Here is a 49,136-nt window from a genome sequence, read left to right on the forward strand (position 1 = left end):
CGCCGGCCTGTGATGATGCGTGAGTGTCCATACACCATTGTCACCACGCACGACCGTCAACCATGCCCCAGGACATACCGTCAACCATCCGCTGACACATGCGTCAACTATCCGCTGAAGCTAAACATCCCAAAACAAAACACCCACATCTCGTCAATGCACCTCAATCGGACCGATTTTCGGGCACGTTCCATCGCAAAATGTCAGAACATGCTGACCAAGTACATCTCCAGCAAGGTCGTTTCTCGGATTGCCCGCTCCTTCTCCTCCCGAGTCGTCTGGAGTGCCGCTATCTGCTCCAACGCATACCGCCGCTCCGCCCTAGGAAAATGCTGGTCGTCTTCGCTGGGTGCGGTGAGTTCGAGTTCATCAAGCTTTTTCTCGATTGCGTCATCGATGTCGTCAATCATTGCGATTCCTCTCGTAAAGGACTTGCTTCGTCGGCAGCGCAACAGCCTTTCAGAACATGCTGGCCTGGAACAGCGCGCCCAAATTCGCTTGAGCCACCCGTTCCACCCTCTCTTCAGGACTGTTGCCGAGTTCCGCGATCGTCTCCAACGCCTCCCTGCGGGTCTGGCGGTCAAGATAATCCCCGTCCGAAGGTTGAACGGCTTCCAGCTCGTCAAGCTTCCGTTCAATCAGTTCGCTGAGGTCGTCATCCATCGGTCTCTCCTTTGTCATTATCACCTCCTGCGCTTTAGCTTGATAGGAATCATCCCCGCTTACGCGGAGCCGAACCTGCGTTCCCACGGTCGGCGGCAATGGCCGCAGCGAGCCCCATGAGCCCCGCTGCGAGACCGAAGCCTCCGGCAGTGACAACGTTTCCCGAGATGGCCCCGCCGAGCGAAACGAGTCCGAACAGCGTCGAGACGACGCCGATGATGAATGGCCTGTTCATGGTGGTTCCTCCAATAAGCGAGATGAGGTTTTTAAGGGCTCCGGTCACCTGCTTTGACATAATACCCGCTTATGCGAAGCGGACTTCTCCAAGTAGGCGGCGCACCCGCTGCCGCCGGGATCATCCCCGCTTGCGCGGGGAACACGATGCTTGCACATGCGCGGAATCGCCCGCCTTGGGATCATCCCCACGTATGCGGGGAACACCCCTCGCTTATCGAGACATGCACGCCGGAGCAGGGATCATCCCCGCGTATGCGGGGAACACTGGTCGCTCTTGTCGGGCGTGAAGTCCGGCGGGGGATCATCCCCGCGTATGCGGGGAACACGTCGCGTTCGTCGCCGCCGTCATTGCAAGCGTGGGATCATCCCCGCGTATGCGGGGAACACTCGATGTCTCTGAGGGTCCATTCGGCGTCGCCGGGATCATCCCCGCGTATGCGGGGAACACCCGTTTCGGCGCGACTCGTACCGGCCGGCGTGGGGATCATCCCCGCGTATGCGGGGAACACCGTCTTCCGGTCGGCCATCATCAGGGCGACGAGGGATCATCCCCGCGTATGCGGGAACACGTCGGCAAGATCGTCGGCAATGGGCAAGGTCCGGGATCATCCCCGCGTATGCGGGGAACACGGTGGACTGGTAGCCGGTGGCTTTTGCGTATCGGGATCATCCCCGCGTATGCGGGGAACACTCGAGGAACACGTGGTCGTCCATGCCGGTGTTTTTGTTCAATTAGAAGTTGAGGTTTTAGTCACGTAGTTTTTTCGGGTCTGGGCGGAAAGGCATGCCGACCACCCGTGGGCCTTAGCCTGATGGTGCTTCGATTCCATTCGGGAAAGGTCCGGAAAGGCAAATGATCAGCATGCCCAAAATACAGTCTATCCGCACGCGTCGCAGGAACGGCGAGCCCATCGCGTCGATAGCGCGCAACGAGAACGTCAGCGAGCCGACCGTGCGCAAGTACCTGAAGGTCGACGACCTGTCGGCCAAACCCCCGGTGAGGAAGCGCCGCGGGTCGGTGATCGACGAGTGGACGCCCGTGATCGAGGGTATGCTCGCCGAGGACCGGGAGACATGGCATAAGCAGCGGCACACGGCGACGCGCATCCATGAGCGCCTGCGCGACGAGTACGGCGCGGACGTGTCCCTGTCGACCGTCACCCGCGAGGTCGCCCGGCTCAAACGCGAGTCCGCTTTGGAACGGGAGACGGGCTTCCTGGACCTGTCGTGGCATCCGGGCGAATGCCAGGCGGATTTCGGCCAGGTCGACGTGCGCTGGCGGGGCTCGACGGTGCGGATGCGGCATTTCGTGCTGGATTTCCCGCATTCGAACATCAGCCCGTGCCAGCTGATGCCCGGGGAGAACGCGGAGTGCACGTGCCAGGCGCTGGAGAACCTGTTCGAGTGGCTGGGCGGGGTGCCCCGGCGGATCGTGTACGACAACGCGGCCGGAGTGGGGCGCAGGACGTCCGACGCAATCCGCCTGTCCCGCCTGTTCCAGGCGTTCCAGGCGCACTACGGGTTCGAGTACGCGTTCTGCAACCCGTACTCGGGCCATGAGAAGGGCGCGGTCGAGGCGCGTGTGGGCGCGGTGCGCCGCCGCCTGTTCGTGCCGGTGCCCAGCGTCTGGAACCTCGACAACTTCAACCGGCGCCTGCCCGACAGGTGCCTCGAGATCGGCGACAAGGAGCACTATCGCAAGGGCGAGAGCCAGACTGGCCTGTTCGCCGAGGACCGCAAGGCGCTGCTGCCCCTGCCCGCCAAACGGTTCGACGTGGTCACGTGGAAGCGCATGAAGGCCGACAAGCACGGCAACGTCATCCTGGAGGGACGCCACCGGTACGCGGCCGGCCCCGAACACGCCGGCCGGGAGATGATCGTCGGCATGCGCGCCCTGGAGGTGGAGATCCTCGACGCCGGCGGCGCGCACGTGACCGCGCATCCCAGGGCCTACGGCGACAAGCCGACCGACAGCGGTGACCCCTCAAGCCAGCTCGGGCTGCTGTGCGACCGGCCTGCGGCCTGGCCCAACAGCCGGGTGCGCGACGCGCTGCCCGACCCGTTGCGCGAATGGATCGACGCGCAGGACGAGGCCACGCGACGCGACAGCCTGCGCGCCTTGCTGCACGCGGACCGCGAGAGCGGCTGGCAGGCCGCCGTGGCGGGCATGCCCGAGATCCTCGAGGCCACCGGCGGCACGGACCGGGCCGGCGTATGCCTTGCGGCGGCACGACGCGCATCGGGAATGACGCCGGTGGCCTACGACGATCCCATAGACCCGGGCGAATACGACATCGCCTACACCAAGGAGGACGCATGAACCAGAAAACCGAGAGGGCCGACACCGGCCTGCTGCGGGAGAGGGCACGCAGCCTGTTCATCTCCCAGGCCACCATCGACGACACGCTCGAATGGGCCACCCCGCGCCAGATCGACGCGATAGACCGCATGCTCGCCACGGAACTGGCCAACCGGGAGACGTCCAAACGCGCCAGGCTCATGCGCCAGGCTAGGTTCCCGGTGCCCAAAAGCCTCGACGGCTACGACTTCACGAACGTGCGCCTGCCCGACGGCTACACCAGGGAACAATTGACGGATCTTGACTTCACGGCCAGGGCGCAGGACCTCGTGTTCTACGGCAAGACCGGACGCGGCAAGACCCACCTTGCCACCGCGCTCGGCATGAAGGCCGTCGAGACGGGCAGGAGCGTGCGCTTCCGCCAGACCGCCGAACTCGTCCTCCAGCTCGGCAAGGCCAAACGCGACGGCACCCTCGACAGCCTGCTCAAGGACCTCGCCAGAGCCGACCTGACCGTCATCGACGAGTCCGGCCACGCGCCCGCGCGCCTCGACGGCGCCAGGCTCCTCTACCAGACCGTCGCCGGAAGCTACGAGCGGCGCAGCATCATCTCCGCCACGAACATCGAATCCGGCAAATGGGGCACGGTCTTCGCCGACGACAAACTCGCCGCCGCGATCATCGACCGCATCGTCCACCACGGACGCCTCATCGAGTTCACCGGCCCCAGCCGACGAGCCGGCCAGGCCCTCATGTTCGGCAAGGAAACCAACGACCGATAACCACAACCAACCACCGGCCGGCACCCTTCATGCCGAAACCCGAAAAAAAACAGTGACGAAAACCGAAACACCAACTTGACAAAATACAGCCGGTCTTGGGATCATCCCCGCGTATGCGGGGAACACCAAGCGTCGGGCCACGTCCCGTGTCCTTGTTGGGGATCATCCCCGCGTATGCGGGGAACACCGGGTCGGTGAGCGTGGCGGCGATCCGTTTCAGGGATCATCCCCGCGTATGCGGGGAACACTCGGCCGATCTCATGTCGTGCGTCCACGCGCAGGGATCATCCCCGCGTATGCGGGGAACACACGTGTACATCCGACTGTTCGCGTTCGAGTCGGGGATCATCCCCGCGTATGCGGGGAACACTAGTCGGCGAACTCTATCCATGACTGTTCGATGGGATCATCCCCGCGTATGCGGGGAACACTCGGCCGATCTCATGTCGTGCGTCCACGCGCAGGGATCATCCCCGCGTATGCGGGGAACACTAGTCGGCGAACTCTATCCATGACTGTTCGATGGGATCATCCCCGCGTATGCGGGGAACACATAAGTGGCCGAATCCCGTGTTCGACAAGCCGGGGATCATCCCCGCGTATGCGGGGAACACTCCGCGAGACTGAAGGTCGCCGGGGTCGCACGGGGATCATCCCCGCGTATGCGGGGAACACGCGCATGGCGTCCGGCGGCGGCGCCACGTACCGGGATCATCCCCGCGTATGCGGGGAACACAACCAGGGGCACGGGCCGCTCGCACCCACCATGGGATCATCCCCGCGTATGCGGGGAACACGCCGTTCCGCCGTTGTAGGAGAGCATAGACCCGGGATCATCCCCGCGTATGCGGGGAACACCCACGTTCTACCGTTTCGAGTTCGGCATGTGGGGGATCATCCCCGCGTATGCGGGGAACACCCACGTTCTACCGTTTCGAGTTCGGCATGTGGGGGATCATCCCCGCGTATGCGGGGAACACGCGGCGGCACCGGCCTTCTTCACCGTGTCCCAGGGATCATCCCCGCGTATGCGAGGAACACATGGCGAAACGTCCCGGCCACGCGGCTAGGTGGGGATCATCCCCGCGTATGCGGGGAACACGGGTATATCGGCCGTGTGGGGAGACCCCCCGCGGGATCATCCCCGCGTATGCGGGGAACACCCGCGTATCCCATCTAATCCGCCTTGATGATCGGGATCATCCCCGCGTATGCGGGGAACACGAGGTCACCGGCGCGAACGTGACCCGCAAACCGGGATCATCCCCGCGTATGCGGGGAACACTGCCCCGCACACAACGATTCGACCAGCTGCGCGGGATCATCCCCGCGTATGCGGGGAACACCGTTTCCATGCCGTGCACGGTTTTGCCGTGCGGGGATCATCCCCGCGTATGCGGGGAACACAGGAATCGGCACTGGCCCATCACCCTAAGACGGGGATCATCCCCGCGTATGCGGGGAACACGGTATATCGGCCGTGTGGGGTGGGTGCCCCGCGGGATCATCCCCGCGTATGCGGGGAACACCCATCGAATGCGCCCCGTTGACACTATTGGAGGGGATCATCCCCGCGTATGCGGGGAACACCTGTTTGCAGAGTTGACCGCGCGGGAATGGACGGGATCATCCCCGCGTATGCGGGGAACACTCCGGCAGGTTCGGATACCAGAAGTCCGTCTGGGGATCATCCCCGCGTATGCGGGGAACACGCGGTCACGATACCCTGCGGGATACGGATATCGGGATCATCCCCGCGTATGCGGGGAACACCGAGAGACAGTATTGCTTGCGGCGGGTCGTCAGGGATCATCCCCGCGTATGCGGGGAACACCGCAGCTCGTCGATGACGCTGACCGCAGACAGGGGATCATCCCCGCGTATGCGGGGAACACACTACTCCTATGGCACCGTCAACCGTTAACCCGGGATCATCCCCGCGTATGCGGGGAACACGTCCTGTCTGCCATAAAAGGCGTTTTCGACACGGGATCATCCCCGCGTATGCGGGGAACACAGAACCTCATTTCGCACGCCTCGCACAATGTGGGGATCATCCCCGCGTATGCGGGGAACACCATCCAAGGCGCGTTCCAGGCTCTTGGCTGGGGGGATCATCCCCGCGTATGCGGGGAACACAAAGCCGGAGTAGCCGGCCGGAGGCCCTGTTGGGGATCATCCCCGCGTATGCGGGGAACACGTCGAGAGGTGGAGCTTCGCACGCTTGACCTGGGGATCATCCCCGCGTATGCGGGGAACACCTCCAGCATGCGCCATTCCGGCCCACGACCCTGGGATCATCCCCGCGTATGCGGGGAACACGATGTCGTCGACGACCCATTTGGTGCTGTAGCGGGATCATCCCCGCGTATGCGGGGAACACTCAAATCCATGCCCCGCTACCAATTGACCGCCGGGATCATCCCCGCGTATGCGGGGAACACACGATACCCACGTGATCGAGCGACCCGTTACCGGGATCATCCCCGCGTATGCGGGGAACACCATGTGACGCGCGGCAAACGACGGGAATCACGGGGATCATCCCCGCGTATGCGGGGAACACTACGGACAGGAGCGCGATAACCGACGCGTCCAGGGATCATCCCCGCGTATGCGGGGAACACTTGGAGCATCGCAGTGCCAGCGAGTCGGTGCGGGGATCATCCCCGCGTATGCGGGGAACACGGTGCTGAAATGCACGCCCACGGGAGGCGGCAGGGATCATCCCCGCGTATGCGGGGAACACTGCACGGCGTACGGGTAGGCTCGCGCCCATAGGGGATCATCCCCGCGTATGCGGGGAACACACATGGGCTTCAAGCGACCCGACCGTGGCCGCGGGATCATCCCCGCGTATGCGGGGAACACCCGCATGATCGGCGGCGCGTGTATATATACGTGGGATCATCCCCGCGTATGCGGGGAACACCCCGAGGGCGTGACCGTCGCCCTGACGCTCGCGGGATCATCCCCGCGTATGCGGGGAACACAAGCAATCATTGCGCGTCGCGCACATTTTCGCGGGATCATCCCCGCGTATGCGGGGAACACTATCACACGAAAGACCGTCAGTAGTCTCACCCGGGATCATCCCCGCGTATGCGGGGAACACCGCCTCGAAGATGGTCCGGCGCGTCCTGGTTGGGGATCATCCCCGCGTATGCGGGGAACACGCGTTGACGTCCATCATGCCGTTGATTACGCAGGGATCATCCCCGCGTATGCGGGGAACACAACAGCGTACGGAGCGCGTTATCGACTAGCGCGGGATCATCCCCGCGTATGCGGGGAACACGAAGCGTGACACAAGCGCGCCGTCGGTCGGCCGGGATCATCCCCGCGTATGCGGGGAACACGTCCTTCATGTTCAGCCTTCGGGCCTGTAGGCGGGATCATCCCCGCGTATGCGGGGAACACTGCCCCTGTGCGGTGTCGGCCTCTTTGGCGAAGGGATCATCCCCGCGTATGCGGGGAACACCCGTCTTGCTCATTATCGCGCTCGGTGCCCTTGGGATCATCCCCGCGTATGCGGGGAACACGTATCGGCGTGTGACTGTTTTCGGCCGAGGCAGGGATCATCCCCGCGTATGCGGGGAACACGACTGCTCTCGGCTCTGCCTTGATGGTGTTGTGGGATCATCCCCGCGTATGCGGGGAACACCTCGCTGATCGTCGGCACTGATACGCCGAATAGGGATCATCCCCGCGTATGCGGGGAACACGCAGGCCGGCCCATGCGATCATGTTGGCGAGCGGGGGATCATCCCCGCGTATGCGGGGAACACTCACGTCGGTAACGCAGGTGATTCAAGGCATCGGGATCATCCCCGCGTATGCGGGGAACACAACCGGTATACGACTCAGACACGCGCCATATTGGGATCATCCCCGCGTATGCGGGGAACACCTCGTAATTCCAACGTCTGCCTATCATCTCCAGGGATCATCCCCGCGTATGCGGGGAACACAGAGCACGACGGCGGGTCAATACACTGTCACGGGGATCATCCCCGCGTATGCGGGGAACACGCGTCCGACTCCGCGCAAAAATTCGCGTCCACGGGATCATCCCCGCGTATGCGGGGAACACGTTTCGACGCAGTAGATGACGAAGGCCGATACGGGATCATCCCCGCGTATGCGGGGAACACCTCACCGAAAACGATTCCAGCGACTCCGTGCCGGGATCATCCCCGCGTATGCGGGGAACACGGGGTATCTGCCGGTTGGCGTTGCCGGTTTTGGGGATCATCCCCGCGTATGCGGGGAACACCGCGCCGGGCTGGAAACGCCACAGATACAGACGGGATCATCCCCGCGTATGCGGGGAACACCACTTCAGAATCGGCAGCGTGCCACGCGACTGGGGATCATCCCCGCGTATGCGGGGAACACGCCGCCGGCGCCGCCCATGGCCTTGCCGAGCGGGGATCATCCCCGCGTATGCGGGGAACACCTGATGTCGATGACGATGGACAGTTCCGGCAGGGGATCATCCCCGCGTATGCGGGGAACACTTGCGTCGGGTGACGCGCGTCATCGCATAGGTGGGATCATCCCCGCGTATGCGGGGAACACGCCGATGACGGTGCACTGCTCGCCAGTTGGGCGGGATCATCCCCGCGTATGCGGGGAACACAGATGCCACATGGAGGACAGCAAAGTGTCACTGGGATCATCCCCGCGTATGCGGGGAACACGAGACGCCACGCTTGGCGGACCTCATCGGCCAGGGATCATCCCCGCGTATGCGGGGAACACTGCGCGGCTGACTGTTCGGACCCGTCTGGATGGGGATCATCCCCGCGTATGCGGGGAACACTTCCGGGCGCGCGCCCGCGGCTGGCACCTGAAGGGATCATCCCCGCGTATGCGGGGAACACCTGCTGATCCCGTTGCAGGGGGTCGTGGGCCAGGGATCATCCCCGCGTATGCGGGGAACACAAAATAAGCAAGATACAAAACCGAATCGTCCCGGGATCATCCCCGCGTATGCGGGGAACACCGGGTCTCCATCTGCATCACCTGGGTCAGCGAGGGATCATCCCCGCGTATGCGGGGAACACGCCACCTGCGGCCAGGTCAGGCCGAAGATCACGGGATCATCCCCGCGTATGCGGGGAACACGCCTGCGCCTTGTACCACATCCAATCCGACGTGGGATCATCCCCGCGTATGCGGGGAACACCAACCGCATCGGCGCTCGGACCCATGCCCACCGGGATCATCCCCGCGTATGCGGGGAACACGCCCACGCATGGCGTGAATGGAGGTCGGCCCCGGGATCATCCCCGCGTATGCGGGGAACACACTTCGTCATCATAGAGATTCCAGGGGATATCGAAAGTGAACCGTCTCATTTTCATTCACTTTGCTAACACCAATCAAGACGGAGCGGGACACATTATCACGAAAGCCACAACCGTCATCGACGTTTATTCGCCATCCGCCATTTGCTGGCATTGCTCCAGCCCGGATGACGAGAATCGGATTCGGAATCCTTCTTTGCTTTAAAACCTTTAGGACGTTTGATAAGCTCCAGACCATCACAATCCACTGGCACCCAATCAGCATGGTGTATCCGGAACGCGAGATGCTGTTCATTACGTGCGGAATACACCATAATTGCTCGACCGTCCCGAACTAACTCAATGACTCGTTTCCACAGCCGGTCACGAACCCTGGCACTGACATGGCCGACGAAGACACCCGCCGATATTTCAAGCAGCCACCGCGTCAAATCGCCACGAAGTCCGACAGGGCAGGCGGTCAGCACTATCACTACCATCGCATACGACCTTTCTTGCAGTTCCTCAGCTATTCCCCGTCTTCGGAGTCATCGCCATAGGAAACGCCTGCGTCTACTTCGCCTGCTTTCTCATCCCACAAGCCCACATGATCGGCATTCGAATCATCATCAACGTCCGGATTGCCGAGCAACCCACGGATATCCCGCGTCATCCGCTTCATGATAGACAGGTCGTACACGGCGTCGCGCATCCGATGCCGCGTTGCAGAGCCGATGTCATCAGGTTTCGCCGCAGCGGATTCGAACGCCACGGGGATGGACAATTCAGCTTTGTAAAGATCCGCGATGTCGTATACGAACGATCTTTCATGCCCCACATGGACAAATCCCAGTCCCGGCGAACAGCCGAGCGCGACGATGACCGAATGGGCCAAACCGTACAAACAGGTGTGCGCGGCGGACAGGGCCTTGTTGATTTCATTGCCAGCTTCAAAATCCTCATGGTCATAAGTCCGCTTATCCCATGCGACGCCGGTGCGCTCCGAACATTCCCTATAGATACGGCGTACGCGGGCGCCTTCGCGTCCGCGCAGTTGCTGCATCGTCAGATGGCTGACATCCTCATCGGGGAATCTCATCTGATACATCGCTCGGGCCACAGACAGCCTCATTCTGGTATTGGAGACCAATCTCGCCTGGGCTTGCAGCAAAGTCGAGGAATGAGTTAACGGCTTGCCGAACGCATACATACGAACTCCGCGTTCCCCTACCCAAATTACCGTTGCGCCATTATCGCCAATCACTGTCATGGCCTGGTGGGTGACCGACGTACCGGGGCCGAGCATCAGCACACCCAGCGACGCGGCCGGAACATGCACAGTCCCCGTTCCGTCGATGACCGTAATGGCATTGTCCGAGCGATTGATTACGCAATGCTCAAAGTATGCGAATGACATGCGGTCCTCCGCCCGGACCAGCTCATTGAGTTCGGGCGGAGGCGTCCCGGGAACCTTATTGCCGCCGCTCATGATTGCGCCGACTGCGTCCGGGTCGGAGCCACGGTCATCAGACCACAGCCGAAACCTTTGGCCCTGCCGAGACCATGACACAGCGTCCGACGAAACAGATCGGCGTCCGTCACTTGCAGCCGCCCGTCGAACATGGCAGTGGTCAACGTGACGGTTTTCCCTTCTCGGCCGAACCGTTCCTGATGCCGTTGGCTGACCGTCACCGAGGGATCACCGTTATCGTCGAGCAGGATTTCGAAACCATGGGCATCCGCCCGCGCGATCAGCCAGTCACGTTGCTGCGTAGCCGTGACATGTCCTTGGATTTTGCCCACGATGCCTTCACCGTTCTCCCTAGGGCGCCGGCCCTTATCCGCGAGCGCCTTGCGCACGGGGTTGGCCAGCAACCGGAATTGCCATTGCTGACCGACCGCGATTCGCGAAAGCAATGGCGAATAGTCCTTGCTCTCCCATTCCATATGTGTGGGCCATCCGGCCTGCTCGATGATATGCGTAAAATCCGGCGCATCTGGACTGACCACATACAGCCAGACGCCGTGATCCTGCGTCAGCGCATCCAACCGCCATAGGATGCGCCCGTCATCGCTGCTGCGCACACCGTCCGGTGGGAACGCGCTTTCCACCGCCGCATGCATGCGATACGGGGACGCCACCAGCTGCTGCGCACTGACTCTGGCCATATTGAGCGGCACTCGTGAAATGAACATAGTCGTATACTCCTAGGCAAAGTTCATGGGATCGGCGTCGCCGGTGGAATCAAACGTCGGCGGTTCGTCGACCGCCGACGGTTGCCGATGCATGGCGTCCGAACCGACGTCACCAAGATTGTCGATACGATACCTATGCACTGCGCGGCCGGCGTAGCGTCGATCCTTTTGGCTGAATGTCACAGGCATATCAGGCTGCGTCATGAACGATTCGCCATCCGCCGCATCGCAGACGATTTCCAGCTGCTGGTCCGGATACCGCCGCTTGTACCATTTCGAGGCACGCCACGGCTCCCGTTCCAATGCCTGGCGGACATCGTCATATTCGTCGTGGACGCCCAAGGTGACCGGAAACTCGGGCGGGCAGGATCGTCGACCCAAGTACAACGGCCATCGCGGCGAACGCAGAGCGTGATCCAAGTTCTCAAGCACCGTTTTCTCAGCTTCCAAGGCCACAAGGAAACGTGCGTCAGCCAGATAATACCGGTATGTCAACGGCATCACCTTGTCGAACTCACGCGAGTTGCGTTTGCGGGACAGTGATTTTTCCGTTTGGAAATCCTGCATGATCCGACCGCGCTGTTCGACCCGCACACCGAACCGCAGGCCAAGCAGATCCTCGATGGGATCCTCCCGCGTACGTCCCTGGGCGGAGGCCAGCAAACCGATCACCGCGCTTTTCGTCGGTTCGGCGCGTGTCTCGCGTCGCACGAACCGTGACGAATCACCCCACGATTGCATCGGCCCTGCAAGTTGCAATAACAATACGCTCATGGTCACTCCCCGGTCAACGCCTGAGTCAAAGCGGCCTTCAGCTCGGCTTTCAGCTCGGGGAACGATACATGCGCGCTCACGGCATCCAATTCGGGCACCGGTTCATCAGCGGTGATGTTCCATGCCTGTCGCGGCCGCTCTCCGTACGCCGACTGCACATAGGCCAGCTTGCGCCCCAGTCGGACAGCCGCCTGCCGGGAGACCGACGTTCCTTCCTGCGGACGCACGGGATCTTCAAACGCATCGACCACGTTGATCGGCTGATCGTTCCGGAGCATCACCACGCATGCATTGGGCAGCGTGCGGTTGGCGAATGTATTCTGCTTGCCTGTCGGCATGGATCGGATGAACGCCTCCACAAACGCCGCAGCGCCTTCGACAGCGGCCGCCGCATCCTGCAACTGATCCTGAAGGGCATCGACGTTCAATGTTGCGTACCGATACAGCGTGGACGAATTGAAACCGACGGTATCCAGCATGGCAGCGCCCGCATTGTCGTCCGAAGCGCAGTCATCCACAGCGGTGAAATAATCGTATTCCGGCGTGATTTGATCGACGGAGATCGCGTGCGCGACTTGGGCCGAGGCATCGGTGTTGAGATCAGGGGCATCGGCCAGCATACGGCCGAACAGCGCGATGTCCACGGCCTGAACGCCATGGAACACGGCGTCGATCTCCTTTTTCATCGCAGCCGTCGGTTTGGACGCCGTATTGACACCGGCATCCTGCCAGGCGATTGCGACATCGGCCAACTGGTCGATTTCACGATGCGCAATGAAAATCAGATAATCCGTGGCCAACGTGCCCTTGTCTTTGCCCGCGCGATCCGATTCCTTGACATTGACGCCGGTGGCGGACAATGCGCATTTGGCTAGCGTCTCCGCATCCTCGACGAAATCAGGCCGCTTCGCGACGATTGAGTCACGAATCAGGGATACGGCGTTTTTGGTCCGTACCCCAAGACGACTGGAGTCCAGCAGAGAGGGGAACATCTCCCGCATCGCGCGTTTCCACGCCTGTGAGGAGACGCGGGAGCGCAGCACGCCGCCATAACGGGCAACCTTCGGGCTGCCGGTGTCATCGCGGTTGATGTTGCTCGGCGGCACATTCTGCAAATCGTACAGGTCGATGAACATGATCTTGTCCTTTCGTGTTTATGGTGGATCGTTCGCATGTGTTGGTTTACTGGGTGATTGCGGACTTGGAGTAGTAGTCCATGCTCCAGCGCTGGAACACGTCCTCGCGGACGTCCGGGAACTGGACCTGATACAAATCCTGAGCTAGGGAACGGTAGTCGAGCACGATCGCCCCATCACCAGCTCCACGCATCAGCATGATCAACGCCCGCACACTGCGTACCACGCCTTCAAAATCCGGCGCGGCTTCCGCGGAGGAGAGTCTGCGTTTCACCCCGTCCGCATGTTCCAAGTCCGGTTCGATGAGACGACACGCACGACCAAAGGTCATGCGCCGCGTACGGGCGCTCTCGACACTTTGGGCGACTCCGCGACTGCGGGACTGCTGATGCAACGCATAGAGTTCCAACGTGGTTTTCACCGCACGAAGCGCAGCGGGATCCTCATCCGGAGCGGGCAGGGTTTCCGGCCATTCCCCGAACAGGTCTCCGCCAATCATCATCCACGCCGGAGCGCCACCGTCCAGATCACGCCTGAGCCGCGCCAATGCAGCTCTGGAATGTGGAGTGCCACCATCGCGTTTGGTGTACTCGTTTTGCAACCGAAACACCTGCTTGTTGACGAAGAACCCCAGTTCCTTCGCCGTATCGCGAGAGAAGAATCGTCGCATCGTTACTCTCCTTCCTTGTTGTTTGTGTTGACACCCAAGTACTTATTCAGACCGCCCCAAAACAGCTGTGTGGCACGTGCGACGCTCATTGTGCCCATTTTGCCGCTGTCACGTTCAACGAACATCGGCGCATCGAAATCGGCCAGATATTCCCGACCAATATCAATCAAAATCCGGCGAGTATCGGTCCGCCAGAGATTTCCATAGGACTCGTAGTCCTTATCGGCGGTGAAACCAGCTAAACGATCGCGGAATAGGGCGTCAAGCTGCGCATAAGCGTTCTCACGTACATGATCGGATGCGGCTTGAGCCCGGCTGCCGGATGCATGGTCTCCCGCAGCGGCCGACAAATTGCGCACATAATTCGTGAGCACGAGATCCACCGCCATACGTGTGTCGTCAATGATCTTCACCACGGCGTTGATCGCCGGATAATCCGCCCGGGAGAAGACCAACGGCAACGTCAGCACGTCGTCAATGCCGGTCTCGTACACACTGCTTTGGGTTCCGTACGTCATGCCCTGCGTGTGAATTGAGAACGAGGCAAGGATGTGCTCATCCGGATCCAGACATCCCGCGTTTTGCAGCTCCTCAACCCACCGAATCACCCCAGGACGCAAATCCCTGTCACCGACCGCGATCATCGGCCCCAAACCACGCCACAGCGCCTTGCCGGCGTCATGGGTGACCGGCATCAGGGGCGGAGTCGACAGTCCGAGCTTTTTCTGCTGGGTCGGGCTTACACGCCATGCCGTCATCTTTTCATAGCTGTCGGTGTTATATGGGGCGATGACGTCGCCATAGCAATTTACGATGCCGATAACTCGTGAATCGTCCTCGTTCGACGCTAAACGCAGACGCCGGGTTTGGAAGGTCAACGCATCCACCGGACCGGTGAATGATGTGCGAATGGTCAGATCGGCGCCGGACGGCTCGTCCAGTTCCCAGGGCGGCACGTCATCCTCGTTGCCAAACAACCGATTCTCACCATCATTGGCGTCATATAGACACCAGTTCAGCATCAGCGTGTGGAACAATGTCGCACCCTCAACCATGACCGGTCCGAGCGCTCCCAGCCAACCAGTGCCGGCCATCCCCTTGGGGGCATATACCTTGCCCTTGTTGACGTGGGTATTGCCGACTACGGGCGTCTTGATTCCCGCCGTGTCATACGCCTGCAGGAATATCAGCCAGCGCGCGGCTTCGGCAAGGCCAATGGACGTCAAGGCCTTTGAGGAGCGCATGGAGAACAGGTATTTGTCGGGCTTGGGTACGTCGGCAATCATCTCGCCGATCGGGTCATATTCTTTTTTGCCTTCATACGCCAGACCTGGGACCTGATAGAACGGACGCTCAGGATCCAGCAAATAAAAACGATCGTGAAATTCATCAAGATACTCGTCAATCGTATTCATGCTGAACGTTCCGGCGTCCCAAAAAAACTTCCATGTTTTCCGCATATCATCCTGGGAAGCGTCCGCGTCGCAATATACGCAGTACAGAATCGCTAGCAACAGGCGGACCATCGGCATGCTTTGTTGCGGCAAATCACCAGAGACCGAGCGAATGTGCGGCGCCTCCCGGAACGCCTCCCGCACAGACAGCTCTCTGAAACTGCCATCAGAGAATACACACGGCATCCACGCCTCGTCAAGGAGGTTGAATCGTCTTGGAGAAGCAGCACCACTCAATTTAACCGCCGACCTTTCCCTCCGTCATCTATGACGGTCCTCGGTTTGTCTATTGGTTTTATCATAGCAGCCATAAGCGAATCTGTCAATGTGGAAAAGGCAAGGTGAGAAAAATGCAAACCGAGCACAATCCCCGCATACGCGGGGAACACTTCACACCTTGCCTTATCCACAGGGTCATCCCTCAGCAAAGGGACACTCCCATCATGAGTGAAAGCCGAGACTCGCCATCCGGTACTATTCGGCCTTCGCCACGTTCAACCCTCCGACCCTGCTATAACGCACATCGAACCCGTTGACGCAAGCATGCAGCGAGCCGTCCCCGCTTTCTTCCAAAAACAAAGCCAGCCGACCAGACAGCCAAGGCGAATCCGACCACAGCAGAGTTTCGTCACCGCAACCCTGTTCCAGGTCATGGATCAGCGCATCCATCTTTTCATAGCTGCTCATCTTCGCCGGCAGCCGTACGGAGCATTGCGATATGAGCAGCGCCAAGCGGTCATCCGGCGCCGAACCCGTAGGCACTTCGGCACCCGGCTCAATGCCGTGCACGGGATCACCGATCCACGGCAGCAGCCGGATGGTCTCTCCGCATCGTCTCAACAGCATGACTTCGACCGTCTCCTGCGTATCACGGACAGCACGCTGCCCCTTATCGTCATCGGCGTCGTCAAGTGGGCTGTTCTTGAACCAATCGGTCAGGGTGTCCTGATTGTCATCCATGCCGCGCAACGATTTGATCCGGTAGGACTGCGCGCGCAAACGCTTCTTCTCCCATTCGTCGGAGCGGTGATCGACCGCCGCCGTATATGATTCCCGCCATGATTGGGGAATCGCGTCAATAGCCCGATCGCCATAGGCCCGTCTCACAAACACCGCGATATCCTCCGGCAGATGCGCGATCATCGTCGAGGATGGTGATGTCAGGCCCATGACGCCCAGCGTCTCCATCAGTGACGCCTCCTCATATACCGTCTTGACACCGCCGTCGTATCGAGGTTCGGCCCCATCATCCCAAGCCTCAATACCCCGGATATAGCAGGACGCCTCCCGCAGTCGAGGCGGCCGGTCACATTGCTCATCACCACGGACATGACGATGTACGCGACCAAGACGCTGCATGAGCAAATCCACCGGCGCAATGTCCGTAACCAGTGCATCGAAATCAATATCCAGCGACTGTTCCAGCACCTGCGTGCCTACAACAATCAGGCGTTCCGGACGCCGACCATTCGCACGAGTGCTGTGGGGACCAAGAAGGTCACGCAATTCGCGCTCATTGTCCATGCGATCCATGTCCACGAATCGGGAATGCGTCAGCCGAACCGCGTCGGAACCATAGCGCTCGGACAGCAAGTTCGCCGCATGCTGTGCGCGTCCGACCGTATCGCATATGACGCCAATGCAACCGCCGCCGTCAAGAAGGGCATCAAGCAAGCCGATCAACGACTCGTCGTCATCCGAAAGCAAACGGCACGCCACTTGCAGAGACCGGCCAGACGGGGCAACGGATTCCGAATGCAGTTTCGAGCCGGAGGAATAGGTGATCATCGGATACGCCGATGTCTCTTCACCATGTTCCCGGCTCACTGATGCAGGTGAAGCAGCAGCAGTTCCGCGTCTCCTGCGCCGACGGGGATGAATCGGCAATCCGTTCACGTCAGCCTTCGATTCTTCCAACACAGCGGGCCGATGTTGCCGTTCCCCGACGGACCACCCGCGCAGATACGCTTCCGCCATCTCCCGCCTTTGCCGTTCCGGCAATGTGGCGGACAGCAACACCACCGGCGTGCGGAACCCGCCCAGCCATTCAAGGATGCGCTTCAAATACTCCTGCATATAGGCGTCGTACGCATGGCACTCATCGATGACGACGACCTTGTTGGCGAGCGCCAGTTGCCGGAGCACGACATGCTTCATCTGCAAGGCCCCCATAAGCACCTGGTCCACGGTGCAAACCAGAAAGTTGGCCAAGACGCCTTTCTTCCGGCCCCACATCCATTCGGACACCGTGGTTTCGGGCTTGCTGGTCCTCCTTCGCGTTCCACTTCCCACGGGATCCGCATCCGCATCAATCGATGACATCGCACGACGAGATGCCGCAATGATGCCGCGGAATTCCTCGTTCAGCTGGGCCTTGCCATGGGCAAGCCAAACCGTTTTGTCATCCTCGCCTTCAGGCGCAGGCAACGCGTCGAGCCATGCACGTACACGGCCGAACATGGCATCGGTGGTCGCCATCGTGGGCAGCGCCACACAGACACCTCCGCGGCCGGTACGTTGGGCCAGCAATTCCGCAGCGGCGAGCGCGGCCTCGGTTTTGCCTTCGCCCATCGGAGCTTCGATGATCATCAGACCAGGCTGCTCCACCGTCCCCGCCAGCTTCGCGGCCTCACGTTGCACCGGGCGTGGCCGGGCGCCTTCGGGGAGTTTGAACCGGGAACGGAACCACCGTTCCACATCATCGGGCCGATCGGGATCCACGCCAAGAGCGTCGGAGACGGGACGCCAAGGTGTACATAGATGCAGACTACGCCATGCGCGTTCGGCTCGGACGTTCAGCCCTTCCCAGGAGCGCACATCGTCGTAATCGCAGCCAGCGCCGCCGTCAGCACAGGAGAGCGCGGCCAACGTTCCCGGAACGGGAACCAGTGGGAACAGCCCCTCGTCACTGTTGCTGGCCATCCAGTCGGCCATGACGACCAACCCCGTCAGCAACGACTCACTTTCGGCGCTTAGCCGGCCAGCACCAAGCATTTCCAAGTCCGTCTTGGACAATCCGGCCCGCCGGATGACGAATTCCAGAAGCTCGCTTTGGACGGGTCGCCACGAATCCCGCGCCTTCTCATCCCATCCCATGCGGATCGGTTCGCCAAGTCTGGCATCCTTCACCTTCTGATCTTCGGATGGCGTTCCATGATGTCCACCGATCACGCTCGCATACGACCGTGTCACGCCGCTTCCCCACCCATATGCTTCGCGCATATGCCATTCGAAGATGGCCTGCCCGGCTATCGGGTGGGACGGCTTGTTGGGGTCGGCGAAATCCCGTCTGATCGGCAGCCCGGCATGTTCGGGCAGCCACGCCAGCGATTCCGGCGATCCGCTGTCCGACGGGTCGAAACGAATCGGCTTGGCCTGAAAAATCGGCGTGGCCTTGCCGATGTCATGTGCACCGGCGAGCAGCAGATACACGGCACGGACGTAATCCGGGGCAGCCGCATCATCCGCGCCGCCCGCACCACGCGCGATCACCCGCTTCGTGCCATCCGGCACCCAGTAGTCCCAAATGCGTTCGGCCATGGCAATCGAATCGGCCATATGCACGTACAACGGCAGCCACCAATCACCGTCAAGACGATTCGTCTTACCCCACAGAAACTTGGCCTGTTCGGAAAGGTCTACGTCGACCATACTGATTTCCCCTTCCCCGCAATAACTCATTCGGCAAGACGCCATTCGCCAAGCACACATTGTTGTGCGCTCGGTGTCACGCCCGCTGACGCAGGTTCTTCTCATAGTAGCAACAAGGGCCCGCATCTGGCTCCCGGGGAATCGGGAGTCGGCTGCGGGCCCTTGGCGTCTTGTCGGCCGCCAGTCACACGCTGCCACGCGCCTATCGTGCATCGAGTGCTACTGGCAACTACCGGCAACGGCGGCTATCAACGGCATCCGGCGAGAGACCTCAGTCCTCGAACGGGTCGAAGTCGCGGCGCACGCGGCGGCGCGGGCGCTCGGTGCGCTCCACGCGGTCCGCATGGTACTCGTCGTAGTTCTCGTCGGTCGCGTAACGCGGGTTGCGATCGTAGCCGCCACGGCCACGGCCGCCGCCGCGACGCTCGCCGCGGCCGCCACGACGGTCGTCGTCGCGGTCGTCATAGTCGCGGTCGGAACGACGGGAGGAACGACGCGGACGATCATCGAAATCATCGTCACGGTCATCACGACGAGACGAACGACGCGGACGATCATCATAATCACGATCGTCACGGTCGTCACGGTCCGAACGACGAGACGAACGACGCGGACGATCATCGAAATCGTCATCACGGTCATCACGACGAGACGAACGACGCGGACGATCATCATAATCACGATCATCACGATCATCACGGTCCGAACGACGGCGCAGCGGACGACGGTCGCCGCGGTCGCCACCACGGTCGCCACGGTCGTCGCGACGGCCACGACTGGCGTTGTTCTCCTGGTCCTCGAAGCCGGGGATGGCCAGCGAGATCTTGCCGCGGTCGTCCACGCCCTGCACGACCACCTCAACGGTGTCGCCTTCCTTGAGCACGTCCTCGACCGCGTCGATGCGCTCGCCGTTGGCGAGGTTGCGGATCTGCGAGATGTGCAGCAGGCCGTCGGTGCCCGGCGTGAGGTTCACGAACGCGCCGAAGCTCGTGGTCTTGACGACCTTGCCGTTGTAGGTCTCGCCGGCCTGCGGCACGTGCGGGTTGGCGATCTGGTCGATGATCTGCTTCGCCTTCTCAGCGGCCTCGCCGCCTTCGGAGGAGATGTAGACGGTGCCGTCGTCCTCGATCGCGATCTCGGCGCCGGTGTCCTCCTGAATCTGGTTGATCATCTTGCCCTTGGGGCCGATGATCTCGCCGATCTTCTCGACCGGAACGGTGGTGGTGATGATGCGCGGCGCGTACTCACTCATCTCGGCCGGGCCGTCGATGCACTCGTTGATGAGCTCGAGGATCGTGGCGCGGGCCTCGTGGGCCTGCTGCAGGGCGGCGGCCAGGATGTCGGCCGGAATGCCGTCGAGCTTGGTGTCGAGCTGCAGGGCGGTGATGAACTCGGCGGTGCCGGCGACCTTGAAGTCCATGTCGCCGAACGCGTCCTCGGCGCCCAGGATGTCGGTCAGCGTCTTGTAGACGTGCTGGCCGTCCACATCGCCGGACACGAGGCCCATGGCGATGCCCGCGACCGGGGCCTTCAGCGGCACGCCGGCGGCAAGCAGCGACAGGGTGGAGGCGCACACGGAGCCCATGGAGGTGGAGCCGTTGGAGCCGATGGCCTCGGAGACCTGACGAATCGCGTACGGGAACTCCTCACGGCTGGGCAGCACGGGCACGATGGCCTTCTCGGCGAGGGCGCCGTGGCCGATCTCGCGGCGCTTCGGGGAGCCGACGCGGCCGGTCTCGCCGGTGGAGTACGGCGGCATCTCGTAGTTGTGCATGTAGCGCTTGGTCTGCGGGCCGGAAAGCGCGTCGACCTGCTGCTCCATCTTGAGCATGTTCAGCGTGGTGACGCCCAGGATCTGGGTTTCGCCGCGCTGGAAGAGGGCGGAGCCGTGCACGCGGGGCACGATGTCGACTTCGGCGGACAGGGTGCGGATGTCCTTGAGGCCGCGGCCGTCGATGCGGTAGTCCTGCGTGAGGATGCGGCGGCGCACGATCTGGCGCTGCAGCTCCTTGAACGCGTTGGACAGCTCCTTGTCCTTCTCGAGGTCGTCCATGTCGGTGAACTCGTTGGCGAGGATCTCGCGCACGTGCTCCTTGATCTCGTGGATGCGGTCCTGACGCGGCAGCTTCTCGGCGATGGAGAGCGCCTCGTCGAGATCCTTGTGCGCGATCTCGTCGATGCGGTTGTACAGGTCCTCGGTGTACTCGGGGAACAGCGGGAACTCGCGGGTAGCCTTGGCGGCCTTCTCCTTGAGCTCGTTCTGCGCCTCGCAGATGACCTTGATGAACGGCTTGGCGGCTTCGAGGCCTTCGGCCACGACGGCCTCGTCCGGCTTGGTCTGGCCCTCGTCGTAGATGAGGTGCCAGGCGTTCTTGCCGGCGCCCGCCTCGATCATGGCGATGGCGACGTCGCCGTTCTCGACGACGCGGCCGGCGACGACGATCTCGAACACAGCGCGCTCGCGCTCGCTCCACTTCGGGAACGCGACCCACTGGCCGTCGATGAGCGCCAGGCGCACGCCGGAGACCGGGCCGGAGAACGGCAGGCCGGAGATCATCGTGGAGGCGGACGCGGCGTTCAGCGCGATGACGTCATAGGCGTCGTCCGGGTTGATGGCGAGCACGGTCTCGACGATCTGGACCTCGTTGCGCAGCGTGTGCGGGAACAGCGGGCGCAACGGACGGTCGATGATGCGGCAGGCGAGGATCGCGTCGTTGGACGGGCGGCCTTCGCGGCGGAAGAAGGAGCCGGGGATGCGGCCCGCGGCGTACATCTTCTCCTCCACGTCGACGGTCAGCGGAAAGAAGTCGTAGTTCTCCTTCGGGCTGGAGCCGGCGGTGGTGGTGGACAGGATCATCGAATCGTCGTCCAGGTAGGCGGCCACTGCACCGTCGGCCTGCTGGGCGAGACGTCCCGTCTCGAAGCGCAGCGTGCGCTTGCCGAATGAACCATTGTCGATTATGGCCTCTGCGGCCTTGATTTCGGGACCCTCCATAGGGTTCCTCCTTTGTTTCTTCTTGTTCTGTTATCAGGTTGTGTTCTGACAGGTCGTTCCTGACAGATTGTGTTTCTGAAAATCTTCCGCAATCCGCTGGTTTGCCGCTGTCTGCCGTCAGTCCGTCATCATCAGTTCGTCATCATCAGATCATCGTCAGCCGGATTGTCAGATCCATCATTGCCGATTGTATTCCCGTATACGGATTCTTCATTTCGCCCGTGCCGTCAATCGTCCGGCCGGGCCGTCTCCCCCGTGAACCTGCAACACCATCATTCGTGACATGCGTATCGCGCACGGGCGGACCCGTACGCGATATGCAAAACGCCCGAGCGTGAAGCCCGGGCGAAAAAGTGTTATCGACGAATGCCGAGACGCTCGATCAGGGCACGATAACGGTTGATGTCGACGCGCTTGAGGTAGTCAAGCAGACGACGACGGTCACCGACCATCAGCAGCAGGCCACGACGGGAGTGGTGGTCGTGCTTGTGCTCCTTGAGGTGCTCGGTCAGGTCGGCGATGCGCTTGCTCAGCAGAGCGACCTGGACCTCGGGGGAACCCGTGTCGCCTTCGTGCGTCGCATACTTGGTGATGATTTCCTGCTTTTCCTCAGCCGTAAGTGCCACGGCATCCTCCTTATGTTGCTGCGCGGTGCACCCGGCACTGTGCCGGTGCGCTCTCTATCCGCGGGCGAAACACGCCAACATGACAGTATACGAGCGGGCGCGGACGAGAATGCGGTCGCGACGGTCCGGCCGCCGCGCCGACTGTCCGCTCACACGGTGGTCAGCAGGCCGCCGAACATGACGATGAGCAGCGCGGCCGTCTCGATCACGAAAAACAGGATGAACGACGCCCAGCTGCGCGTGAGCACGTTGAGCGGCGACTCCTTGCGGATCGTCACCAGCAGGCCGACCCACAGCACCGCGTACACGGCGATGCCGAAACCGGCCGCGATGATGCCCAGGTTGGCCGCGTTCGCCATGCGCGCGGCGTCGCCGTACACCACGTACGTCGAATACCAGAAGTCCCATTTCAGCAGACTGACGCCGCCGATGAACTGCTCGGCGGCGAGTCCCACGCAGAACACGATGCGCCACAGCCAGCTGCGCGACTCGACCACGGCCAGACCGAGTCCGGTGAACGTGGCGACGGTCACGATCCATGTCATGAACGCGACGCCGCGCGGCGTGAACATGTCCATGTGGGCGACGACCCACTGCGTGTGGTCGACGGCGAGCGTGCGGCCGAACCAGTACGGCACCACGACGGCGAACAGCAGCGCGACCAGATACACGATCCACTGCGCGGGGTGCGAGCGCCGGCGTTCGATGTCGGCCAGCGACAGGTCGGTGTCGGGGATGGAAGGGTCGGGATGATGGGACACGTCGACTGTCTCGACATGCCCGTCCACCAGTTCGACCGCCTCGTTGTTGCTGGTCTCGTCCGCCATGTGCACCTCTTGCCGTTGTCCTCCGCGCGTGCGCCGCACAGTCCGCCGCCGCTGCGGCAGCGTGGTCCGACGCCGCGATTCCTGCTCTGCCATCACTGTACCTCAGGACCTTCGCGCACGAAAAACGGGCCGAAATGCCCGCAACCGGGAGTTGATGGTGCCGTTTGCCCGTTTTCACGCGGAAAAGCGGGCGATTGGCATCATCAATCGTCGGTTGCGGGCGTTTCGGCCCGTGAAATGGTTGCCACCTGTAGGATTACCGCCCGGTTTCAGCGAGCTTCAGCGGCTTACCGCCGGGTTTCAGCCGTCTCAGCTGTCTCAACCTCCCCGGCCGCTGCCAGCCGACTCAGCCCCCGCTACCGTCACAGCGGGTACCTACCCGCTGTGACATGCACCCGGAAACCGGCCTGCGTCCACGGTTTCCCCCACCTCTGTCACAGCGGGTAGGTACCCGCTGTGACAGAGGTGGAGCGAGCGGAAAATCCGCTGTGACGGAGCGACCCAGGTCAGGCGCGCTTGCGCAGCGCGGTGGCCGCGATGCCGGCGGCGGCGAGCGCCACGACGGCGAACGCGATGCCGGTCACGCTGGCGCCGGTGGCGGACAGCTTGCCGCCCTGCTGGCTGCCGGACTGGTTCGGCTTGGCCGCAGGCTTGGTCGGCTTGGTGGTCGGCTTGCCGTTGTTGCCGCCGCCTCCCTGGCCGGGCTTGTTCGGCTCCGGCTTGTTCGGGTTCTCGCCCGGCTTGTTGTTGTCGTCCTTCTTGGTCAGGCCGGCGATGGCGTCGGCGAGCGCGGTGCGCAGCTTGGCGTACTCGGCCGGGTTGACCGTGCCGTTCGGGTCGGCCTTGAGCTGGTCGGCGAGCGCCGTGAGCGCCTTCTGGAACGCTTCCCACGACTTGTCCGTGTACTGGGCGCCGTCGTACCGGGCGGCGTCGTTGAGCGCGAGCTGCGCGTAGTCGCGTTCGGTCTGGTCGTAGGTGAGGCCGGACTTGGCGGCGGCGTACGCCGCTTCGAGGGCCTCGCCGTCGGCCTTGGCGAGGTTGCCGGCGTCGGCGAGCGCGGCGGCGAAGTCGTCGTACGCGGTCTGGTAGGCGTCGTAGCTGGCGGCGGTGTAGAGCGCGTCGGTGTTGGCGACGTGCTCGCCCTTGAGCTGGTCGAGCGTCTTGCCGGTGTAGCGTTCAACGCCCTTGACGGCGGCGTTGAGGGCCTTGACGGCGGCGTCGATCTGGGCCTGGGTGGCTTCGGCGTCCGTCTTGGCGAGGGCCTCGGCGGTCTTGAGCGCGTCGGCGAGCGCGGTCTTGGAGGCGTCGGTCCACGTGGTGGTGTCGACCTTCTTGGCGGCCGCGATGGCCTCGTTCAGGGCGGTCTTGTCAAGGGTGCCGGCGTCCTCGATCGCGGTGGCGGAGAGGTCGTAGATCTTCCACCACTTGGAGACCTCGGTGAGGTTGGTGACGCGCACGGCCTTGACGGTCACGGCCTTGTCGAGGGTGACGATCTTCTTCTGGTCGTCGGCGGTGATGTCGCCGAGCTTGACCCAGTTGCCGTCGCCGTCCTGGTAGTCGAGACGGCCGTTGACGATGGCGTCGCCGCCCTTCTCGGCCTGGATGAAGCGGAACTCCTTGGCCTTGCGTTCGGTCTTGTAGGTGACAGTCACGGTGGCGTTGGCGTTGATGTGGTCGCCGCCGGTGGACTGCAGCCAGAAGAACGTGCTGTCGTCGTTGTCGTAGACGGCCTTCGGGTCGACGTTCTCGCTCCAGGCGGCCGCGCCGACGTTCTCCATGGTGAGGGTGGCGTCGTCCGGCTTCGGGGTCGGCGTGGTGCCGTCAAGCTTCGCCTTGACGAACGAGCCGAGCGAGATGATGGTCGGTCGCACGATCACGAGGCCGCCGCGAGCCGGCTTGTTGCGCTGGTAGTAGTCGGCGATGGTGTGCGTGTCGGACTTGGTGAACGCGGCCTTGCCGGCCTCGTACGCGGTCTTCGCGGCGTCGGTGTCGCCGGCGAGCGCGGACTTGGCGGCGGCGATGTAGTCGAGCGCCGCTTCGGTGGCGTCATCCCAGAAGCTGATCCACGGCTCGACCTGTGCGAACAGGTTCTTGTCGCCGTAGCCGGCGCGGTAGCGCTTGGCGGCGGTCTGCAGCGTCGTGTAGATCTTGGTCGCCTGATCGAGGTCGGCCGCGGTGGCGGAGCCGTCGTCGAGCTTTGCCTTGAGCGCGGTGAGGATGCCTTTGACGTCGAGCTTGCCGGTGTAGTCGACGGACTCCTGGTTGATCCACCACTTGTTGGTGGCGTCGTAGTCGGGGTCGCTGTGGCGGCCGTCGATGCCGCCGTCGTTGAGGATGCGCATGTTCATCGCGAGGTCGCGCAGCGCACGCGAGCCGCTCGTCGCGATCGGCGAGTTGTGGTCGACGTAGCTGAACGAATCCTCCCAGGCCTCCTGGCCGTCCTTCTCGGACTCCCAGGCGTTCCAGCTGTAGTCGGACGCCATGAAGATGCCGACCTTGCTGGGCTCGGACTGCTGCATCGGGTTGAGCATGATGCCGTCATACGTGTTGTAGCCGGCGCCGGGCTTGAGGAAGTTGTTCTGGCCGCCCATGACCAGGTACTGGTAGGCGGTGTTGCGGTTCATGTCGGAGCACGGCCAGTTCACCCACATGAACGGGGAGCGGTCGGTGTTGGACTTGAACTTGGCGGCGAACTCGGGGGTCGCGGCGCCGAACGTGCGCTGACCGGTCATCACGATCTGCACGTTGGACGGGAACTCCTTGTACCAGGCCTCGCCGGCGCCGGTGTACGTGTACAGTGCCGGGCAGTAGAGGATGGTGTCCTTGAGGCCCTCGTACTTGAGGGTGCCGTCGGCGTTCTTCTCCTGCTGCAGCTCGTGCAGCCAGCTGGTCAGGTCCTTGAGCAGCTTGAGGTACGTGTTCTCGTTGCCGTACTTGTCGCCCCAGTTGGTGGAGTCGTCGGCGAGCACCGCGATCTGGCGCACGCCGGCGTCGATGGTCTGCAGGTACTTGGCCTTGAGGACCTTGAGGTCCTCCTGGTAGTGCTCCTCGGTGTCGAAGCGGAAGTACTTGCCGGCGGCCTCGCCCTCGTTGTGGAACGGGGCGAGCGCGTAGACGAAGCGGACCTTGGACTTGTTGCCGGCTTCGGCCTGCGGCTTGATCTCGTTGTCAATCTGCTCCTGCGTGTACAGGCCGCGCCAGTTGTTGCGGTGCAGCGGGTCGTCCTTCGGGGCGTACACGTAGGTGTTCATCTTGTAGTAGCCGCCCCAGGTCATGAGGTTGACGCGGTCGGCGGTGCTCCACGGGCTGCCGTAGTAGCCTTCGATGAAGCCGCGGGACTTGGTGTCGGACCAGTCGCTCACGGTCAGATGGTCGACGGCGCGGCCGGGCAGCTGCTGGAAGATCTGGTAGAGGGTGGTCAGCCCGTAGAACGCGGAGTCGGTGTCACGGCCGAGCACGAGGATCGTGTCCGGGGTCTTCGCGTCGCCCGGCAGGACGGCGAGCACGTAGGCGTCGTTCTTGTCGAACGTGCCGTCGGCGATCTTGAGGGTGCCGTCGGCGATGAGCTTCTTCGCGTAGGCGTCGACCACGCCGTTGGAACCGTTGATGCCGACCAGCACGTTGAGCTGGTACGCGGTCTCGGGGATGGTCTCGCCGGGCTTGGCGGTGATCTTCTTGAGCTTGAGGGTCTCGTCGAGGCGGCTCTTGGTCGCGGAGTCGATGCCGGATTCGACGACGGTGTTCGCCGTGTCGCGCAGGATGAGGCTTCCCTTGCCGTACTGTGCGTCCTGCGGCTGCGGGTAGATCTTGTACTGCTGGGCGGCCTGGCTGCCGGACTGCGAGGCGTCGTCGGCGGCCATCGCCGGCGCCGCGAACGTCGCCGTCATCGCAAGCGCTGCGACGGCGGTCACTGCACGGTATGCGACACCGTGCTTCATGGTGGTAATCCGCATTGATGGATTTCCTTACTTTCTCTGTGTATTCCTGTGACGGCCGGCTTGTCGGCGGGCACGGCCTGCTGCGTGTGTTGCGTCCTTGCGCACGGTTTACGAAATTCTCGCCCCCTGCGCTGGGATGAGGCACGCATGGTTGTGAGCGTCTATCAACGATGCCGTCATATGCCGGGTTCTCCATCCCGGCCGATGACCACTATAGTTTTCGGTGATTTCCCATGCAATCCGCGGTGGAGACGACCACAAGCGCGCTCTGCGGAATCGATAGGGGCCTGTGAGCGGTAACTATGCCGAGTTGACGCCGGAAATCCGCTCTTGAATCGATGTCATATGCCGGAATTTTTTAGGTAAAATCAGATAATTTCTGATAATGGGCCGTCAGGCTCGGCCGGGCATGTCGGGCGGGGCGACTCCCGTCTTTCTCCCATCCACGACCCTTCAAATGGGAGAAACCCGGGAGTCACCGATACAGACTCCCGACATCCTCCCATCCGCACGTCCCGAAATGGGAGAAATCCGGGAGTTCGGTCGCCCGCAGCCGGCCCGCGAACGGTGTCAGGGGCACACGCGACGGATGAACGCGCCGACCGCGGCCCAATACCGGTCCGGATCGGCGCTGGCGCTCATCGCATGGCCGGCGCCGTCAATGACGAGCCGGGTCTTGTCCGGGCTCGCACAGGCGGCGAAGTTGCGGTCGAGGAATGTCGGCGCGACGAACGTGTCCGCCGATCCATGAATGAACAGCATCGGCACATGCGAACGCCGCAGCTGCCGCACGCTCGACGCCTGCCGGAACCCGTATCCGGCACGAAGCCGGCAGCACAGGCTCATGCAGGCCAGCACGGGAACGGCCAAGCATCGGGCGGGCAGATGGTACATCGAGACCGCATTCTCCATGAACTGGTCCCACACCGAGCTGTAGCCGCAGTCCTCGATCGCGGCGACCACATTATCGGGCAGGTCGGTTTCGCCGACCGTCATCATCACTGCCGCCGCGCCCATCGAAACCCCGTACAGCATGATGCGCGCCTGCGGGTCGTGCCGTACGACGAAACGCACCCATTGCATGAGGTCACGCCGGTCAAGCCATCCCATGCCGACGTATCGTCCTTCGCTCAGCTCATGGCCGCGCGCGGCGGGCGCGATTGCGGTAAAGCCCATGTCGGCGAATCGCCTCGCGTATTTCGCCATCTCGCGCGGCCGGCCGGTGTAGCCGTGCTGGAGGATCACGTACCGGTGGGTGGGCGCATAGGGGAATCGTTCGTCGACTGTAACGCCTTGCGCGCCCGCGTGCGCGGCGGCGTCCCGCGTACCCGCGTGCGTCGCTCCGCCCGCCACCGCAGCGTGACGCACTGCTGGAATCCCTTGATTTTCAACGGTTTTCAAAGATGCGTCACGCTGCAGGGGCGAGCAGAGCGACGATGTTGCCACCGGCGACTGCGACGGTGGCAACATCCAGGCGTGGAGGCGCAGTCCGTCCTCGCTGACCGTCCATGTCGGCTCCTTGACGCGCTCGAACCAGCGGGCGGCGCGGACTTCCTCGTCGGCGTCGCGATGCTCGCCTTCCAGCGCGGCGCCTTTGATCTTGCCGGCCTTGACCAGTTTCATCATCGAAATCGGCGCCCGATCATCGAGCGTGAAATGGAACATGAACGCGGAGCCGGCCGCGATCAGCAGACCGAGCGCGCCGGCGGCGACTCCCGTAGTCCGCACCGCCACTCGCCTGGCATGCGCGAATCGCGAGACCGTCATCGGCCCCTTGGCGGATGGCCGTCCGCCATTCGACCCATGGCACTCGATAGGCATTTCCGCACCTCCATATCGTCATCCGCCCATATCGTATGCCGCTCCCATGCCGTCATGCGGTAATGCGGCCGATCGGCATGCGCAAGCCGCCTCCGACGGCGCGACATGCCGAAGCCGTCACGGTGACTCCGGGGTTTGTCCCATTTCCGAGGCTCAGAATGGGAGAAACCCGGGAGTCCCGACCCCCAAACTCCCGACATCCTCCCATCCACGACCCTTCAGATGGGAGAAACCCGGGAGTCACCGATACAGACTCCCGACATCCTCCCATCCGCACGTCCCGAAATGGGAGAAACCAAGGAGTCCCGACCCCCAAACTCCCGACATTCTCCCATTCCCGGCCTCAGAAATGGGAGAAACCAAGGAGTCCGAGCATGAACCTCATCACATCCCCTAGCCAACAGCCGCATTGGTTGTTACTGTGGGGAGTCCAAGGGAAATTCGCACACGACCGCGCGGCCGCCGAGAAGCCGATGACGGTCCTGACGGGGGAAGATTCGATGATCGACAAACGACTGTTCCGGCTGGCTCCTGGCATCGGGCGGCTGACCGCAGGAAAGGTGCTGATGCTGTGGGTCGGCCTGCTGACCAGCGTCGCATTCGTGGTGACGCTGGTCGGTCTGCTGCGCACGCTGTTGGCGACGGCAAGCGGAATGTCGGGCACCACAGCCGCATCCACACCGCTCATCCCCCGGCTCACCGTGCCGCAGTCGCTCGCCGCGCTCGCCGTCATCGCGCTGGTGCGCTACCTCACCACGCTCGGCGCGAACCGGCTTGGCTTCGAGGCGGCGGAACGGGTGAAGCTCTCCCTGCGCGAGCGCCTGTACCGCAAGATGCTGGCGTTGGGACCGGCGTACAGCAACCGTGTGAAGACCGCGGACGTGGTGCAGTCGTCCGGCGAGGGCATCGAGCAGATTCAGAGCTTCTTCGAGCTGTTCCTGCCGCAGCTGTTCTATTCGGTGCTCGCGCCGCTCACCCTGTTCGTGGTGCTGCTGCCGGTGAACTGGCCGGCCGCGCTGGTGCTGCTCGTGTGCGCGCCGCTGATCGTGGTGATCGTGGGCCTGGTGGCGATGCGCGCGGCCCGCGTGTTCAAGAAATACTGGGGAAAGTACACGGATTTGGGTGCCGCGTTCCTTGACGACGTGCAGGGATTGGAGACGTTGAAGGCGTTCGACGCCGACGAGCGCGCGGCCCGCAGCATGGACGCCAAGGCCGAGGAGTTCCGTGTGATGACCATGCGCGTGCTGCAGATCCAGCTGCGTTCGCTCACCGCCATGGACGTGGTCGCGTACGGTGGCGCCGCGGCCGGCATCGGCATGGCGGTCTGGCAGTGCCTTGCCGGTTCGCTCGACCTGGCAGGCGGCCTGGTCATCGTGCTGCTGTCCGCCGACTTCTTCATTCCGCTGCGGCAGTTGGGATCGTTCTTCCACGTGGCGATGAACGGCATGACGTCGACCAAGCGGATCTTCGCGCTGCTCGACGCGCCGGAACCGCAGTACGGCGACGTCGACCTGGACGTCGCCACCGACGGCCGCGGCGGACGGCTGACGGTCCGTTTTGACCATGTCGGGTACGCGTACGAACCACAGCCGGGCAACGCGACGGCCGGAGCGGCGACGACCGACGCGTTGCCGACCGACGCGGCATCGGCCGGGACGCCAACCAATGGAACGACCGAAGCCGGCGAGACGACCACGGAAGCCACGGCTTCGACCGTCATAACCACCGCAGAAACAGCAACGGCCGGCACGGCAACGGCCGAAACAACGACGGCGAGTCCGCCGACCGCTCAATCCGACGGCACGGCAGTCAAGACGGCGGCACCGGCGCTCGCGGATGTGTCGTTCGTCGCGCGGCCGGGCAGTCTCACCGCGATCGTGGGCGTGAGCGGTTCGGGCAAGTCCACGGCGGCCGCGGTGCTCGCCGGCATGGTCACCGGGTACACCGGCTCCGTTACGTTGTCGCGCGCGGATGATGACGGCGATAACGTCACCAGCGGCGGCACTGTCGACGGCAGAGTCACCGGCACAATCAGCAACGACACTGCCGGTGACCGCGTTGTCGTCAACCGCGCCGTCGAGTTGCGTGACCTGAGCGGCGAGTGCCTGTCGCGTACGGTGACGCTGGTCGGCGCACGCGCGCACCTGTTCGCCGGCACCTTGCGCGACAACCTGCTCATGGCCAGCCCTGACGCCGACGACGAACAGCTCTGGTCGGCGTTGCGCGACGCGCGCATCGACGATTTCGTGCATGACCAGCCGGGCGGACTCGACATGACGATCGAGCCGGATGCGGCCAACCTGTCGGGCGGGCAGCGTCAGCGGATCGCCATCGCGCGGGCACTGCTGCATGACAGCGCGGTCTACGTGTTCGACGAGGCGACCAGCAGCGTCGACGCGGAAAGCGAGGAGCGGATTCTCTCGACGATCCGTGAACTTGCCGCCGACCACACGGTGCTCATGATCACGCACCGCATGGCGAACGCGGTCGGCGCCGGCAACATCGTCGTGTTCGAGCGCGGCTCGGTCGTCGAAACCGGCAGCCACAACGAGCTGATGGCTGCCGACGGTACGTATGCGCGGCTGTTCCGCGCCCAGCAGACGATCGAGCAGGTCGGACGCGCGACGGAAGCGGACGGTCCGGCCGGGCGCGACGCCGCACGGTCTGCGGAGTCTGCGCAAGCCGCGTCGACCATGCAGGCAACGCAAACTGCACAGGCGCAGACCACGCAGGCCAGCACTGTGCAGGCACGAATCAACACCGCGAACGACGCACAGCATGGACAGTCCGCGAAAGATGATGCACAGACCGTCCATGTCGCAGACGCTGGGCACGCCGCTGTCGCAGAGGGCGCGCCTTCTGCACACGCCGCACACGCCGATTCCGCACAGTCCGCATCCCCCGCGCCCAGCGACCACGGCCCACGCGGCACGATCCGGCTGATCTGGCGGCTGCTGCACGTGGCCGCGCCGCTGTCGCGGTTCATGGTCGCCGCATGCGTTGCCGGGTCAATCGGGCATCTGGCGGCCACGTTCCTGCCGGTGTTCGGCGTGATGGCGCTGCTCGCGCTCGTCGGCACGCCGGTGTGGGGCATGGGCGTGAGCGCGTCGGTCACGGCGATGGCGGTGTGCGCGCTGATCCGCGGACTCATGCGGTACGTGGAGCAGTTCATGAACCATAACGTGGCGTTCCGTCTGCTCGCGCTGTTCCGTCACCGAGCGTTCGCCGCGCTGCGACGGCTCGCGCCCGCCAAGCTTGACAGCAAAGGCAAGGGTGACCTGATCGCGCTGGTCACCACCGACGTGGAGATGCTGGAGATCTTCTTCGCGCACACGATTTCGCCGACCGTCATCGCGCTCGTGACGACGGTGGCATACGCGGCCGCGCTGTGCACGTTGAACCCGTGGATGGCGCTGCTGCTCATCGCCGCGCATCTGACGGTCGGCGTGACGCTGCCACTGCTGTTCGCCCGTTCGGTGCGCGGCATCGGACCGGCGTTGCGCCGCGAATCCGCCGCGTTGGACGACCGGGTGCTCGACGGCATGCGCGGCATCGGCGAGATCATCCGGTTCGGCGCCGGCGAGGTGCGGGTCGCGGATATCGTGACGCGCACGCGCGGCCTGTGGGCGCGGCGCGCGCGGCTGAACCGCGTCAATGGACGGTTCGCTGGGCTGGGCGGCGTGCTGGTGCTGGTGTTCACGGCCGCGGCGGCTTTCTTGGCGGCTGCAGTGTCCGGGGCTACGCTGTCGGGTGGCGTTGCCAGCGTTGCGGTTGCCAGCGTTGCGGTTGCCGGCGTTGCGGTTGCCGGCGTTGCGGTTGCCGGACCGTCCGCCGCGTTGGTGGCGGCCGTCGTGCTCGTGTCCGGTTCGTTCGGGCCGACGCTTGCGCTGAGTGCACTGCCGGCGAACCTGACGAACACGTTCGCCGCTGCCCGCCGCCTGTTCGCGCTGATGGACGAGGCTCCCGCGGTGGTGGAACACGGCACCGCCACGCCGGAATACACGGGCATGACGCTGGACAGGGTGACGTTCGCATATCCGGAGGCGATGGCGGACGGTTCGGCAGTAGGCATCAACTCGCCTGATGATGGCACGGTCTTGTCTGGTGCCGGCACGGTCTTGATGAATGATGACGCTGCTCGCGCCGGCGTCGGGACGATGCACGATGCCGCTACAACCCCTGCCGACACCGGATCCGCCGGATCTGCGGCCGCCGCAACTGATGCTGAGTCTGTTGATTCCGCGACCGCCGCCGGGCCCGCTCCGGTGCTGGCCGACCTCTCGCTGGACGTGCCGCGAACCGGCATCCTCGGTGTGCAGGGTCCGTCGGGACGCGGCAAGTCGACGGTGCTCAAGCTGCTCATGCGATATTGGGACCCGCAGTCCGGGCGTGTGATGATCGCCGATACGCCGCTGCCGGACGTCGACGCGCAGTACCGGCGTCGCGTGCAGACGCTGATGAGTCAGGAGACCGCGCTGTTCGACGGCACGATCCGCGACAATCTGATGATCGCCCTGCCGCAGTCGGATGGCACGGACGGCACCGCGACGGTCACCACCGACCAGCAAGCCCTCACGCCCCCGCCTACGGAGGCCGTCAGCCGGATTCGCACTTCGGCAACGCTCACGCCCCCGCCGGCGGGGGCTGTCAGCGAAGCTGACTGGGGGTGGTCCTCGCGTCAGCAGCGCCGCAACTCGTCGGAACACGACCTCGACGCGCGGCTGCGCGAAGCGTGCCGCAAAGCGTCGGTACTGGACCTCATCGACTCGCTGCCGCAAGGCTTGGATACACCGGTCGGCGAGCTGGGCGACAGGCTGTCGGAAGGCGAACGCCAGCGCATCGGCCTGGCGCGCGTGTTCCTGCGCGAAGCCGACCTCGTGCTCTTCGATGAGCCGACGAGCCGTCTGGACGCGCTGAACGAGGCGGTGATTTTGCAGTCGATCCTCGCGCTCACACAGGATGGCAACACTGCGGCAGTGCTGGTCTCGCACCGCGAGTCGGCGATGCGCATCGCCGACCGCGTGGTCGCACTGTAGGAGGAGCTGGGGGCGCTGCCGGTGGAGCGGGAACCACCCCCAGTCAGCTACGCTGACAGCCCCCGCCAGCGGGGGCCAAGGCCCCGGGAGAACGCGCTCCACAGCTACCAATTCGGTGGACACTGTCCCGGACTTGGCCCCCTCGGTGGAGGGCCGAACCGAACGGGTCTGTGACATGTGAAGCGATGTCGGCTGGCCCGGACTCGGCCCCCTCGGTGGAGGGGGCTGTCGCGGCCGCAGGACGCGACTGGGGGAGCGTCACCCGCTAGGCACATGCCGCATGACACGGCCTGGCGGGCTACGCTCCCCCAGTCTTCGCTACGCTCAGCCAGCCCCCTCCACCGAGGGGGCCAAGGATGGCGGGCCGGCCAACTCGACGGGTGACGCTCCCCCAGTCAGCCTCCACCGAGGGGGCCAAGGTACCGAGACAGCCGATATCGCCGCAGACACGGCCGGCCCGGTTCTTCACCGAGGGGGCCGAGTCCCGGGACAGTCAGCAACGCTTCACATGTCACAGACAGCCCGGCCTTTATGTCACTTGTCTTCGGTGACGTTCTCGACTTTCACATCCGTGTCCAGGTCCGGGTCTTCGGGCATGGCGGACAGGTCCAGATGCTCGCCGCCGGTCTGGTCGACGAGCACCGTGTCGCCGTCGTGCACCTTGCCGGCAAGCAGCATGCGGGCCAGCTGGTCGCCGACCTCGGTCTGCACGAGGCGACGCAGCGGACGGGCGCCGTACGCCGGGTCGTAGCCGGTGTTGGCGAGCCATTCGCGGGCCGCGGCCGTCACGTCGAGCTTGATGCGACGGTCGGTCAGACGCTGCGCGACGCTGTGGACCTGGATGTCCACGATGCCGCCCAGCTCCTCGCGGGTGAGCGGGTGGAACATCACGATGTCGTCCAGACGGTTCAGGAACTCCGGCTTGAAGTTCATGTGCACGGCGTCCATCACGGCCTTCTTCTTGGCGTCGGCGTCCATGTCCTCGTTGACGAGGAACTGGGAGCCGAGGTTGGAAGTCATGATCAGGATCGTGTTCTTGAAGTCCACGGTCCGGCCCTGACCGTCGGTCAGACGGCCATCGTCGAGCACCTGCAGCAGCACGTCGAAGATCTCCGGGTTCGCCTTCTCGACCTCATCGAACAGCACCACCGAGTACGGACGACGACGCACGGCCTCGGTCAGCTGACCGCCCTGCTCGTAGCCCACGTAACCCGGCGCCGCGCCGATCAGCCGCGAGACGCTCGCCTTCTCCATGTACTCGGACATGTCGATGCGCACCATGGCCTTCTCGTCGTCGAACAGGAAGTCGGCGAGCGCCTTGGCCAGCTCGGTCTTGCCCACGCCGGTGGGGCCGAGGAACAGGAACGAGCCGGTCGGGCGGTTCGGGTCGCTGATGCCGGCACGCGAGCGGCGCACCGCGTCGGAGACGGCCTGAATGGCTTCCTTCTGGCCGATCACGCGCTTGCCGAGGTACTCCTCCATGTGCAGCAGCTTCTCGTTCTCGCCCTGCATGAGGCGGCCGACGGGGATGCCGGTCCATTCGGAGACGATGCCGGCCACGGAGTCGGCGTCCACATGGTCGGGAACCATCGGCTCGGGCTTGGTGGAGCCGGCCGTGCGTTCTTCGGCGTCGGCGGCTTCGGCGGCATCCAGCTGCTTCTGGATGGCCGGGATCTCGCCGTACAGGATACGGCTGGCTTCCGCGAGGTTGCCCTCACGGGTGAACTTGTCGGCTTCCACGCGCTTGGCGTCAAGCTGGGCGCGCAGGTCGCCGACCTTGTTGTGGCCGGCCTTCTCGGCGTCCCAACGGGCCTTGAGGCCGCTCAGCTTCTCGCGGGCGTCGGCCATTTCGGCCTGCAGCTTCTCGAGACGCTCCTTGGATGCCGGGTCCTCGGCCTTCTTGAGCTGCATCTCCTCCATCTCGTAGCGGGTCACCTTGCGCTGCAGCTCGTCGATCTCCTCAGGCGAGGAGTCGAGCTCCATGCGCAGGTGCGCGGCCGCCTCGTCGACCAGATCGATGGCCTTGTCGGGCAGCTGACGGCCGGAAATGTAGCGGTTCGAGAGCGTCGCGGCGGCCACGAGCGCGTCGTCGCCGATCGTCACCTTGTGGTGCGCCTCGTACCGCTGCTTGAGGCCGCGCAGGATCGCGATCGTGTCCTCCACGCTCGGCTCGCCGACGAACACCTGCTGGAAGCGGCGTTCGAGCGCCGGGTCCTTTTCGATGTTCTCGCGGTACTCGTCCAGCGTGGTCGCGCCGATCAGGCGCAGTTCGCCGCGGGCGAGCATCGGCTTGAGCATGTTGCCGGCGTCCATCGAGCCTTCGGCCGCGCCGGCGCCGACGATCGTGTGGATTTCGTCGATGAACGTGATGATCTGGCCGTTCGCGCTCTTGATCTCGTTGAGGACCGCTTTCAGGCGCTCCTCGAACTCGCCACGGTACTTGGAGCCGGCCACCATGGAGCCGAGGTCGAGCGAGATCAGCTTCTTGTTCTGCAGCGTGGTCGGCACATCGCCGGCGACGATGCGCTGGGCGAGGCCTTCGACGACGGCGGTCTTGCCGACGCCCGGCTCGCCGATCAGCACCGGGTTGTTCTTGGTGCGGCGGCTCAGAATCTGGATGACGCGGCGGATCTCCTGGTCGCGGCCGATTACCGGGTCGAGCTTGCCTTCCTTCGCGGCGGCGGTCAGGTCGGTGGAGTACTTCTCCAGCGCCTTGTAGCTGCCTTCCGCATCCGGACTGGTCACCTTGGCACCGCCGCGGATGGACGGCACCGCCTTGCGCAGCGCCTCCGGGGTGACGCCGTACTTCTTGAGGATGTCGGCCGTCTGGTTCGGCGCGCTTGCGGCGATGCCGATGAGCAGATGCTCGGTGGAGACGTACTCGTCGCCCATCTGCTGCATCTCCTTCTCGGCCTGCGCGAGCGCGGCGGTCAGCTGGCGGCTGGCCTGCGGCTGCGACGTGGTGGAGCCGGATGCGCTGGGCAGGGCGACCAGCGCGTTGCGTACGGCCGCGCCGATGCGCTGAACGTCGCCTCCCGCGGCCTGGATCAGGCCCTGAATCACACCGTTCTCCTGACGCAGCAACGCGTCCATCACATGCAACGTCTCAACCTGGGCGTTCCCAGCGGCGGACGCGCTCTGAATGGCGTCACCGATGACCTCCTGGGCCATGGTGGTGAACTTCTGTTCCATATTCAACCTCCGTCTGTCTTGTCGCCGCGGCCGGCGTCGCGTTCGCGCGGCCGGCTGCGGCATGTTTCGTCAATGTCTGATATGCACAACCGTCTTGTCAATCAGTTTATTCCCAAAAGTTGAGTGAACGTGACTCAAGTTTTGTGCGTGTCGCGACGACAGCGATGCTGCAGATGACGTCGCGGACGACGGCACAGCGGACAACCACCCCAGCCGCGCCGCGCATGTTACGACCCGCGTGCCGCCGCGCGCGATTCATGCTCCTATACTGCTTGCTGGCGTCGTATGGGCTTGCCAAGACAGACACATGACGCTCCCCCAGTCAACAACGTTGACGGTCTCCTCCATCGAGAGGGACGAGGAGATGCCCAACGCCTCGGCAAGCACGGCGAGCAAGAGAAGTCGAGAAATCGAGAAATCGGGAAGTGTCATGATCTTTCAATCCGGGTCGCTGCTGCTGGTCATCATCGGCGCGTATCTGCTCAAACACCTGCATATCTTCGGCGACCACGACTACCACGTGCTGCAGGGACTGGTCTTCAACCTGACGCTGCCGTGCGCGATCATGCTGTCGTTCGCCACCAACAAACACGACATGAAGATGCTGTGGATCGTGCTGTTCGGCTTCTTCGCCTGCGCGATACCGCTGTTCATCGTCTACGTGGGCTCTCGCGGAGACGAGCGCAACTACCGCGCGTTCCAGATGCTCAACGCTTCCGGGCTGAATCTCGGCGCGTTCTGTCTGCCGGTCGTGCAGACGTTCATGGGACCGTCCGCCGGTCTGCCGATCATCATGCTCGACATCGGCAACGCGACGGTCGCCACGGCCGGCTCGCTCACCATCACGCGCACGCTGCTGCACATGGACGGCAACTTCCGTTCGCTGCCGCTGGTACTGCGCGTACGCGGCATCCTGCATGACTTCTTCAGCTCGATCTCGTTCGACATGTACATGCTGATGTTGATCTTCGTGTTCGCGCATGTGACGATCCCGCAGCCGATCATCACGTTGATCACGCCGTTCGCCAACGCGAACGCGTTCTGCACGATGGCGATGATCGGCCTCATGATGGAGGTGCCCGACAGCCGCAAGGACCGGATGGAGCTGCTCAAGGTGATCTGCTGGCGGCTCGTGTTCGCGTGCGTCATCGCAGTGGCGGCGTGGTTCCTGCTGCCGTTCGACGAGCGGATCCGCGAAATCATGGTGCTCGGCTCGTTCGCGCCGATCACGATCTTCTCGACCAAGTTCACCGATTCGCTCACCGGCAACGCGAAGCTCGCCGGGTTCTCGATGACCGTCACCGCCGTGCTCAGCCTGATCCTCATGACCGCTCTGCATGCCGCCCTGCCGGTGGCGTGAGCGGGTGGCGACGGACAGCCGGCGGCGCTCCCCCAGTCTTCGCTACGCTCAGCCAGCCCCCTCCACCGAGGGGGCAAGTGACGGGCCGGCACCTCCGGCGAAGGGCGATTGTCCCGCACCCTCGGCCCCCTCGGTGGAGGGGGCTGTCAGCGAAGCTGACTGGGGGAGCGACACCCGCTGCCGCAACGTGTGCTATGCGCGCACGATCACGTTGCGCAGGTCGCCCACGCCTTCGACGTGGACGATGGTCTCATCGCCCGGGTCGAGATGGCCGGACGCGTTCGGCGTGCCGGTCATGATGACGTCGCCGGGCAGCAGCGTGGAGAAGCTGGAAATCGCGGCGATCTGCTCCGGGATGCCGTGAATGAGGTTCGCGGTGGTGCCGGACGCCATCGGCACATCCTCGCCGTTGAGCGTGAACGAGATGTGCGCGTCCTTCCAGTTCACGTCGTCACGCGTGACGATCCACGGGCCGAGCGGGCAGGACGTGTCGAAGCCCTTCGCGCGCGTCCACGTCGGGTCGACGCCCTGCAGGTCGCGCAGGGTCACGTCGTTGACGCACGTGAAGCCGAGCACGTAGTCCATGGCCTTCTCGACGGGCACATTCTTGGCGACGCGGCCCATCACCACGGCCAGTTCCGGCTCGAAGTTCATGTCCTTCGAGCACGGCGGGTACACGATCGGGTCGTCGGGGCCGATCACGGACGTGGACGGCTTGGTGAAGATGACCATGTTCTCCGGCGCGTGCGCGATCTCGGAGTGGCCGGCTTCGTGCATGAACTGGGCGTGCGCCTCGTAGTTCTTGGCCAGGCCGTACACCTTGGACGGGATGACTGGCGCGAGCAGGCGGATGCCGTCCGCATCGACCGCGTAGCGCTCGCCGGTCGGCTTGACCGGCTGGGCGCCGAACGGGTAGCCGTCGAGCTCCACGAGGTAATCCTTGCCGTCCGCCGCGTCCTGCTGGACGAAGGCGTAGCGCGGCGTGTCATTGAGTGAAAAACGTGCGATTCTCATACCCACCAGTGTACGACGGGCGGGGCCGGGATGCGGTTCGATGCGTGGCCAGGCGGCCCGCACCCGCGTCAGGCGCGGCGAATAGCGGGACCGGCTGCATGATGACGCCGGGAACCACCCTCAGTCTCGCTGCGCGAGCCAGCTCCCGCCAGCGGGAGCCCCGAGACGGGCCAGCCAACACCCGCCGCGCCCCGCACGCCGAACACCACGCTCCCGCACGCTGAACGCCCGCCACGCCCCCCGCTGGCGGGGGCTGTCAGCGAAGCTGACTGGGGGTGGTCACCCAACAACCACCGCGCCAAATCACCCCTGACGCTACGTCGTGCAGCCGGCTGCTGCTCACTCGGAGAAGCTCTTGTTGTACAGCGTCTTGCCGCCGGTCGTATGCACGTAGATGCGGACCTGCGCGTTGCCGCCCGTGTCACACGTCTGGTTCAGCGTCGCCGCCACCTGCTTGTACGAGCTGCTGGAGGAGTCAAGCTGGGAGACCATGCCTTCGGCCTGCGTCGCGTACTGGTCGGGGACCAGGTAATCGTAGACCAGCGTGTTGCCCTCGCCGCGGATCGAAATCTGGATGCCGGCGCCCGCGAACTGCGAGGACAGGTTCTTGATCTGCGACTGGACGGCGGACGAGTTCGCGAATTCCTCGACGGTCGGCTTGCCGCTTGTGCTGCTGCCGGAGCTTTCGCTGCCGTTAAGGTCCTGCTCGAGGTCGCTGTCCCCCTGCTGCAGCGAGTTGTCCAGGCTGTTGGAGTCGGAACCATTGCTGTTGGAGTCAGAGCCGTTGGAATCGTTGGAGTCACCTGAGCCGTTGGAATTATTGGAATCCGAGCCGTTGGAGTCCGTGTTCCCGTCGGACTGGTCGGAGGAGTCGGACCCGCTCTTGCCTTCGGCGGTCGTGGACTGGCTGGTCGTGGCCTGCGGCGTGATGAGCTTGCCGTTCTCGATCTTGTATCCGGCGAATCCGGTGGTGAACAGCGCGACGGTCAGCAGCACGCTGAGCACCATCTCGATGACGCTCACCACGATGCCGCCGATGGCGAGCCCCTTGCCCTTCTCGCCGGACTTCTTGATCTGCGACAGGCCGACGATGCTCACAATCAGGCCGGGGAGCGCCACGAAGAACGAGAGGATCAGGCCGACGAGCGCACACGTGTTCGTGCGGTCGGCGTGCGGCGGAACCGGCTCGTATTCCGGCTGAATCACCGGCGGCTGGCCGTACGGGGCACCGCCCTGCGGACCATAGCCGACTCCCGGCTGTCCGTTGCCATAACCATAACCGGACTGCGGCGCAAGCGGAGAGCCGTACGCCTGGGTCGGAGCCTCCTGAGCGGCAAGCGGGGCGCCGTACGCCGCCGTCGGGGCCTCCTGTGGATTCAGCGGATTGCCATACGACTGCGTGGGCGCGCCCTGTGCGGCGAGAGGCTGTCCGTATGCGGCGGTCGGGGCGTCCTGCGAGGGCGAGCCGGCAAGCGGAGCGCCGTACGCCTGTGTCGGGGCCTCCTGCCCATACGGCTGCTGAGCGCCCTGACCATAGGGCGCCGCCGTGTTCCGCTCGTAGCCCGAACCCGCGGGCATGGGCGCAGTCGGAGCGCCAGCAGGATTGCCATAGGGAGGCTGCGGCGCTCCCGGAACCATGTCGTTCATGTTTCTCCTCGATTCACATCATTGCTGCAGTTGTTCGCCGGCGCGTCCACCCACCGCCGACGCACGGCAATCGGACGGTCACCGCAGACCGGTTTCCCATCTCACTGTCAGCCTACTCCCACTATCGAGGAGGGGGAACATATGGTTCCGATATCCATGCCTACCCCACAATTGGCCGCAACTACCGCACAATCGACCACAATCGCCACCCAGCCGGCCATCCCCCAGCCATCCGTCATCCAGCCGCCGCTCCGTCCACCCCACACTCCCCCTTGCGTCACAGCGGGTACCTACCCGCTGTGACGACATCGCGCAAACCCTTGCAAACACTGGAATCCCAACGTCGCGTCACAGCGGGCAGCTACCCGCTGTGACGCAAGTAGGGAAAACGCTCGCGCGCAACGTCAACCACGCAAACGTCACGAGAACGTCACCAACACAGCGACATCACGCAACGCAACACAACATCACACCCCCACGCCAGCGTCACCCCGCGCAACGCAACATCACTCCACGCCCACGTCATCCACGCAGTGCGCGCGGCCAGAACGCGGCGTGCCGCATCGGCCGCCACGAACCGTGACGCAGCCGGCCCACCGCCCCCACAAGCAGCCACCCGCCTGCGAGGCCGCACACGACGGTCGTCGTCACCAACGACCTCGTATCATGCAGGTCGCCCGGCTCCGGCGCAGGCACCGGAATCGCCACACGGTGGCCGGACACCAGCAGACGATGCGTGTTGACGCCGTACGGCGTGCACGTCATCAGCGTGACGCGGTCCTCGCCGGGCGTGATCTTCAGCTGGGACGTGTCGTCCGGCAGGATCACCGAAATACGGTCCACCTTGTAGCCGAGCGTCTCCCCCATCACCTCGATGTAGAAGAAATCGCCCTTCACCATCTCGTCAAGCCGCGTGAACATCAGCGCGTTGACCAACCCACGATGCCCGGTGATCACCGCATGCGTGCCCTTGCCGCCCACCGGCAGCGACGAGCCGTACAAGTGGCCGGACCCCGCGGCGAGCGCCTCCTCGGACGTGCCGTGATAGATCGGCAGGTCGACCGAGATCTTGGGGATGCGGATGGTGCCCATTACCCCGTCGCCGGCGTCCAGCAGCGACTGGTACTCCTTGTCTTTGGCGGCGGCAGAGTCCTCGCCTTTCGCCTTCGAGCCGCCCTGCGCCGCCGAAAACGGGTCGACCGCCTCGCCCAGAACCGGCTGGCCGGACGCGGCGAGACGCCTGTTGTACGCGCGCGCGGCCGCCAGCGCGTTCTTCGCCTGCGGATACGGCCAGCCGGCGACGGTGCTGGCGGCCGTGTCGGACACTTGCGACAGGCGGCGTGAACTCTGGTATTGCAAGGCAAGCGGATAACCGACCACGCAGACGGCGGCGAGCAGCAGCACCAGCGTCACGATGCGCATGACCAGCAGCTGGCGGCGCAGACGACGGCGGGTCGCGACCATATCCGCGATGTCCGTCGCCTCGGCGAACGTGGGGGACGCCGGGGATGCGGAGGCGGCGGGGGACGACGCTGGATCCTGCTTGGTGGTCTGCGCGGCCGGCTGCTTGGCGGCGGCGCGGTCCGATGGCTGCGTCGAGCCGCGCGCCACGCCCGCCGCGGCCGGGGTGCTCTCGGTTCCGGAATCGCGTTCGGCCTGCCGCATGTCGCCGTTTCGCTGCGTCATTGTCATCACCGCATCCGTTCCGTCGTCATCGTTGCTGATTGCCATGGTCCGCCACGCGCTGCACCGTCTCGGTCAGCGTTCGTAGAACACACCGAACGTCGGGAAGCCGTGACGCGCCGGCTTGACCTCCTGCGTGGGGATTTCGGTCACGTCGACCTGCTCGACCTGCGCGTAACGGGGGCCTTGCTTCAGCGCGGAAATCAGCTGCGCCACCCTGGCGCGCGGACCCTGCGCCTCGACCTCGACCGAACCGTCATACTGGTTGCGCACCCAGCCGGCGAGCTTGAGGCCGCCGGCCTTCATCACGGTGAAATAGCGGAATCCGACGCCCTGCACGAGACCGGTCACAAGGATATGGACGCGGATGTCGGCGGAGACGGAGGTGGAGGCGGGAGCGGACGCAGAGGATCCCCTTGCGGCGTCATCTTCGCCCGTTGCGCGCGCAGTAGCGTGATTGACCATCCCAGCCCCCATGTCCCGGCAAACGATTCGCCACCATTGTACTAGGGTTCCATCGGAGGGGACGCCGGACGGGTGGGACGCCACCGGCTGGACGCCACCGGGTAGAATGCCGCTCACCATCCAACGCTCCGCTCCTCCCCCCACAACCGACCGTACTCATTGAACGGCGTTCCAGTACGGTCGGTTCAACATGCACAACGGAACGTACGCGGACATCAGGTTCCGAGTACGGTCCGTTGATTTTTCACAACGGAACGTACCCGAAGCCCGCCGTCCGAGTACGGTCGGTTGTGAAAGCCCGGAATCAGATGAAGGCGCGGGCGCCGAAGATCGCCGTGCCGACGCGCACGATGGTGGAGCCTTCGGCGATGGCGAGCTTCATGTCGTGCGTCATGCCCATCGACAGTTCCGTGCAATGCTCGGTGCCGGCGGCCTTCGACGCGAGGATGGCATCGCGCGTCTCGCGCAGGTGGGCGAAGCAGGCGCGAATCGTGGGCTCATCGTCCACATGGGCGCCGATGGTCATCAGGCCTTCAAGCCGAAGCCCGTCCAGCGTGGCGATCTGCTGGGCAAGGTCGACGGCGGCCGCCGGGTCACAGCCGGACTTCGACTCCTCGCCGGACTCGTTCACCTCGAGCAGCACGCCGACCGTGATGCCGTGTGCGACCGCGCGGCGGGAGATGCGCACGGCCAGTTCCAGGCCGTCCACGGATTCGATGGTGCCGACGTACGGCAGGACCTTGCTGATCTTGTTGGCCTGCAGCTGGCCGATGAGATGGAAGGGGATGGTATCGGCGGTCGCAGCGGCTGCTGCGGCATCGGCGGAGCCATCCACGCCGAGCGTCAGCCCACGCTGCGCGCACAGCCGGCGCATGCCGTCGGCCTTCGCAAGCACCTCCTGCGGGCGGTTCTCGCCGATCATGCGCACGCCGGCGTCGATGGCCGCCATGATCTCCCCCACGTCCCGGGTCTTCGTCGCCGCCAGCAGCCGCACCGAGCCCGCAGCTCGACCAGCCGCAGACTCCGCCTGCGCGATGTCGTCAAGCACGCGGTGCACGCCGTCGCGAATCTCGGTGCTCCGCGTTTCATCGATGATCTCATTGGCGAGATCCTTGTGATCCATATAAGCCGTCATGGCTCCCCATCCTAGTACCTCGACAAACTGAATCCGACCGATGGGACGCCCCTGCCGTCCCCTCTCCGGCAATCTCATGTGAGAAATCGGCCCGCTACGGACGGCATTCCCGAGTAGACGGGCATCGTCGCCGGTAGACGCGGCATATCGCATTGCGCATTCGTTGGAAAATGGCGGAAATGATGTGCGGAATTCCGCTCTATACTCACACCAATGCCCGCCTATTGGGGAATAGGCCTGTAATCATGCGGAAACGGAATACGCCGCCAGTCAGGCCGATTTCCGCCACCGACAGGACCTACAGCACGCCGAACGGGTCGTCGGGGACCCTACGGTCGGCGGTGTCCGTGGCGACCTGATCCCACGAGAACACACGGAGCAGGTCGGCTGCGGAGCATGGCTCCGGATCCGGCTGCAACCCCAGCAGCCATCCGCAGTAGCCGACCACCTGATGCGCGGTGACGCCACGTGCCCGCAAGGCACCCATGTCCAGCGACCGTTCCCGCTTGGCCAGGCGACGCCCCTGCGCATTGTCGATCAGCGGCAAATGCGCGAACGACGGGATTGGCGCCGTCGCATTCCGCGCCGCCCCAATCGCAGCTGTTTGTCTGCGAGCTTTGGCAACCGTTTCGACGTGCGAGGCATCCGTGGCACCGATGGCGTTCACGCCGTCGAAGCCCGCCGACAACAGCGACTCGCGGATGTACAGCTGCAATGCGGTCGAGCGCAGCAGATCGCGGCCGCGCACCACGTCGTTCACGCCCATGAGCAGGTCATCGACCGTGACCACCAGCTGATAGGCGAACAGCCCGTCGGCCCGGCGTACCACCGTGTCGCCGAGGTCGCGGGCGAGGTCGAACCGTTGCGGCCCGAACACGCGGTCATGGAACGTCATAAGATTGCGCGGGTCGCCGGCAGCCGGCATGGCGATGCGCAGCGAGTGGCGGTCTCCGCGCTTCAGCCGGTCGCGCACCTGCTGCGGGTCGTCGGCGAGCGTCCGACGGCATGTGCCAGGGTAGATGATGAACCGGTCGCCCTCTTGCGGGGCCGAGGCGGCGCGGATGTCGGCGCGCGAGCAGAAACACGGGTAGATGAGCGGGGTTGTGGGATTACGATGCGCACCGTTGTCCGCACCGCCATCGCCCGCAGAGTTATGGCTTCCTGCCGCGGACGCCGTATTCCGCCAGCCGAGTGCATCCAGCGCCTGCTCGTAGAGGTCGAGCCGCTGCGACTGGTAGGCGGGCTCGCCGTCCCAGTCGAGGCCGAGCCAAGTCAGATCGTCCATGATCCAGCGGTCGGCGTCCGTCATGACGCGCGGGGTGTCGATGTCTTCGATGCGCAGCAACATGCGGCCGCGGCCGGCGCCGCTGTCGCTGCTATGCGCCGATAGCCATGCGGCCAGCATCGCGGTGATGTTGCCGAGATGCATGCGGCCGGACGGCGTGGGCGCGAACCGGCCGACCACCGAGTCCCTCACGCCGCCGGGTGCCATAGTGTTCACATCGTCCATATTGACCTTCCCTCACACCGCCGTTTCATCGTCGCCCGCGACCCCATCTCACCAGTGCGCCCACAATTCGGAATCAAGCGGCCATGGGTTGATCGTGCAGCCGCGCAGCGACATCGACTGCTCCTGCATGAGCGGCGCCGGTTTGCCGGGAGCCGTGCAGACGCTCTCGTTGTCGCGGTGGTCCAGCTTGTGACCGGTCTCATGGTTGATGACCATTGTCCGGTAGTTGGCGAGCGTGCCGCCGCCGTTCAGCCAGCTTTCGGTCGGTTGCCGCCAGCGGTCGTAGTTGACGATGACGTGGTCGCCGGCGCGGCAGCTGTACTTCGGCGAGCAGATCGGCGAGAACGTGCGCATGTATTGCGCCTGCGACAGCGTGTAGGTCATGTCGCATCGGCCGCTGTCGCTTTGCACGAACGTGAGGCCTGCCCGCGGCCAGCCGCGCGGATTGTTGAGCGTCATATAGACGGTCTGGGCGAATTCGGTGGTGTCGCCGACATCGCCTCTCGTCGAAACACAGTACTGGTACCGGTGTTGCGGCTTGCCGCTGGAGGTCGCCTTGCGCTCCGCAGCGGCAAGGATTGCGCGGCGCTGCGCCGCGGTGAACGGCTTGTCCGGGTCGTATGACGGGACGGCGGATTTATGGAGCGCGGCGGAATCGCCGGCATGTTTCCTGCCGTCGGCGGGTTTCGCAGCCGCTTGCGGCGCCGACTGCATTGACGGTCGGACGCCCGACATCCCCGGCACCCGCATGACGGCCGCGTGAACCATCAGCGCGAACAGCGTGACCGCCATCACGAACAGAACGATTCGCCTCACCCGACGGCTCCGAAGCGCTCGGAGCACATCCTCACCATTCAACCGCTGCAACTCTCATCCCATCTTGCGGCGCAAACCGCACGCGCCGCATCCAACGTAAGGATTGTACCCGACCTTCCGACGGCTTTCGGCCTGTTATGAACGCCATTCCGGAGTAGACGGGCATGGGCGCCAGTAGAGCCGAAGCACACGTTGTACAAAACCGCGGAATTCCAACGGTGAGGATTAGCCGAAACGGCCGTTTACCTGCACCGATGCCCGTCTACTCCGGAATAGGCCCGAAAACAGGCCGATTTCCGGTGCAGGCGCGGCCTGGTCGGGCTTTCCAAGGTCTGTCAGCCCCGCTGGCAGACCCTTTGCCGGGAATTCGAGGACCGTCAGCCGCCGAGGAGTCCGAGAGCATGGCCCGCCGATCATTCCTGACCAACCGTACTGGAAACCGGCCTTACGAGTACGGTCGGTCAACACTGTTTGACGAACCGTACTCGGGTAAACGGCACGAGTACGGTCCGTCGTGATGATGCGGCGGGGACGGCGCTCCCGGCCAGGATTCGACGGCAGCCCCATTCCGCCAAGAGGCAGGTGAACCCGCCGTCCGAGCCATCGCACGACTCGCGCTTCTCCGCCGAAGTGCCGAAGACGTGTCAGCGGGCTGACGACTCCGGCTGCGGTATGACGCCCATCATCCGGAACCGACCGGCCGGCTGTGGCTATGGCTCACCGGTATCCGAAGACATGCCGATCGGCCGCGCGACCGGCCAGCATGCGGAGGCCCCGCATATGACGCAGGGGGTGTGGGCCGCGGAATCATCCGCAATCCCACACCCCCTGCATGGAGTCATCCGCCGTACGTGCAGCAGCGGCCGGCTATCCGCTCACGGGGCCGGCACGCAGTCATGCGTGACGTACGGTCACGGTCAGGCGAAGAAGGCGACGAACAGCCAAGCGCCGATGACCGCGCCCACGATCGGGGCGACGACCGGAATCCAGGCCTCGCCCCAACGGGACGTGCCCTTGTGCGGGATCGGCAGGATGGCGTGCAGCAGACGCGGCATGAGGTCGCGGGCAGGGTTCAGGCCAGGGCCGGTCGGGCCGCCCATGGAGGTGACAAGGCCCCACACGATGAAGCCGACGACGATCGCGGCGGCGGCCGGATCCTTCTCGCCCCACGGGTCCATCAGGCAGCACAGCGCACCGAAGACGAGCACGAGGGTGCCGAACATCTCGTTGAGGAAGTAGTTGATCTTCTGGTTGTCCGCGTCGGTGGTGCAGAAGGTGGCAAGGATGGCTTCCGGATCCTCGGTGTCCTTGTAGTGCGGGTAGTAGGTCAGGTACACGATGAACTGGCCGAGCGCGGCGCCGAGCAGCTGTGCGATGATGTACGGCAGCACGTTGGCCCACGGGAACATGCCCATGATGGCCTGCGCGAGGGTCATGGCCGGGTTGATGTGGGCGCCGGAGACCGCGCCGAACATGAGCACCGGGAACATGACGCCGAAGCCGTAGCCCATGGCGATGTTCAGCCAGCCGGCATGGTGGCCCTTCGTGTTCTTAAGCTCGACGTTGGCCACGGAGCCGTTGCCGAAGATCATCAGGATGGCGGTGCCGAAGAACTCGGCCGCCAGCTTGGTAAAGAGAGAATATTCCACTGCTGCTTCTTTTCCCTGTTGGTTTCTCTTGGTTGTTTCTCTATAGTCGACGGTCCGCGACGATTCGCCATGTTTTCGTGATTCGCGCAGAGCAGACAAACAGTAGCATTGTACGCCGAGGGGTGACTGCGCGAAGTGGCGGCAGACCGTGTTTGTTGTTTTGATGGGTGGGTTGATATGACGAGAGGCTTCTAGGCAGAATGGGTGGTGCCTTAAACCTATCCGTTCTAGCGAAGGAGCCTCCATGGTCAAGGGTAGCAGTGCCAGTG

General features: G+C 64.0%; 29 protein-coding genes and 2 CRISPR repeat arrays. Of the genes, 4 read left to right on the forward strand and 25 right to left on the reverse strand.

Features of this window, described 5'->3' with window-relative positions:
- Positions 1–203 precede the first annotated feature (203 nt).
- Genes F7D09_RS07780 through F7D09_RS07790 form a run of 3 tightly spaced genes read right to left on the reverse strand, consistent with a single transcriptional unit; the run spans position 204 to position 958 of the window.
- Entirely contained in the window at positions 204–410 is a 207-nt protein-coding gene (locus F7D09_RS07780; protein WP_152234832.1) for a hypothetical protein, read from the reverse strand.
- Between the two features lie 49 nt (positions 411–459).
- The gene (locus tag F7D09_RS07785) at positions 460–663 is read right to left on the reverse strand and encodes a hypothetical protein (RefSeq protein ID WP_152234833.1); all 204 of its coding nucleotides are present in this window, start codon (positions 661–663) and stop codon (positions 460–462) included.
- Between the two features lie 49 nt (positions 664–712).
- Complete coding sequence (locus tag F7D09_RS07790; protein ID WP_226836110.1) at positions 713–958, reverse strand: hypothetical protein; 246 nt, start codon at positions 956–958, stop codon at positions 713–715.
- Between the two features lie 56 nt (positions 959–1,014).
- A CRISPR array of direct repeats spans positions 1,015–1,591; the repeat unit is 29 nt; unit sequence GGGATCATCCCCGCGTATGCGGGGAACAC.
- A 171-nt stretch (positions 1,592–1,762) separates the two neighbouring features.
- On the opposite strand from F7D09_RS07790, the gene istA reads away from it, so the two are divergent.
- Together istA and istB are read left to right on the forward strand one after the other, a co-directional pair.
- On the forward strand, positions 1,763–3,220 hold the full coding sequence (gene istA / locus F7D09_RS07795) for an IS21 family transposase (RefSeq protein ID WP_152234834.1): 1,458 nt from the start codon (positions 1,763–1,765) through the stop codon (positions 3,218–3,220).
- Positions 3,217–3,981 (forward strand): IS21-like element helper ATPase IstB, encoded by a 765-nt coding sequence (gene istB / locus F7D09_RS07800; RefSeq protein WP_152234835.1) that lies wholly within the window; start codon positions 3,217–3,219, stop codon positions 3,979–3,981. Before istA ends, istB begins: the two co-directional genes overlap by 4 nt.
- Before the next feature lie 97 nt (positions 3,982–4,078).
- Positions 4,079–9,294: direct repeats of the CRISPR family, unit length 29 nt; unit sequence GGGATCATCCCCGCGTATGCGGGGAACAC.
- A 115-nt stretch (positions 9,295–9,409) separates the two neighbouring features.
- On the opposite strand, the gene cas2e is transcribed toward istB, so the two are convergent.
- The 13 genes from cas2e to F7D09_RS07870 all read right to left on the reverse strand — a co-directional run bounded on the left by cas2e (position 9,410) and on the right by F7D09_RS07870 (position 29,306).
- A complete protein-coding gene (gene cas2e / locus F7D09_RS07810; protein WP_152234836.1) occupies positions 9,410–9,772 on the reverse strand; it encodes a type I-E CRISPR-associated endoribonuclease Cas2e in 363 nt (120 codons plus the stop codon).
- A gap of 29 nt (positions 9,773–9,801) precedes the next feature.
- Positions 9,802–10,761 carry a type I-E CRISPR-associated endonuclease Cas1e gene (gene cas1e / locus F7D09_RS07815; RefSeq protein ID WP_152234837.1) on the reverse strand — a complete coding sequence of 320 codons (960 nt, stop codon included), beginning with the start codon at positions 10,759–10,761 and terminating at the stop codon, positions 9,802–9,804.
- The gene (gene cas6e, locus F7D09_RS07820; protein ID WP_152234838.1) at positions 10,758–11,468 is read right to left on the reverse strand and encodes a type I-E CRISPR-associated protein Cas6/Cse3/CasE; all 711 of its coding nucleotides are present in this window, start codon (positions 11,466–11,468) and stop codon (positions 10,758–10,760) included. Before cas6e ends, cas1e begins: the two co-directional genes overlap by 4 nt.
- 12 nt (positions 11,469–11,480) lie before the next feature.
- Positions 11,481–12,242: a type I-E CRISPR-associated protein Cas5/CasD gene (gene cas5e / locus F7D09_RS07825; RefSeq protein WP_152234839.1), complete on the reverse strand. Its 762-nt coding sequence runs from the start codon at positions 12,240–12,242 to the stop codon at positions 11,481–11,483.
- Positions 12,243–12,244: 2 nt separating this feature from the next.
- A complete protein-coding gene (gene cas7e / locus F7D09_RS07830) occupies positions 12,245–13,378 on the reverse strand; it encodes a type I-E CRISPR-associated protein Cas7/Cse4/CasC (RefSeq protein ID WP_152234840.1) in 1,134 nt (377 codons plus the stop codon).
- A 46-nt stretch (positions 13,379–13,424) separates the two neighbouring features.
- On the reverse strand, positions 13,425–14,048 hold the full coding sequence (gene casB, locus F7D09_RS07835; RefSeq protein ID WP_152234841.1) for a type I-E CRISPR-associated protein Cse2/CasB: 624 nt from the start codon (positions 14,046–14,048) through the stop codon (positions 13,425–13,427).
- Positions 14,049–14,050: 2 nt separating this feature from the next.
- Positions 14,051–15,739, reverse strand: a complete 1,689-nt coding sequence (gene casA, locus F7D09_RS07840; RefSeq protein ID WP_226836112.1) for a type I-E CRISPR-associated protein Cse1/CasA — start codon at positions 15,737–15,739, stop codon at positions 14,051–14,053.
- 237 nt (positions 15,740–15,976) lie between these two features.
- Entirely contained in the window at positions 15,977–19,153 is a 3,177-nt protein-coding gene (gene cas3, locus F7D09_RS07845) for a CRISPR-associated helicase Cas3' (RefSeq protein ID WP_193312385.1), read from the reverse strand.
- A gap of 271 nt (positions 19,154–19,424) precedes the next feature.
- Entirely contained in the window at positions 19,425–22,148 is a 2,724-nt protein-coding gene (locus tag F7D09_RS07850; protein ID WP_152234843.1) for a polyribonucleotide nucleotidyltransferase, read from the reverse strand.
- A gap of 356 nt (positions 22,149–22,504) precedes the next feature.
- Complete coding sequence (gene rpsO, locus F7D09_RS07855; RefSeq protein ID WP_152234844.1) at positions 22,505–22,774, reverse strand: 30S ribosomal protein S15; 270 nt, start codon at positions 22,772–22,774, stop codon at positions 22,505–22,507.
- Positions 22,775–22,923: 149 nt separating this feature from the next.
- On the reverse strand, positions 22,924–23,601 hold the full coding sequence (locus F7D09_RS07860) for a hypothetical protein (RefSeq protein ID WP_152234856.1): 678 nt from the start codon (positions 23,599–23,601) through the stop codon (positions 22,924–22,926).
- A 506-nt stretch (positions 23,602–24,107) separates the two neighbouring features.
- Positions 24,108–27,554 (reverse strand): beta-N-acetylglucosaminidase domain-containing protein, encoded by a 3,447-nt coding sequence (locus F7D09_RS07865; protein ID WP_152234845.1) that lies wholly within the window; start codon positions 27,552–27,554, stop codon positions 24,108–24,110.
- A gap of 555 nt (positions 27,555–28,109) precedes the next feature.
- Positions 28,110–29,306, reverse strand: a complete 1,197-nt coding sequence (locus F7D09_RS07870; RefSeq protein WP_226836114.1) for an alpha/beta hydrolase — start codon at positions 29,304–29,306, stop codon at positions 28,110–28,112.
- Between the two features lie 554 nt (positions 29,307–29,860).
- Here F7D09_RS07870 and F7D09_RS07875 point away from each other — a divergent pair.
- Entirely contained in the window at positions 29,861–34,396 is a 4,536-nt protein-coding gene (locus tag F7D09_RS07875) for an ABC transporter ATP-binding protein/permease (RefSeq protein WP_152234846.1), read from the forward strand.
- Between the two features lie 534 nt (positions 34,397–34,930).
- Here F7D09_RS07875 and clpB read toward each other — a convergent pair.
- Positions 34,931–37,588, reverse strand: a complete 2,658-nt coding sequence (clpB, locus tag F7D09_RS07880; protein WP_152234847.1) for an ATP-dependent chaperone ClpB — start codon at positions 37,586–37,588, stop codon at positions 34,931–34,933.
- A gap of 430 nt (positions 37,589–38,018) precedes the next feature.
- Here clpB and F7D09_RS07885 point away from each other — a divergent pair, with 430 nt between their 5' ends.
- Positions 38,019–38,948: an AEC family transporter gene (locus F7D09_RS07885; RefSeq protein WP_152234848.1), complete on the forward strand. Its 930-nt coding sequence runs from the start codon at positions 38,019–38,021 to the stop codon at positions 38,946–38,948.
- Positions 38,949–39,140: 192 nt separating this feature from the next.
- Here the strand turns inward: F7D09_RS07885 and F7D09_RS07890 are convergent, their stop codons facing one another.
- From F7D09_RS07890 to F7D09_RS07925, 8 genes are all read right to left on the reverse strand, one after another.
- Complete coding sequence (locus F7D09_RS07890; RefSeq protein WP_152234849.1) at positions 39,141–39,962, reverse strand: fumarylacetoacetate hydrolase family protein; 822 nt, start codon at positions 39,960–39,962, stop codon at positions 39,141–39,143.
- A 339-nt stretch (positions 39,963–40,301) separates the two neighbouring features.
- Positions 40,302–41,609, reverse strand: a complete 1,308-nt coding sequence (locus F7D09_RS07895) for a DUF4854 domain-containing protein (protein ID WP_152234850.1) — start codon at positions 41,607–41,609, stop codon at positions 40,302–40,304.
- A gap of 522 nt (positions 41,610–42,131) precedes the next feature.
- On the reverse strand, positions 42,132–43,073 hold the full coding sequence (locus F7D09_RS07900; RefSeq protein ID WP_226836118.1) for a class C sortase: 942 nt from the start codon (positions 43,071–43,073) through the stop codon (positions 42,132–42,134).
- 294 nt (positions 43,074–43,367) lie between these two features.
- On the reverse strand, positions 43,368–43,757 hold the full coding sequence (locus tag F7D09_RS07905; RefSeq protein ID WP_152234851.1) for an acylphosphatase: 390 nt from the start codon (positions 43,755–43,757) through the stop codon (positions 43,368–43,370).
- A gap of 304 nt (positions 43,758–44,061) precedes the next feature.
- Entirely contained in the window at positions 44,062–44,892 is an 831-nt protein-coding gene (locus tag F7D09_RS07910) for a YggS family pyridoxal phosphate-dependent enzyme (RefSeq protein WP_152234852.1), read from the reverse strand.
- 298 nt (positions 44,893–45,190) lie between these two features.
- Positions 45,191–46,357: a glutamyl-Q tRNA(Asp) synthetase gene (locus tag F7D09_RS07915; RefSeq protein WP_226836122.1), complete on the reverse strand. Its 1,167-nt coding sequence runs from the start codon at positions 46,355–46,357 to the stop codon at positions 45,191–45,193.
- Between the two features lie 93 nt (positions 46,358–46,450).
- A complete protein-coding gene (locus tag F7D09_RS07920; RefSeq protein ID WP_226836116.1) occupies positions 46,451–47,218 on the reverse strand; it encodes a DUF3152 domain-containing protein in 768 nt (255 codons plus the stop codon).
- Positions 47,219–48,135: 917 nt separating this feature from the next.
- The gene (locus F7D09_RS07925; protein WP_152234853.1) at positions 48,136–48,867 is read right to left on the reverse strand and encodes an MIP/aquaporin family protein; all 732 of its coding nucleotides are present in this window, start codon (positions 48,865–48,867) and stop codon (positions 48,136–48,138) included.
- Positions 48,868–49,136 lie beyond the last annotated feature (269 nt).

It is taken from the genome of Bifidobacterium leontopitheci (genome assembly GCF_009193355.1).
GTDB lineage: Bacteria > Actinomycetota > Actinomycetes > Actinomycetales > Bifidobacteriaceae > Bifidobacterium > Bifidobacterium leontopitheci.

What these genes read in the sequence shown, in the direction of transcription:
- F7D09_RS07790 (WP_226836110.1), bottom strand. Translation starts at nt 958, where the DNA reads ATGTCAAAGCAGGTGACCGGAGCCCTTAAAAACCTCATCTCGCTTATT.
- cas3 (WP_193312385.1), bottom strand. Translation starts at nt 19,153, where the DNA reads ATGGTCGACGTAGACCTTTCCGAACAGGCCAAGTTTCTGTGGGGTAAG.
- F7D09_RS07910 (WP_152234852.1), bottom strand. Translation starts at nt 44,892, where the DNA reads ATGACGGCTTATATGGATCACAAGGATCTCGCCAATGAGATCATCGAT.
- F7D09_RS07850 (WP_152234843.1), bottom strand. Translation starts at nt 22,148, where the DNA reads ATGGAGGGTCCCGAAATCAAGGCCGCAGAGGCCATAATCGACAATGGT.
- F7D09_RS07865 (WP_152234845.1), bottom strand. Translation starts at nt 27,554, where the DNA reads ATGCGGATTACCACCATGAAGCACGGTGTCGCATACCGTGCAGTGACC.
- cas1e (WP_152234837.1), bottom strand. Translation starts at nt 10,761, where the DNA reads ATGAGCGGCGGCAATAAGGTTCCCGGGACGCCTCCGCCCGAACTCAAT.
- F7D09_RS07785 (WP_152234833.1), bottom strand. Translation starts at nt 663, where the DNA reads ATGGATGACGACCTCAGCGAACTGATTGAACGGAAGCTTGACGAGCTG.
- F7D09_RS07780 (WP_152234832.1), bottom strand. Translation starts at nt 410, where the DNA reads ATGATTGACGACATCGATGACGCAATCGAGAAAAAGCTTGATGAACTC.
- cas6e (WP_152234838.1), bottom strand. Translation starts at nt 11,468, where the DNA reads ATGTTCATTTCACGAGTGCCGCTCAATATGGCCAGAGTCAGTGCGCAG.
- istA (WP_152234834.1), top strand. Translation starts at nt 1,763, where the DNA reads ATGCCCAAAATACAGTCTATCCGCACGCGTCGCAGGAACGGCGAGCCC.
- F7D09_RS07895 (WP_152234850.1), bottom strand. Translation starts at nt 41,609, where the DNA reads ATGAACGACATGGTTCCGGGAGCGCCGCAGCCTCCCTATGGCAATCCT.
- cas2e (WP_152234836.1), bottom strand. Translation starts at nt 9,772, where the DNA reads ATGGTAGTGATAGTGCTGACCGCCTGCCCTGTCGGACTTCGTGGCGAT.
- F7D09_RS07905 (WP_152234851.1), bottom strand. Translation starts at nt 43,757, where the DNA reads ATGGTCAATCACGCTACTGCGCGCGCAACGGGCGAAGATGACGCCGCA.
- F7D09_RS07860 (WP_152234856.1), bottom strand. Translation starts at nt 23,601, where the DNA reads ATGGCGGACGAGACCAGCAACAACGAGGCGGTCGAACTGGTGGACGGG.
- F7D09_RS07875 (WP_152234846.1), top strand. Translation starts at nt 29,861, where the DNA reads ATGATCGACAAACGACTGTTCCGGCTGGCTCCTGGCATCGGGCGGCTG.
- F7D09_RS07870 (WP_226836114.1), bottom strand. Translation starts at nt 29,306, where the DNA reads ATGACGGTCTCGCGATTCGCGCATGCCAGGCGAGTGGCGGTGCGGACT.
- casB (WP_152234841.1), bottom strand. Translation starts at nt 14,048, where the DNA reads ATGCGACGATTCTTCTCTCGCGATACGGCGAAGGAACTGGGGTTCTTC.
- istB (WP_152234835.1), top strand. Translation starts at nt 3,217, where the DNA reads ATGAACCAGAAAACCGAGAGGGCCGACACCGGCCTGCTGCGGGAGAGG.
- F7D09_RS07885 (WP_152234848.1), top strand. Translation starts at nt 38,019, where the DNA reads ATGATCTTTCAATCCGGGTCGCTGCTGCTGGTCATCATCGGCGCGTAT.
- cas5e (WP_152234839.1), bottom strand. Translation starts at nt 12,242, where the DNA reads ATGAGCGTATTGTTATTGCAACTTGCAGGGCCGATGCAATCGTGGGGT.
- cas7e (WP_152234840.1), bottom strand. Translation starts at nt 13,378, where the DNA reads ATGTTCATCGACCTGTACGATTTGCAGAATGTGCCGCCGAGCAACATC.
- clpB (WP_152234847.1), bottom strand. Translation starts at nt 37,588, where the DNA reads ATGGAACAGAAGTTCACCACCATGGCCCAGGAGGTCATCGGTGACGCC.
- F7D09_RS07890 (WP_152234849.1), bottom strand. Translation starts at nt 39,962, where the DNA reads ATGAGAATCGCACGTTTTTCACTCAATGACACGCCGCGCTACGCCTTC.
- F7D09_RS07900 (WP_226836118.1), bottom strand. Translation starts at nt 43,073, where the DNA reads ATGGTCGCGACCCGCCGTCGTCTGCGCCGCCAGCTGCTGGTCATGCGC.